The sequence below is a fragment of the Gordonia polyisoprenivorans NBRC 16320 = JCM 10675 genome (assembly GCF_000241325.1).
GTDB classification, from domain to species: Bacteria; Actinomycetota; Actinomycetes; order Mycobacteriales; family Mycobacteriaceae; genus Gordonia; species Gordonia polyisoprenivorans.
Genome location: NZ_BAEI01000068.1, coordinates 1 through 57,671 on the forward strand (window position 1 = coordinate 1; position 57,671 = coordinate 57,671).

51 protein-coding genes, 2 tRNA genes and 1 riboswitch (1 of these 54 running past the window's edge) are annotated in these 57,671 nt (G+C 68.3%); of the genes, 30 read left to right on the plus strand and 23 right to left on the minus strand.

The features are described 5' to 3' along the window. Window positions 1-19 precede the first annotated feature (19 nt). From GOPIP_RS17610 to GOPIP_RS17635, 6 genes are all read left to right on the plus strand, one after another. Window positions 20-93: transfer RNA gene (locus tag GOPIP_RS17610), tRNA-Cys, on the plus strand. An 18-nt stretch (window positions 94-111) separates the two neighbouring features. Next, window positions 112-186, plus strand: a tRNA-Val gene (locus GOPIP_RS17615). 112 nt (window positions 187-298) lie between these two features. Then, window positions 299-395, plus strand: a riboswitch (TPP riboswitch). After that, the gene (locus GOPIP_RS17620; protein WP_006371113.1) at window positions 384-1,160 is read left to right on the plus strand and encodes a 3-oxoacyl-ACP reductase; all 777 of its coding nucleotides are present in this window, start codon (window positions 384-386) and stop codon (window positions 1,158-1,160) included. (Overlaps the previous riboswitch by 12 nt.) A gap of 8 nt (window positions 1,161-1,168) precedes the next feature. Continuing rightward, window positions 1,169-1,798, plus strand: a complete 630-nt coding sequence (locus tag GOPIP_RS17625; RefSeq protein ID WP_006371114.1) for a class I SAM-dependent methyltransferase — start codon at window positions 1,169-1,171, stop codon at window positions 1,796-1,798. Window positions 1,799-2,057: 259 nt separating this feature from the next. Continuing rightward, complete coding sequence (locus GOPIP_RS17630; protein ID WP_020171458.1) at window positions 2,058-2,627, plus strand: GNAT family N-acetyltransferase; 570 nt, start codon at window positions 2,058-2,060, stop codon at window positions 2,625-2,627. A 70-nt stretch (window positions 2,628-2,697) separates the two neighbouring features. Next, window positions 2,698-3,708 carry a phosphotransferase family protein gene (locus GOPIP_RS17635; protein ID WP_006371116.1) on the plus strand — a complete coding sequence of 337 codons (1,011 nt, stop codon included), beginning with the start codon at window positions 2,698-2,700 and terminating at the stop codon, window positions 3,706-3,708. A 19-nt stretch (window positions 3,709-3,727) separates the two neighbouring features. Here GOPIP_RS17635 and GOPIP_RS17640 read toward each other — a convergent pair whose 3' ends face one another. The 3 genes from GOPIP_RS17640 to zapE all read right to left on the minus strand — a co-directional run bounded on the left by GOPIP_RS17640 (window position 3,728) and on the right by zapE (window position 6,494). Beyond that, complete coding sequence (locus GOPIP_RS17640; protein WP_006371117.1) at window positions 3,728-4,918, minus strand: acyl-CoA dehydrogenase family protein; 1,191 nt, start codon at window positions 4,916-4,918, stop codon at window positions 3,728-3,730. Next, window positions 4,915-5,337, minus strand: a complete 423-nt coding sequence (locus tag GOPIP_RS17645) for a DUF6285 domain-containing protein (protein ID WP_006371118.1) — start codon at window positions 5,335-5,337, stop codon at window positions 4,915-4,917. Before GOPIP_RS17645 ends, GOPIP_RS17640 begins: the two co-directional genes overlap by 4 nt. 143 nt (window positions 5,338-5,480) lie before the next feature. Next, complete coding sequence (gene zapE / locus GOPIP_RS17650; RefSeq protein ID WP_014359860.1) at window positions 5,481-6,494, minus strand: cell division protein ZapE; 1,014 nt, start codon at window positions 6,492-6,494, stop codon at window positions 5,481-5,483. 36 nt (window positions 6,495-6,530) lie between these two features. Here zapE and GOPIP_RS17655 point away from each other — a divergent pair, with 36 nt between their 5' ends. The 4 genes from GOPIP_RS17655 (at window position 6,531) to msrB (ending at window position 10,824) form a co-directional block, all read left to right on the plus strand. Next, complete coding sequence (locus tag GOPIP_RS17655) at window positions 6,531-7,295, plus strand: dihydrofolate reductase family protein (protein ID WP_006371120.1); 765 nt, start codon at window positions 6,531-6,533, stop codon at window positions 7,293-7,295. Window positions 7,296-7,317: 22 nt separating this feature from the next. Continuing rightward, on the plus strand, window positions 7,318-8,976 hold the full coding sequence (locus tag GOPIP_RS17660; RefSeq protein ID WP_138944142.1) for an alpha/beta hydrolase: 1,659 nt from the start codon (window positions 7,318-7,320) through the stop codon (window positions 8,974-8,976). A gap of 84 nt (window positions 8,977-9,060) precedes the next feature. After that, window positions 9,061-10,332, plus strand: a complete 1,272-nt coding sequence (locus tag GOPIP_RS17665) for a glycosyltransferase family 87 protein (RefSeq protein ID WP_006371122.1) — start codon at window positions 9,061-9,063, stop codon at window positions 10,330-10,332. Between the two features lie 42 nt (window positions 10,333-10,374). Further along, complete coding sequence (gene msrB / locus GOPIP_RS17670; protein ID WP_006371123.1) at window positions 10,375-10,824, plus strand: peptide-methionine (R)-S-oxide reductase MsrB; 450 nt, start codon at window positions 10,375-10,377, stop codon at window positions 10,822-10,824. On the opposite strand, the gene GOPIP_RS17675 is transcribed toward msrB, so the two are convergent. The 4 genes from GOPIP_RS17675 to hemE form a co-directional block, all read right to left on the minus strand. After that, window positions 10,821-11,459, minus strand: a complete 639-nt coding sequence (locus GOPIP_RS17675) for an FMN-binding negative transcriptional regulator (protein ID WP_006371124.1) — start codon at window positions 11,457-11,459, stop codon at window positions 10,821-10,823. The two genes, msrB and GOPIP_RS17675, sit on opposite strands and share 4 nt — an antisense overlap. A gap of 33 nt (window positions 11,460-11,492) precedes the next feature. Then, window positions 11,493-12,188 (minus strand): hydrogen peroxide-dependent heme synthase, encoded by a 696-nt coding sequence (gene hemQ, locus GOPIP_RS17680; RefSeq protein ID WP_035728369.1) that lies wholly within the window; start codon window positions 12,186-12,188, stop codon window positions 11,493-11,495. 64 nt (window positions 12,189-12,252) lie between these two features. Then, window positions 12,253-13,647 carry a protoporphyrinogen oxidase gene (locus GOPIP_RS17685; RefSeq protein WP_006371126.1) on the minus strand — a complete coding sequence of 465 codons (1,395 nt, stop codon included), beginning with the start codon at window positions 13,645-13,647 and terminating at the stop codon, window positions 12,253-12,255. Then, the gene (gene hemE, locus GOPIP_RS17690; protein ID WP_006371127.1) at window positions 13,647-14,708 is read right to left on the minus strand and encodes a uroporphyrinogen decarboxylase; all 1,062 of its coding nucleotides are present in this window, start codon (window positions 14,706-14,708) and stop codon (window positions 13,647-13,649) included. The genes GOPIP_RS17685 and hemE overlap by 1 nt, the downstream gene beginning before the upstream one ends. A gap of 132 nt (window positions 14,709-14,840) precedes the next feature. On the opposite strand from hemE, the gene GOPIP_RS17695 reads away from it, so the two are divergent. Both GOPIP_RS17695 and GOPIP_RS17700 read left to right on the plus strand, forming a co-directional pair. Further along, window positions 14,841-15,485, plus strand: coding sequence for a DUF3000 domain-containing protein (locus GOPIP_RS17695; protein WP_014359855.1), 645 nt, complete (start codon window positions 14,841-14,843; stop codon window positions 15,483-15,485). Continuing rightward, complete coding sequence (locus GOPIP_RS17700; protein WP_006371129.1) at window positions 15,482-16,768, plus strand: HRDC domain-containing protein; 1,287 nt, start codon at window positions 15,482-15,484, stop codon at window positions 16,766-16,768. The genes GOPIP_RS17695 and GOPIP_RS17700 overlap by 4 nt, the downstream gene beginning before the upstream one ends. Window positions 16,769-16,884: 116 nt before the next feature. Here GOPIP_RS17700 and dxs read toward each other — a convergent pair whose 3' ends face one another. From dxs to GOPIP_RS17715, 3 genes are all read right to left on the minus strand, one after another. Beyond that, window positions 16,885-18,876: a 1-deoxy-D-xylulose-5-phosphate synthase gene (gene dxs, locus GOPIP_RS17705; RefSeq protein ID WP_006371130.1), complete on the minus strand. Its 1,992-nt coding sequence runs from the start codon at window positions 18,874-18,876 to the stop codon at window positions 16,885-16,887. Between the two features lie 97 nt (window positions 18,877-18,973). After that, window positions 18,974-20,335, minus strand: coding sequence for a class I SAM-dependent RNA methyltransferase (locus GOPIP_RS17710; RefSeq protein ID WP_006371131.1), 1,362 nt, complete (start codon window positions 20,333-20,335; stop codon window positions 18,974-18,976). Then, window positions 20,332-22,341, minus strand: a complete 2,010-nt coding sequence (locus tag GOPIP_RS17715; RefSeq protein ID WP_026920163.1) for an APC family permease — start codon at window positions 22,339-22,341, stop codon at window positions 20,332-20,334. Before GOPIP_RS17715 ends, GOPIP_RS17710 begins: the two co-directional genes overlap by 4 nt. A 167-nt stretch (window positions 22,342-22,508) precedes the next feature. Between GOPIP_RS17715 and GOPIP_RS17720 the strand changes: the two genes are divergently transcribed. Then, window positions 22,509-23,171 carry a potassium channel family protein gene (locus GOPIP_RS17720; RefSeq protein ID WP_014359852.1) on the plus strand — a complete coding sequence of 221 codons (663 nt, stop codon included), beginning with the start codon at window positions 22,509-22,511 and terminating at the stop codon, window positions 23,169-23,171. An 11-nt stretch (window positions 23,172-23,182) separates the two neighbouring features. Continuing rightward, window positions 23,183-23,845, plus strand: a complete 663-nt coding sequence (locus GOPIP_RS17725; protein WP_006371134.1) for a potassium channel family protein — start codon at window positions 23,183-23,185, stop codon at window positions 23,843-23,845. 28 nt (window positions 23,846-23,873) lie between these two features. On the opposite strand, the gene GOPIP_RS17730 is transcribed toward GOPIP_RS17725, so the two are convergent. Further along, on the minus strand, window positions 23,874-24,248 hold the full coding sequence (locus tag GOPIP_RS17730) for an OB-fold nucleic acid binding domain-containing protein (protein WP_006371135.1): 375 nt from the start codon (window positions 24,246-24,248) through the stop codon (window positions 23,874-23,876). A gap of 148 nt (window positions 24,249-24,396) precedes the next feature. On the opposite strand from GOPIP_RS17730, the gene GOPIP_RS17735 reads away from it, so the two are divergent. Next, on the plus strand, window positions 24,397-25,227 hold the full coding sequence (locus GOPIP_RS17735) for an alpha/beta fold hydrolase (protein WP_006371137.1): 831 nt from the start codon (window positions 24,397-24,399) through the stop codon (window positions 25,225-25,227). 28 nt (window positions 25,228-25,255) lie between these two features. Here GOPIP_RS17735 and GOPIP_RS17740 read toward each other — a convergent pair whose 3' ends face one another. Both GOPIP_RS17740 and dut read right to left on the minus strand, forming a co-directional pair. Beyond that, window positions 25,256-26,104, minus strand: coding sequence for a DUF3710 domain-containing protein (locus tag GOPIP_RS17740; protein WP_138944143.1), 849 nt, complete (start codon window positions 26,102-26,104; stop codon window positions 25,256-25,258). Window positions 26,105-26,266: 162 nt separating this feature from the next. Next, a complete protein-coding gene (gene dut / locus GOPIP_RS17745) occupies window positions 26,267-26,755 on the minus strand; it encodes a dUTP diphosphatase (protein WP_006371139.1) in 489 nt (162 codons plus the stop codon). 44 nt (window positions 26,756-26,799) lie between these two features. On the opposite strand from dut, the gene GOPIP_RS17750 reads away from it, so the two are divergent. Next, entirely contained in the window at window positions 26,800-27,432 is a 633-nt protein-coding gene (locus GOPIP_RS17750; RefSeq protein WP_006371140.1) for a DUF3093 domain-containing protein, read from the plus strand. Between the two features lie 86 nt (window positions 27,433-27,518). On the opposite strand, the gene GOPIP_RS17755 is transcribed toward GOPIP_RS17750, so the two are convergent. After that, window positions 27,519-27,818: a DUF4193 domain-containing protein gene (locus GOPIP_RS17755; RefSeq protein WP_006371141.1), complete on the minus strand. Its 300-nt coding sequence runs from the start codon at window positions 27,816-27,818 to the stop codon at window positions 27,519-27,521. Window positions 27,819-28,239: 421 nt separating this feature from the next. Here GOPIP_RS17755 and cei point away from each other — a divergent pair, with 421 nt between their 5' ends. Next, entirely contained in the window at window positions 28,240-28,959 is a 720-nt protein-coding gene (cei, locus tag GOPIP_RS17760) for an envelope integrity protein Cei (RefSeq protein WP_006371142.1), read from the plus strand. 26 nt (window positions 28,960-28,985) lie between these two features. Here cei and GOPIP_RS17765 read toward each other — a convergent pair whose 3' ends face one another. Then, window positions 28,986-29,924 carry an inositol monophosphatase family protein gene (locus tag GOPIP_RS17765; RefSeq protein WP_006371143.1) on the minus strand — a complete coding sequence of 313 codons (939 nt, stop codon included), beginning with the start codon at window positions 29,922-29,924 and terminating at the stop codon, window positions 28,986-28,988. 185 nt (window positions 29,925-30,109) lie between these two features. On the opposite strand from GOPIP_RS17765, the gene ppgK reads away from it, so the two are divergent. From ppgK to GOPIP_RS17785, 4 genes are all read left to right on the plus strand, one after another. Further along, the gene (gene ppgK / locus GOPIP_RS17770) at window positions 30,110-30,943 is read left to right on the plus strand and encodes a polyphosphate--glucose phosphotransferase (RefSeq protein WP_006371144.1); all 834 of its coding nucleotides are present in this window, start codon (window positions 30,110-30,112) and stop codon (window positions 30,941-30,943) included. Between the two features lie 66 nt (window positions 30,944-31,009). After that, window positions 31,010-32,560: an RNA polymerase sigma factor gene (locus tag GOPIP_RS17775; protein WP_244421176.1), complete on the plus strand. Its 1,551-nt coding sequence runs from the start codon at window positions 31,010-31,012 to the stop codon at window positions 32,558-32,560. A 414-nt stretch (window positions 32,561-32,974) separates the two neighbouring features. Continuing rightward, the gene (locus GOPIP_RS17780) at window positions 32,975-33,928 is read left to right on the plus strand and encodes a sulfite exporter TauE/SafE family protein (RefSeq protein WP_006371146.1); all 954 of its coding nucleotides are present in this window, start codon (window positions 32,975-32,977) and stop codon (window positions 33,926-33,928) included. 249 nt (window positions 33,929-34,177) lie between these two features. Continuing rightward, window positions 34,178-34,384: a DUF7455 domain-containing protein gene (locus tag GOPIP_RS17785; protein ID WP_014359844.1), complete on the plus strand. Its 207-nt coding sequence runs from the start codon at window positions 34,178-34,180 to the stop codon at window positions 34,382-34,384. Between the two features lie 70 nt (window positions 34,385-34,454). Here the strand turns inward: GOPIP_RS17785 and GOPIP_RS17790 are convergent, their stop codons facing one another. Beyond that, window positions 34,455-36,176 (minus strand): DEAD/DEAH box helicase, encoded by a 1,722-nt coding sequence (locus GOPIP_RS17790; RefSeq protein ID WP_006371148.1) that lies wholly within the window; start codon window positions 36,174-36,176, stop codon window positions 34,455-34,457. A gap of 350 nt (window positions 36,177-36,526) precedes the next feature. Here GOPIP_RS17790 and GOPIP_RS17795 point away from each other — a divergent pair, with 350 nt between their 5' ends. Next, entirely contained in the window at window positions 36,527-37,873 is a 1,347-nt protein-coding gene (locus GOPIP_RS17795; protein WP_006371149.1) for a YihY/virulence factor BrkB family protein, read from the plus strand. A gap of 34 nt (window positions 37,874-37,907) precedes the next feature. Here GOPIP_RS17795 and GOPIP_RS17800 read toward each other — a convergent pair whose 3' ends face one another. Then, window positions 37,908-38,201, minus strand: a complete 294-nt coding sequence (locus GOPIP_RS17800; protein ID WP_026920164.1) for a DUF3039 domain-containing protein — start codon at window positions 38,199-38,201, stop codon at window positions 37,908-37,910. A gap of 134 nt (window positions 38,202-38,335) precedes the next feature. On the opposite strand from GOPIP_RS17800, the gene GOPIP_RS17805 reads away from it, so the two are divergent. Beyond that, window positions 38,336-38,734 carry a DUF3099 domain-containing protein gene (locus tag GOPIP_RS17805; protein ID WP_006371151.1) on the plus strand — a complete coding sequence of 133 codons (399 nt, stop codon included), beginning with the start codon at window positions 38,336-38,338 and terminating at the stop codon, window positions 38,732-38,734. A 252-nt stretch (window positions 38,735-38,986) separates the two neighbouring features. Then, window positions 38,987-39,925 (plus strand): sigma-70 family RNA polymerase sigma factor, encoded by a 939-nt coding sequence (locus GOPIP_RS17810; protein ID WP_231386991.1) that lies wholly within the window; start codon window positions 38,987-38,989, stop codon window positions 39,923-39,925. Between the two features lie 45 nt (window positions 39,926-39,970). Here GOPIP_RS17810 and GOPIP_RS17815 read toward each other — a convergent pair whose 3' ends face one another. Together GOPIP_RS17815 and GOPIP_RS17820 are read right to left on the minus strand one after the other, a co-directional pair. Beyond that, window positions 39,971-42,901: a bifunctional acetate--CoA ligase family protein/GNAT family N-acetyltransferase gene (locus GOPIP_RS17815; RefSeq protein WP_006371153.1), complete on the minus strand. Its 2,931-nt coding sequence runs from the start codon at window positions 42,899-42,901 to the stop codon at window positions 39,971-39,973. Then, complete coding sequence (locus tag GOPIP_RS17820; protein ID WP_006371154.1) at window positions 42,894-44,138, minus strand: acetoin utilization protein AcuC; 1,245 nt, start codon at window positions 44,136-44,138, stop codon at window positions 42,894-42,896. The genes GOPIP_RS17815 and GOPIP_RS17820 overlap by 8 nt, the downstream gene beginning before the upstream one ends. A gap of 207 nt (window positions 44,139-44,345) precedes the next feature. On the opposite strand from GOPIP_RS17820, the gene GOPIP_RS17825 reads away from it, so the two are divergent. Then, the gene (locus GOPIP_RS17825) at window positions 44,346-45,029 is read left to right on the plus strand and encodes an iron-dependent transcriptional repressor DtxR (protein ID WP_006371155.1); all 684 of its coding nucleotides are present in this window, start codon (window positions 44,346-44,348) and stop codon (window positions 45,027-45,029) included. Between the two features lie 85 nt (window positions 45,030-45,114). Here the strand turns inward: GOPIP_RS17825 and GOPIP_RS17830 are convergent, their stop codons facing one another. Next, on the minus strand, window positions 45,115-46,290 hold the full coding sequence (locus tag GOPIP_RS17830) for a DUF4192 domain-containing protein (protein WP_006371156.1): 1,176 nt from the start codon (window positions 46,288-46,290) through the stop codon (window positions 45,115-45,117). Window positions 46,291-46,397: 107 nt separating this feature from the next. Continuing rightward, complete coding sequence (locus GOPIP_RS17835; RefSeq protein ID WP_006371157.1) at window positions 46,398-46,970, minus strand: hypothetical protein; 573 nt, start codon at window positions 46,968-46,970, stop codon at window positions 46,398-46,400. Between the two features lie 387 nt (window positions 46,971-47,357). On the opposite strand from GOPIP_RS17835, the gene GOPIP_RS17840 reads away from it, so the two are divergent. Then, a complete protein-coding gene (locus GOPIP_RS17840) occupies window positions 47,358-48,395 on the plus strand; it encodes a PAC2 family protein (RefSeq protein WP_006371158.1) in 1,038 nt (345 codons plus the stop codon). A gap of 44 nt (window positions 48,396-48,439) precedes the next feature. Continuing rightward, window positions 48,440-50,566, plus strand: a complete 2,127-nt coding sequence (locus tag GOPIP_RS17845; RefSeq protein ID WP_006371159.1) for a DEAD/DEAH box helicase — start codon at window positions 48,440-48,442, stop codon at window positions 50,564-50,566. 12 nt (window positions 50,567-50,578) lie between these two features. On the opposite strand, the gene GOPIP_RS17850 is transcribed toward GOPIP_RS17845, so the two are convergent. After that, complete coding sequence (locus GOPIP_RS17850; RefSeq protein WP_006371160.1) at window positions 50,579-51,529, minus strand: hydrogen peroxide-inducible genes activator; 951 nt, start codon at window positions 51,527-51,529, stop codon at window positions 50,579-50,581. Window positions 51,530-51,672: 143 nt separating this feature from the next. Between GOPIP_RS17850 and GOPIP_RS17855 the strand changes: the two genes are divergently transcribed. Both GOPIP_RS17855 and GOPIP_RS17860 read left to right on the plus strand, forming a co-directional pair. Next, window positions 51,673-52,260, plus strand: a complete 588-nt coding sequence (locus GOPIP_RS17855; RefSeq protein WP_006371161.1) for a peroxiredoxin — start codon at window positions 51,673-51,675, stop codon at window positions 52,258-52,260. An 11-nt stretch (window positions 52,261-52,271) separates the two neighbouring features. Next, window positions 52,272-52,805: an alkyl hydroperoxide reductase gene (locus GOPIP_RS17860; RefSeq protein ID WP_006371162.1), complete on the plus strand. Its 534-nt coding sequence runs from the start codon at window positions 52,272-52,274 to the stop codon at window positions 52,803-52,805. Window positions 52,806-52,919: 114 nt separating this feature from the next. Here GOPIP_RS17860 and GOPIP_RS17865 read toward each other — a convergent pair whose 3' ends face one another. Next, window positions 52,920-54,149, minus strand: coding sequence for an aminotransferase family protein (locus tag GOPIP_RS17865; protein ID WP_006371163.1), 1,230 nt, complete (start codon window positions 54,147-54,149; stop codon window positions 52,920-52,922). 105 nt (window positions 54,150-54,254) lie between these two features. Here GOPIP_RS17865 and hrpA point away from each other — a divergent pair, with 105 nt between their 5' ends. After that, window positions 54,255-57,671, plus strand: partial view of an ATP-dependent RNA helicase HrpA gene (hrpA, locus tag GOPIP_RS17870; protein WP_006371164.1) — the 5' portion only. It continues 636 nt past the right edge of the window; 3,417 of the gene's 4,053 nt are visible here — the first part of the coding sequence; its start codon is at window positions 54,255-54,257; its stop codon lies off the right edge, out of view.

The following is a 57,671-nucleotide window of genomic DNA, read 5'->3' on the forward strand; positions in this document are numbered from 1 at the left end:
CGCGGGGCAACTCGCATAGGGTGGCGTGGCCGAGTGGTGAGGCAACGGCCTGCAAAGCCGTGCACACGGGTTCGATTCCCGTCGCCACCTCCACCACCAATTTCATATCCCGCGCGATTAGCTCAGTGGGAGAGCGCTTCCCTGACACGGAAGAGGTCACAAGTTCAATCCTTGTATCGCGCACCACCACAAGCCCGATGTGACGACCCGCTGCACACAGCGGGTCGTTTCTTTCCTCCCGACGCGAGCCGTCGACGGCCCCGGCCCTTGCCTCATGAGCGCGCATACGATCTGATGTCATTCGGACACGGGGTGCCGGCAGTCGGTCGGCTGAGATCAGACCCGTCGAACCTGCCCCAGTTCGCACTGGCGAAGGGATGATCATGTCTGGCGCACTTCCGATCTCCGATCACGTGGTCGTGGTGACCGGCGGCGGTCGCGGCCTCGGTGCCGAGATCGTCCGCGCGGTCGCCGGGCAGGGCGCACGGGTCGTCATCAACTACCGCAACAGCGCCGACGCCGCGCGGGCGCTGGCCGACGAGATCGGTGACCGGGCGGTGGCGATCGCCGCCGACGTCACCGACAGAGCTGCCGTCGACTCCATGATCGATTCCGCCACACACTATTTCGATCGTCCGATCACGGCGGTGGTCACCAACGCGCTGCCCGACTACTCGTTCAACGGCGACGCGCGATCCCACGCCGACGACCTCACCTGGGCCGAGCTCGATGCACAGTTCCGCGGCATCGTGGGCGGCGCGCTCACCACAGTGCAACAAGCCGCTCTACCGGGTTTGCGTGCCTGCGGGGCGGGTCGCATCGTGACCATCGGAACCAATCTGGTGCAGAACCCGGTGGTCCCCTACCACGACTACACCGCCGCCAAGGCTGCGCTGCTGGCCCTGACGCGCACGCTCTCGCACGATCTCGGCCCCGACGGTATCTCGGTCAACATGGTCTCCGGCGGCCTGCTGCGCACCACCGACGCCAGCGCCGCCACACCCGCGGAGGTCTTCGACGCGATCGCCGCTTCCACTCCGCTGCGGTCGGTGACCACACCTCGCGAGTTCGCCGACGCGGTGCTCTTCTTCCTCTCACCATGGTCGCGTGCGGTGACCGGGCAGAACCTGGTCGTCGACGGCGGGCTCGTCAAGAACTGAACCACGCGGTGACCGAACAACCCGGCTATGACGCGTTGGCATCGCTGTATGCAACGACGTTCCCGACGGCCTTCACCACTGCACTGGAAAAGCAGGTCGTCGACGCCTTCATCGACACCGCGCGCACAAGCGCCGAGTATCCGCGGGTCGTCGACGTCGGATGCGGAATCGGCCACGTGGCAGCGCATCTCGCGGCCTCAGGTTGTCTGGTCAGCGCCGTTGACCCCAGTTCGGCGATGCTGCGGATCGCGCGGGACACCCACCCGCACATCGACTTCCGGCACGGTGATGCGCTCCTCGCCGACGTCGACCTGTCGGAGGTCGACGCATTGGTTGCGCGTTTCAGCCTGATCCATCTCTCACCCGACGACGTCGGTGAGGTCCTCACCTCCTGGCGGCGTCGGCTCGCCCCGGGCGCGCTGATCCTCGTCGCCACGCAGAGCTCCGATGAACGCGGTGCACACGAGTTCGACCACGCGGTGGCACCAGCGTGGCGCTGGCACCCCGACACACTGGCCGCCACACTCGTCGACGCCGGGTTCGTCGAGTTGTGGCGCACCGTCTCCCGCCCTGGACCCGGACACCGGTTCCCTGAGGTGCACCTCGTGGTGGCCGTCCCGCCCGACCGAAGTCCCTAGTCGCGGCTCGTACCGCGGTCTAGGGTTGTATGCATGATGAGCAATATGAGTGCCCCCGCCTGTGACAACCCCGATTGCACCTGTGGCCCGGACTGCAAGTGCGGTGAGAACTGCACCTGCGGAAAGAAGTAGCGCTTGCAGTCGACCCCTTGCACGCAGAAGCCGCGCAAGGGGTTGCGCGCTGCCCGGACCCGGTAGCGTTCGGTACATCCTGGCGCCCGAGAGGAGAAGTCGGCCGGTGTCTGCCCAACCTGAGCCCATGACGGTGACCGTGCAGGTGGTCACCGATCCACGATTCGCCGACGAGGTGGCAGCCGTCGCTGCCGCGACCTTTCCGCTGGCCTGTCCCCCGCACTCGGCCCCGGCGAACATCGACGCATTCATCCGCGACAACCTCGCCCCCGCCGACTTCGCCGAGTACATCGATGCTCCCGAGTCCGACGTACTGCTCGCGCGAACCGACGACGATATTCCGGTCGGCTACGCCCTTGTGCATCATCGCGAACCCACTGATGCCGACGTCGCCGCCGTCATCACCGATCGACCGTCCTCGGAGGTCTCCAAGATCTACGTGCTGCCCGATCATCATGCGCGTGGACGCACGCAGTCGCCGTCGAGGTTGTTGATGGAGACGGCGATCGAACGTGCCCGGGCCCGCGGCGCGGCGTCGATCTGGCTAGGCGTGAATCAGGAAAACGCTCGGGCACAACGGTTCTACGCCAAGATGGGGTTCACCCGTGCCGGGGTGAAGACCTTCGACCTCAATGGCAGCGTCGAACACGATTACGTGTTGAGCCGACCCGTGCTGAGCCGTCCACTGGACGTGTGAGCCGGACCGGTCAGACGCACTGATCCCCCGATAACCGCCGTCGGGTCGCACCGGACTCTACACTCAACCAATGTCTTCCTCTGCCGCAACGACTCCCGACCCCGACCCGGGACACGCCGATGCTCGGGTCGCCGCAGGCCTGGCCGACGTTCTCCGGGAGTGCACCGGCGCGGGAGCGATCGAGATCGGTGATCTCGTGCGCATTCCGGCCGGGGCCTCCCGGCAGACGTGGTCGTTCGTCGCGACGATCGACGGCGAACCACGACGGCTGGTCCTGCGGCTCGATCCACCCGGCGGACGCGACGCATCGTCGCTGCTGCGCGAGGCCGCACTCATGCGCGCCGCGGGTGCCGTCGGGGTGCCGTCGCCCACGGTGATCGCCGAGGGCCTCGACCACCCCGACATCGGCGGCGATTTCGTCGTGATGAATCACATCGACGGCGCGACCATTCCGCGAAAGATCCTGCGCGACCCCGAATTCGCCGACGCACGCGCTGCACTCACCGGCCAGCTCGGTGCGGCGTTGGCGGCGGTGCACTCGATCGACGTCGACGTGGTTCCCGGGCTACCCGAGGACGATCCGCTGGCCGCTTGGCGTCCCGAACTCGACGCCGCCGACCGGGTCTTCCCGACCTTCGAGTTCGCGCTGTCCTGGCTCGAACGCCACCGACCCCCGACCGCCGGACGCACCGTCACCCACGGCGACTTCCGCATCGGCAACGTGATCGTCGACGGCAACGGGCTTGCCGCGGTTCTGGATTGGGAGCTCGCCCACATCGGTGACCCGCTCGAGGATCTCGGCTGGATGTGCGTGAAGGCCTGGCGATTCGGCGGCGCGGGGATGGTCGGCGGGCTCGGCGGACTCGACGAGTTCATCGGCGCCTACGAGGCCGCCGGCGGAGCGCCCGTCGACCGGGAAGCATTGTTCTGGTGGCAGGTCTACGGCACGCTGCGCTGGGGCATCATCTGCCTGCACCAGACCCAGCGGCACCGCACGGGCACCAGCCGCTCGGTGGAACTGGCCGCCATCGGCCGCCGGGTGTCGGAGAACGAGTGGGAATTGTTGTCGCTCATCGGATGAGGCGAAAGGGCAGGCCTCCTCAGCGCAGCCCGAACTCCCAGTTCCCGCCGTTGCGGTACTCGGTGAGGATGCGCCGCCCCACCGTCGAGATGTGCACCTCGTCGGCGCCGTCGTAGATCCGCGCGAAGCGGGCGTTGCGATACATCTTGCCCAGCGGGGTGTCGTCGGTGACGCCCGCGGCCCCGTACACCTGCACGGCACGGTCGATCACGTTGTGCAACATGTGCGCACCGAAGACCTTGACCGCCCCGATGTCCACGCGGGCCTGCTCCCCGCGATCGATCTGCTCGGCCGCCTTGAGGGTCAGCAAACGGCTTGCCTGGATCTCGGTGTAGGAGTCGAACACGTGCTTCTGCATCAGTTGTTTGTCGGCAAGCGGTTCGCCGAAGGCAGTGCGTCCGATCAGCCTGCGGCACATGAGGTCGAAGGCCCGTTGTGCCTGTCCGAGCCAGCGCATCGCATGGAAAATGCGGCCGGGCCCGAGCCTTTCCTGCGCGATGACGAAACCATTGCCACGCTCGCCGAGCAGATTCTCCGCAGGCACCCGCACGTCGTCGTAGTCGACTTCGAAGTGATGCCCGGAGAACCCGAGAACCGGTGTGTCACGCACGATCCGGTAACGCGGGTGATCGGTCGGGACGATGATCATGGAGAACGCCCGATGGCCGGGGGCGTCGGGCTCGGTACGACACATCACGGTGGTGTAGGCGGCCTGGGCGGCGCCGGTGGTGAACCACTTGCGGCCGTTGATGACCCACTCGTCGCCGTCGAGGACCGCTGTGGTGCGCAGTCCGGTCGGGTCCGATCCGGCGACGTCGGGTTCGGTCATCCCGAAGCTCGGCGAGATCTCGCCCCGCACAAGCGGTTCGAGGTAGGCATCACGCCATCGGGCGGATGCATGGCGGTTGAGCATGATCGAGTCCTGCAATGTCCAGGTCCCCAGCGCCAGTTGTCCGTACTCACTGCGGCCCTGGACCTCGTTGACGTAGACGTAGTCGAGGAATGGCAGACCACCACCGCCGATCTCGGTGGGATGTCCCAGCGCCCAGAGGTTTCGGCGCTTGGCCTCGGCGCGGAGCTCGGCCATGATCGCGTCCGCGTCGGGACCGCCTGCGTCGAGTTCGGGCTCACGCGGCTCGACGAGTTCGACCATGAACTCGTACACCGCATCGCGCAGCGGCCGTACGTGTTCCGGCACTTCGAAGGTCATGCATCTCCGATCAGAGAGGGATTGTCCACGCGCAGTTTGGCTTCCACTGCAGCGCGCAGTACGGCGGGAATCCGCGGGTCCTCCGGGACGAATCGTCCTTCGCGTAGCCCTGCGACGAGTTCGGTGGCGTCGGCGCACCCGAGCGTGGCGAGGTCGGCGTGGAAGCGTTGCGCCGGCTCGGCACCGGCCGCGAGTTGACGTTCGACGATGGCCACCACGTTGCCGGCGACACGAGCGTGGAATCGGGTACTGCCCGAGGTCTCGGCCATCACCTGTCCGTGCAGGAACTCCCGCACCGACTCGAGGAGCTCGGTCATGGTGGGCAGGTCGTAGAAGTCGTCGCCGGACGCCGCACCCGACGACGAGTCACCGGACGTGGCCATTGCGGCCTCGGCGTGCTCGAAATCCTTGTTCTGCAACGCCTTCGACCTCTTCCCCGTCGGTGGACTCAGGCCCTTGCCATGCTAGCCACGTCGACGGGGTGTGGTCAACGACACACTGGAACAAATCCGGAGAAATGTTCCGATGCCGTTGCCCCCACGGCCCGTGTCAGACCCTTCTTTCACACCGCCGACTCGGCGAATCGCGACAGCGCCAACAGACGCGACGTCGCACGCAGGTACTTCTTGCGGTAGCCACCGGCCAGCATTTCATCGGTGAAGATCTCGTCGAGCTTGGCGCCGGACACCGTCACCGGGATGTTCGCGTCGTAGAGGCGGTCGGCGAGCACCACGATCCGCAGCGCCACCGACTGATCCTTGGCCGGATGCACCCCACTGATGCACACCAGTGAGACGCCGTCGACGAGTTCCTTGTACTTCGACGGATGCAGCTTGGCCAGGTGCGCGCACAGCTCGTCGAAATCGTCGAGGGTCGCCCCCTCGGTGGACTCGGCCAGCGCGGTGAGATCCTCGGTTGAGCGCGGCTCCGGTGCGGGCGGCAGGTCACGGTGTCGGTAGTCGGGGCCGTCGACACGGATGGTCTCGAAGATCGCGGACAGCTTCTTGATCTCCCGCAGGAAGTCCTGCGCGGCGAATCGGCCCTCGCCGAGCTGGCCGGGCAACGTGTTCGACGTCGCGGCGATCGAGACGCCCTTGGCGGTGAGTTCGGTGAGCAGACGCGAGACGATCATCGTGTCGCCGGGATCGTCGAGCTCGAATTCGTCGATGCACAACACGTTCTGCTCCGAGAGGCGCTCAACGGCGTTCATGAAGCCCAGGGCTCCGACGAGGTGGGTGAGTTCGACGAACGTGGCGAACGATTTCGGCGCGGGCATGGCGTGATAGATCGACGCCAGCAGGTGGGTCTTGCCGACGCCGAACCCGCCGTCGAGGTAGAGGCCCACCCCCTGCGAGGTCTGCTTGCGGGAGAACAACCCCTTCTTGCCGCTGCGCGACTTCTTCGCCCGCTCGACGAAGTCACGGGCCTTGGCGACCGCCTCGGCCTGCGACGGTTCGTTCGGGTCGGGGATGTAGGAGTCGAAGCTCACCGAGTCGAAGGTGGACGGCGGAACCATCTCCTCGATCAGCTGCTCGGGAGAGACCACCGGATTCCGGTCGGATAGACGTGCCACCATGGTGGGCAGCCTAGTCACTGCCGACCATGAGGAATGATGCTCTACCAGCATAAAGCGACCCAGGTCACATCCGGAGCGCCCGACGAGACCCAGAATCTGCGCGAACTCGCGCGCTTCTACCCCTACCCCGACTCGCTCGATCGTCCGTTCGTGCGCGCCAACATGGTTGCCTCCGTCGACGGCGCCTCCTCGGTGCAGGGCCGTTCGGGCGGGCTGGGCGGCCCCGGTGACCGCGCGATCTTCCGCCTCCTGCGCGGGCTCGCCGACGTCGTGGTGGTCGGCGCCCGCACCGCCCTGGCCGAGGGTTATCGGCAACCCACACCCGACGAGGCGTTCGGCGCGATGCGCGCCGACCAGGGCCAATCGCCCGCCCCGATGCTGGCTCTGATCAGCAATTCACTGTCGATCGACCCTGACTATCCGCCGTTGGCCGATCCCGCGACCGTGGTGCTCACCTGCTCCGACGCGCCGGCGCAGCGTCGTCGCACACTGACCGATCGCGGGGCGACGGTGGTCGACTGTGGCAGCGAGGCCGTCCGCATCGGTCGGGTGCTCGATCACCTTGCGATCCTCGGACGGCCCCGCGTGCTCTGTGAGGGCGGACCCACCCTCCTCGGGGCGGTCGTCGCCGAGGACCTGCTCGACGAACTGTGCCTGACGACGAGTCCGACGATCGTCGCCGGCGACACCGCGCGAATCGTCACCGGCCCCGCCCTGCCCGAGCTCGCGCAGATGCGTCCGGGCCATCTCCTCTCCGACGACGACGGGTACGTCTACACCCGGTGGACCCGGGCGAGCTGACCGATTGGCTACGCTCGCCGTCATGGCCTTGGCAAGACGTGGCTCGGTGTTCCGGGGACGGTCGCACACCGCACCGGCACGAGCGAGATCGGGACGCGCCGGCCGGTCGTGGCGACGGTCCGGCGTCTCCGTCGCGGCTCTCGTGGCCGCGGTGACGATCGGCATCTCCGCGTGCGCCATCGGCCCCGATCCCGGTCCGGCCCTCGTGCCAGGCGGTGGCGGCAACGGTGGTCAGACCGCGCCCGCGTCGTCGAGTGCCCCGGCGAAGGCACCGGAGCTGCGCGCCCCGGCCAACGACCTGCCGTGGCAGGACTGTTCGGCCAAGGTCTCCGGCGATTACGGGGCCCCCGCACCGAACGGGCTGAGGGTGCAATGCGCCACGCTGGCCTCCCCGGTCGACCCGGACCGGTCGCAGACGACGCTCTCGCTCGCCCTGACCCGCATCACCTCGCCCACGACGCCCGCGGACGCCGCACCCCTGGTCCTCACCTCCGGGACCGACATGCCGTCGTCCCGCGCGCTGTTGCTGCTGGCCTCCGGCGCGGGCCGCAGCCTGCTCGACAAACACCCGGTGGTGGCCGTGGACCGGCGCGGAATCCCGCAGAGCACACCGTTGGACTGTCTGACCCGCGCCGATCGCGCCGCGTACGCCGACAACGGCCTGACCCGCGGAGCATCTGAGGATCGCCGCATCGGCGACCTGGCGTCGGCGGCCTCCGACGCCGCCGATGCGTGCACCGAGACCCTCGCCCCCGACCAGCTGGCGTTCGGTGTCGGCGCGGCCGCCTCCGACCTGGAGACCCTCCGGAAGCGATGGGGCGTTCCCCAGCTCGGTCTGATCGGGGTCGGCGAGGGCTCCGACGTCGTCATCGGCTACACCGCGCTCTACGGCGGCCGGTCGGGGCGCATCATCCTCGACACTCCCACCCCGTTCGGCGCCAACGCCCGCGACACCGCCGCCGCCGCCGCGACCGGCGTCCAGGCCGCGCTCACCACCTTCACCCAGCGCTGCGCCGCCCTGGGCAGCGCGTGCGCCCTGGGCTCGGGCGGCGCCGCCACGATCGCCGACGTCCTGAGCAAAGGGCGCACCGGCGACCTCGGGGCTCTGTCGGACACCCAGGCGCTCGCCGGGATCACCACCGGTCTCGCACTGGCCGCGGATTCACCCGACGGCATCGGTGGCGTCGCCTCGGCGATCGCCGCCGCCGATCGTGGCGACACCGGCGCACTGTCCGACCTCGCCGATCAGGCACAGTCGCTACGCCTGACCGACGGCCAGATCGTCGGCGACTGCAACGACGTGACCGGACCGGTCAGCCAGAACGAGATCGGCGGCCTGATCAGCACCTGGTCCAAGGACAATCCGCTCACCGGCACCGATGCCGCGCTCTCGCTCATGCGCTGCAACGGCTGGTCCGCGGGCGAGGCGGTGACCCCGCCGAGCAGTTTCCCGGTCGCACCGCTGATCCTCGACAATCCCGGCGACCCGATCAACGGCGGGACCGGCGCCGACGCCCTCGGCGCACTGTTCACCCGCGCATCCACCTCACCGGTCACGGTCAGTTGGAACGGTCTGGGCTATTCCGCACTCGCCCGTAGCAGCTGCGTCGCCGATACCGTTGCCGACTACGTCGCCTCCGCACCGCTGGGCGGCCCGTCGGAACGGGGCTGCCCGAGCTGACGCAGTCGTCGGCACGCACGTGCCGGAACCGGCACCACCACCGGCCGGTCGAGACCGGCACCATGCACGTAGTACGGTTCGCGGGTGGCCATTCTCGACAGGTATCTCTACCCACAGATGCCGGCTCAGCGCATCATCCCGATGGTGCTGTGGCCGATCACCTTGATGATGATCTTCCAGCGGTCGGTGATCCTCGGGGTCAACGGTGACCGCACCGACGACTTCAAACCCGTCTACAACGCCGCCCTGGCATTCCTGAACCGCCGGGCGGTCTACGGCGAGAACCTCAACACGGTCGATCCGCACTACCTGTATCCGCCGTCGGGCACCCTGCTGATGTCCCCGCTGGCGGTCATCGACCCGGAACGCTCACGGTGGCTGTTCATCGCGGTCAGCGTCGTCGTGCTGATCGTGTGCGCCTACCTCATCACCCGGCTGTTCGGCTTCGGCGCCCGAACCTGGGTGATGCCCACCGTGCTGTTCTTCTTCTTCAGCACCGAAACCGTCGCGCACACACTGATCTTCACCAACTTCAACGCCTTCGTCCTGCTGGGCCTCCTCGGTTTCCTGATGCTGATGTTGCGCCGACAGGACTGGTGGGCCGGCGTACCCATCGGGCTGACGCTGGCGGTCAAACCGGTGCTCGCTCCCCTGCTGTTGCTGCCGCTGCTGGTGGGTCGATGGCGAATCCTGGTGACCGCCATCGGGATTCCGTTGGTGCTGAATCTGGTCGCATGGCCGGTGTCGGCGGATCCGACGTCGTTCCTCACGCGCACGGTGCCGTACCTCGGCGAGACCCGCGACTACTACAACAGCTCGATCGGCGGAAACGGCGCGTATTTCGGTGTCGCCGACTGGCTCGTGCTGCTCCTGCGCATCGCATTCACGGCGATGGCCGTGTTCGCACTGTGGTTCCTCTACCGCTACTACCGTCGCACCAACGAATTGCTCTGGCTCGCAACCTCTTCCGGGGTGTTGCTGTGCACCACGTTCCTGGTGAGCTCACTCGGGCAGGGCTACTACTCGATGCTGTTGTTCCCGCTGCTGATGACCGTGTTCATCCCGGGCTCACCGATGCGCAACTGGCCGGCCTGGCTCGGTGTGTACGGCTGCTTCACCTTCGACGCGTTCTATTCGGTGCGTTGGGATGCCCTCGGCAGACAGCTCGAATACAACAAGGTCACCTGGGGGTGGTCGTTGCTGATGATCGCGGTGTTCTGCTCGCTGCTGTTCCGATATCTGGACATGCGCCGCGACGGCGTGGCCGGTAGCTGGCGGGACTTCTCCGCGCCGGAGCCGCCTGCCGACGATCAGGGCGAACCGGTCGGTGCGCCGGCCCCGTCCGCTGCCCGATAGACCGTCCTGGCGGGCGATGGCCGCACCTCGTACGGTGGAATCATGACCGACACCCCCGCCCGCAAAGACGTGCAGGACCCGGCCGAACTGGCCGATCTCACCGATGACCAGTGGCGCGAACGCCTCACCCCCGCCGAGTACCGGGTGCTGCGCCAAGCAGGTACCGAGGCGCCGTTCACCGGCGAATACACCGACACCACGAGCATCGGGGTCTACCGCTGCCGGGCCTGCGGACACGAATTGTTCCGCAGCGAGCAGAAATTCGAGTCGCACTGCGGCTGGCCGTCGTTCTTCTCACCGCTGGCCGGCGACGCGATCATCGAGCGTTCCGACGACTCGCTGGGCATGCGCCGCACCGAGGTGCTCTGCGCCAATTGCGGCAGCCACCTCGGGCATGTGTTCGCCGGAGAGGGCTATGACACCCCTACCGACCTGCGATATTGCATCAACTCCATCAGCCTGACCCTCGAACCGGAGGATGACGGGGCCTAACCGTCCCGCCGGTCGGCGGACCGGCGCGCAATCCCGCGTGCCATGGCCTGATCGGCCGCGATCGGCGAGCGTGACAGGTGCTCGACGACGCTGCGCCGATTGCGTTCGGGCTGATTCTGCGACATCTTCGCCTTGCCCGCCCACCGAGTGATCGACAGTTCGACGCCGACGATGGCCGACAGCTGCCTGTCGATGAACTCGGCGGGGGCATCGGTGACCGCCCACGGTTGGTCCCGCGAACGCTCATGCAGCTCGGTCAAAGCCGACACCTGTCGGTGCAGCCAGTCGTGCTCGGTGTGGAAACGGAGTCGCCCGTGCACATGCACGGTCTCGTAGTTCCAGGTCGGCACCACCCGGCCGGACTCGGCCTTGGTGGCGTACAGCGACGGTGAGATGTAACCGTCGGAGATCGGGAAGATCGCCACGGACTCCGTCTGTGTGGTGGCCTCGCGCCAGTGCGGGTTGGCCTTGGCCATGTGCCCGAGCAGCCGGGCGTTGGGCCGGTCGTAGATCAGCGGCAGCGGCGTCACGACGAGACCTGAGGCCCCCACCGACACGAGCTGGGCCAGTCCGGGGCCGTCGAGAATCTCGGCGATCTGCTCGTCGGAGAGCGCGAAACCGGGTGGAACGTACATGAGCTCGGACTACCTCGTCGGGTGCGTACGCGCTCAGGGCAGCGCGTCGACGAGGGCACCCGGCTCGACGCGGGGCCCGGTGAAGAACGGCGTCTCCTCACGCACGTGCATGCGGGCCTCGGTGGCGCGCAGGTCGCGCATCAAGTCGACGATGCGGTGCAACTCCGGTGCCTCGAAGGCGAGCAGCCATTCGTAGTCACCGAGCGCGAACGACGCGACGGTGTTGGCGCGGACGTCCTTGTAGCCGCGGGCGGCCATGCCGTGGTCGGCGAGCATCTTGCGGCGTTCCTCGTCGGGCAGCAGATACCACTCGTAGGACCGGACGAACGGGTAGACGCAGATGTAGTTGCCCGGTTCCTCACCGGCCAGGAAGGCCGGGACGTGACTCTTGTTGAACTCGGCCGGACGGTGCAACGCGACGTTGCTCCACACCGGATCACTCGCCCGGCCCAGCGGCGTCTCGCGTCGGAATCGGTTGTAGGCGGCCTGCAGATCCTCGAGCTTCTCCGCATGCCACCAGATCATGTAGTCGGCGTCGGCGCGCATCCCCGACACCTCGTACACACCGCGCACGACGACGTCGGAGTCGTCGAGGGACTTGAAGAAGTCCGTCACCTCGGACTTGACCGAGTCGCGGTCGTCGCCGAGCTCACCCGGGCGCACGGCGAACACCGAGAACATCAGATAGCGGATCGTCGAATTCAGTGCGGCATAGTCCAAGCGGCTCATGCACCCCATGGTGCCACCGCAGGCGGGACCGCCGACACCCAGGTCGGAAGGCCCATCCGGGCCTTCAGCCGAGAGCGGCGAGGATCACCTCGGCGGCCCGACCGGCCGTTGCGATACACGCCGGCACGCCGACCCCGGCATACGAGGAGCCGGCCAGCGCCAGTCGCGGCGGCAGTGCGTCGAGCACCCCGGCCATCCGGTCCAGGTGTCCGGGTGCGTAACGGGGCAGCCCGCCGTCCCATCGCTGGATGCGGACCTCGAGCACGTGCTCCGAGGGGGCGCTCACCCCGGCGGCGACACAGATCCGATCCAGATCGGTCAGCGCCCACGACTGCAGGGACTCGTCGATACGGGGATCGTCGGCGGGGTCGGCCACCGGGTCGCCATAACGGCCGAACGAGGCGCGCACCGACACCGCCGCACCGTCACCGCCGACGTGCGCCCACTTCTGGGAGGACAGCGTGAATGCCTTGGGCCGCAGGTCTTCTCCGGTCGCCACCAGCACGCCGGAGTGGTCGGGCAGTGCCGTGCCCGGCGCCAACGCGATCGAGACCACCACCGACGACGCCGGCTCGACCGCCGCGAGGGTCGCGACGAACTCATCGCCGATCCCGGCGAGCAGGCGGGCCGCCGTCCATGCGGGCACAGCGAGAACGACGCCGTCGTAGTCGGCGTCGGTTCCGGACTCGGTGCCCACCCGCCACCGATCGCCGTCGGCGTGGACGGCGACGACCTGTCGATCGGTGCACAAGGCCGGCCGCGCGGCAGCGGTGAGCGCGTCGACGAGCACCCGATAGCCACCGACGAGTGTCCCGAACACCGGGCCACCGGTACCGACCGGATTGAGTAGCCCACCGACGGCCGCCGACAGGTTCGGCGCGCCCGCGTCGAGTCGCGCGGTCAGCGCCGGGATCGCTTCGCGCACACCGATGTCGGCGGCCAGCGACGAGTACACGCCACCGAGCATGGGATCGACGCTGCGCGCGACGACCGATGCGCCGAACCGGTCGGCCACCAGATCACCGACCGCCACGTCGTCGCCGGGCCGCCACGCCAGGGCGCGGTCGGGTTCGGCGGCGATGCGGGCGAGGTCGGCGGGATCGGCCAGGCCCGCCATCACCTCTGCCGTGGCCGGGATACCCATCAGGGCGGGGGCGGGCATCGGATGCAGCCGGCCGCCGGCCCAGATCGCCGGGCGGCGGGGCGTCGGCGAGACGACCCGATCGGCCAGACCGAGCTCGTCGACCAGCGCAACAGCCTCCGGCCGGCGCACGATGAACGCTTCGGCTCCGACGTCGGTGGCCTGCCCGGCGACGTCGACGGTGTGCAGCACGCCGCCGAGCCGCTCGCGCTGTTCGTAGAGGTCGATCGTGGCGTCGTCGCCGAGTGCGCGACGCAACCGGTAGGCTGCGACCAGGCCGGAGACTCCCCCGCCGACGATCGCGACCCGCGCCGGCATCAGAGGGTGTGGATCAGCTCGACGGCGCGGGTGAGCACGTCGGGATCCGTGTCGGGGAGCACGCCGTGACCGAGGTTCACGATGTGGCCGATCGCACCCGCGGCCACGGCCCGGCGGCCGTCGTCGAGGACGCGTCGGATTTCCTGTTCGACGACGGCGGGGCCGGCGAACAGCACGGTGGGATCGAGGTTGCCCTGCACGGCCTTACCCGGCCCGACGCGGTGTACCGCCTCCTCCAGCGGGACCCGCCAGTCGACGCCGATGACATCGGCGGGCTCGGCCATCGCCGCGAGCAACTCACCGGTGCCGACACCGAAATGGATTCGGGGAACGCCATATTCGGCGAGCTCGGCGAAGACGCGATCGACGTGCGGGGCGACGAAGGTGCGGTAGTCGGCCTCCGAGAGCGCACCGGCCCACGAGTCGAAGACCTGGACGGCATCGACCCCGGCGTCGAGTTGCACCTGCAGGAAGGTGATCGTGATGTCGGCGAGCCGGGCCATCAGCGCATGCCAGGTGTCGGGATCGGAGCGCATGAGCGCCTTGGTGTGGACGTAATTGCGACTCGGACCACCCTCGATGAGGTAGGAGGCCAGGGTGAACGGGGCACCGGCGAAACCGATCAGCGCGGTGGCCTCGTCGAGCTGATCGAGGATCTTCGTGACCGCGCGCGCGACCGCACCCACCGCGGCCGGGTCCAGACGCGGCAAGGCCTCGACGTCGGCGGTGCTGCGGATCGGCGCTGCGATGACCGGGCCGGTGCCGGCGACGATGTCGAGATCGACCCCCGCCGCCTTCAGCGGCACCACGATGTCGGAGAACAGGATCGCCGCGTCGACGTCATGGCGGCGGACCGGCTGCAGGGTGATCTCGCAGACGAGATCGGGGTCGAAGCACGACTCGAGCATTCCGATCTCGGCGCGGATCGCCCGGTATTCGGGCAGCGATCGCCCGGCCTGCCGCATGAACCAGACCGGCCGGCGGGCGGGCGACTCCCCCCGTGCGGCGGCGACGAGCGGCATACGGGAGTGACTGCGGCGGGTACCAGGTGCGTGCGACATCACCGATCACTCTGCCATGCGGTGGCGCGTCGGCAATCGCGCGGTCGGGCGTGCTCGCGGGGCGCCCGGTGGTGACCATCACCACGGCGCGCCTCCGACGCCCGACGTGGTCTCCGTCATACCGTCGGGGGCGTGACCTCCTCCGGAGCTCCGATGGAGCCTGCTGACTTCCGCACCGCGGTCGAGTCGCTGCATTCCGCGCGCATCCGGCGCGAGATCGAGGTCGGGCCGATCCGTCCCCCGCAGCGCCTCGCCCCCTACAGCTACGCCGTCGGCGCCGAGGTGCGCCCTCCGGACTCACCCGACGACCTCGACATCGACGCCGACGGCCAGGGCAGCGCCTTCGGACGGCTGATCCTGCTCTACGACCCCGACGGCCAGGACGCCTGGAACGGGACGATGCGGCTCGTCGCCTACATCCAGGCCGAGGTCGAGGCCGCACTCGCGATGGACCCGTTGCTCCCGGAGGTCGCGTGGAGTTGGTTGTCCGACGCGCTCGGCGTACCGGTCGGCCAGACCGCATCCGACGGCAGTGTGCACGCCAGCTCCGGCGGCCGGGTGGAGGTGACCGCCCTCGGCGGCACCGTCACCTCGACGACGTCGGTGCGCTACGGCGACATCGCCGGCCCCCCGCGGGCTCATCAACTCGAGTTACGCGCCTCGTGGACCGCGCCGACCTCCGACGGCCTCGGCGGTCACCTCGAGGGGTTCTGCGAGGTGTTGTCCTCGGCGGCGGGCCTGCCGCCGGTCGGGGTCACCGAACTCGGGTCGGCGTGAGCGACGCGGACCCGATCGGAGCCGCGGAGGAGTCCGCGTCGGACTCCCCGCCCGTCACCCCGTTGTTGGCACCGCGTGATGGGGTGCCGCCGGTCCTGTCGTCGGCCGCCGACTTCGCCGATGCGGCACAACGATTGGCGGCGGGCAGCGGTCCGGTCGCGCTCGACACCGAGCGGGCATCGGGCTACCGCTACTCGCAACGCGCCTACCTGATCCAGATCCGCCGAACCGGCGCGGGCAGCTTCTTACTCGACCCGATCGAGGAACCCGAGGCACTTCGGCCGGTGATCGACGCATTGGCCGAACCCGAGTGGATACTGCATGCCGCCGACCAGGATCTACCGTGCCTACGCGAGCTGGGATTCCACGCCACCACGCTTTTCGACACCGAACTCGCCGGCCGGCTGCTCGGGCTGACCAAGGTCAATCTGGCCGCGATGGTCGAACAGTTCCTCGGATTCGGGCTGCAGAAGGGCCACGGGGCCGCCGACTGGTCGAAGCGCCCACTGCCCGCGGAGTGGCTCAACTACGCCGCACTCGACGTCGAGGTACTCATCGAGTTACGCGACGCGATGGACGCCGCCCTGCGCGACGCGGGGAAAAGCGATTGGGCGGCCGAGGAATTCGCGTATGTGCTGCGCCGTCCACCGTCGCCGCCGCGCACCGATCGCTGGCGGCGGACCGCCAACATCCACACCGTCAAGACCGCCCGGGGGCTGGCAGCGGTCCGCGAATTGTGGTCGGCACGTGAGGAGATCGCGCAGCGACGCGACGTCGCGCCCGGTCGGGTGCTGCCGGACTCGGCGATCATCACCGCCGCCGCTGCCGCACCGTCGACCACCGACGAGCTGACCCGCCTTCCGGTCTTCGGCGGGCCGCGGCAACGACGGCAGGCCGGGATCTGGCTCTCGGCCCTACTGCGCGCACGCGACCTGCCCGAGGCCGAACTCCCGCCACGCAAGACTCCGGCGACCGGTCCCCCGCCGATCAGCCGCTGGGATCAACGCAACCCGGAGGCCGCGGCACGCGCGAGCGCGGTCCGGCCGCTGGTCAAACAGATCGCCGAGGAGCACACACTACCCCCGGAGAATCTGCTGACACCCGACCTGGTGCGCCAGTTGTGTTGGGAGGGAATCGATCCCCCGATCACCGAGGCGGCGGTCGACGCCCGCCTGGCGGCCGGCGACGCCCGCGACTGGCAGCGTTCGCTGACGGTCGTCCCGATCACCGCAGCGCTGAACGAGGCCACGTCGAGCACCTCGCCGACGCCGGACCAGAGCTGACCTGCGGAACCGATCTCGCACCGAAAGAGCCACTGCGACAGCGCTTGTCGCCATAGCGCGGCGGTCCCGAACCACCGCTGGTCGAACTACTGCCGGCCGAACTGCTCCGGCGCGGTCTACTCGGGGTCGGGGCCGTCGACCTCACGCAGCGAACGATCCGCACGCGACGCGTCGAGTCCGGTGTCGGCGAACTCGTGACGGTCGAGCCCCGGTGTCACGTGCATCCCGGAGACGGTCGCGGTGATCGAGCGCGCCAGATCCTGCGCGGTCAATCCCAGCTCGGCGAGGATCTCCCCGCGTGAGGCGTGTGCGATGAATTGCTGTGGGATACCGCGGTTCTGCACCGGAACGGTGACCTCGGCGATACCGAGCGCGGTCGCCACCGCCGACCCCACACCGCCGTGCACACCGCTGTCCTCGAGGGTGACCACCAACCGGTGCCGGCCGGCGATCTCGGTGATCGACGCCGGAATCGGGAGCACCCACCGGGGATCGACGACGGTGGCCTCGATGCCCTGACTACGCAGCCGTTCGGCGGTGTCGAGGGCCAGCGAGCAGAACGCCCCGACCGCGACGATGAGTACGTCACCACCGATCGGTTCGGCCGACGGGGTGCCCCGACGCAACACATCGACTCCGTCGTCAAGGCGCACCACGGCGCGGATATCTTCGGGCACAGCACCTTTGGAGAATCGCAGTGCAGTGGGCCCGTCGTCGACGGCGAGCGCCTCGTCGAGTTCTTCGCGGAGCCGCACGGCGTCGCGGGGAGCCGCAACCCGCATCCCGGGGACCATCGCGAGCAGCGAGAGATCCCACATCCCGTGATGGCTCGGCCCATCGGGACCGGTGATCCCCGATCGGTCGAGGACCAGCGTGACCGGCAGCTCGAGCAGCGCAACGTCCATCAGCAACTGATCGAATGCACGGTTGAGGAACGTGGAGTAGATGGCGAGCACCGGATGCAGACCGCCGAGCGCCAGCCCGGCCGCCGAGGTCATGGCATGCTGCTCGGCGATCCCGACATCGAACATCCGGTCGGGATACTTCTCACCGAAGGGTGTCAGACCCGTCGGACCGGGCATCGCGGCCGTGATCGCCACGACGTCCTCGCGGGCCGCCCCCGCCTCGACGAGTGCCGTGGAGAACACCGACGTCCAATCCTGCGGTGCCACGGACTTCGCCCGGCCGGTCACCGGATCGATGACGCCGGTGGAGTGCATCTGGTCGGCCTCGTGGTTCTCGGCGTGCGCATAGCCCATGCCCTTGCGCGTGACGGTGTGCACGATGACCGGCCCACCGAACGAACGGGCCTGCGTGAACGCCGATTCGAGCGCCTCGACGTCGTGGCCGTCGACCGGGCCGACGTACTTGAGGCCGAGGTCGGTGAACATCTCCTGTGGCGCGAGAAGGTCTTTCAGACCGCTCTTGACCCCGTGCAGAACGGCGTAGGCCGGGTCGCCGACCACCGGCAACCGTTTGACCACACGCCGGCCCTCGTCGAGGACCCGCTCGTAACCGGGCTGCAGCCGCAGCCCGGACAGATGCCGGGCCAGCCCGCCGATCGTCGGCGCGTAGGACCGGCCGTTGTCGTTGACGACGATCACCACGCGACGATCGGCGGCGGCGATGTTGTTGATCGCCTCCCAGCACATCCCGCCGGTCAACGCCCCGTCGCCGACCACCGCGACGACCGTCCGGTCGTCCTGGCCGGTCAGCGCGAACGATTTCGCGAGCCCGTCGGCGTAGGACAGTGCCGCCGAGGCGTGCGAGGACTCCACCCAGTCGTGCGGGCTCTCGGACCGCTCCTGATAGCCGGTCAACCCGCCTCGCTGCCGGAGCGAATCGAAGCCCTCGCGTCGCCCGGTGACGATCTTGTGGACGTAGCACTGGTGGCCTGTGTCGAAGATCACCGGGTCGATGGGTGAATCGAACACACGATGAATGGCCAGGGTCAGCTCGACGACACCGAGGTTGGGCCCGAGGTGGCCGCCGACCGCCGACACCTTCTGGATCAGGAACTCGCGGATCTCGCCCGCCAGCGCGGCGACCTCTGCGGCCGACAGCGTCCGCAGGTCGGCTGGTGAGTTGATGCGCTCCAGCAGGCCCATCTGATCCTCCATCACTGATCGTCTCGCTCCCGGGCGACGTGGTGCGTACCCGGCGGGCTACCCGGCACACCGACAGGTGCGCGCGGGAGCATGTGTGTCAGTCTACGGTCGCCGGTGGCGCACCCCGGTCCGCCGAGCGCGGCAGCGGGCGTGAGTTCGACCGCACGAGCACGGCGATCGCCTCGATGTGATGGGTGAGCGGAAATGCGTCGAATCCGCGGATCTCGCGGGTCTGATACCCGTTCTCGGCGAAGAATCCGAGGTCGCGGGCGAACCTCGCGACGTCGCAACCGACGTGCACCACCACGTCCGGGCCGGCCGCGGCGAGTTGTCCGATCACCCGTGCACCGGCCCCCGTCCGGGGTGGATCGAGCACGACGACCCCGGCGTCGGGGAGTCCACCGATGGTTGCGGCGACCTCGCCGCGGTGCACCTCGACGCCGTCGTCATCGGCGAAGGTCGCTTCGGCGGCGGCCAGTGCCCCGACGTCGGAATCCACGATGTGCACCGCCTGCGCATGCAGGGTGTCGGTCAGCGTGGCAGCGAAGATCCCGGCGCCGCCGTACAGATCCCAGCATGTCCCGACCGAGTCGGTGTGGCGCGCAACGAGATCGGCGACGGTCCGCGCATACACTCCGGCGGCGGCCCGGTGCCCCTGCCAGAATCCGGTCACCGGGATGTCCCAGGTTCGCTCGCCGACCCGGTGGCGCGCCGCGGTGTGTCCCTCGATCACTCGTGTCGTCCGCGGTCGTTCGTGGCGCCGCCGACGTTGCTGTGCGGCGCGACGACCACCGCCGGCCCGACGACCACCGCGACCACGTGTGGCCGTGTCGTCGGCGGGCGCGATCTCGGTGAGGTGCCGCGCGCCGTCGTCGTCGAGCACCAGCGCGAGGTCGGCGTGCGGGGTGAACCGACCGTCGAGCGCCGTGAGGTCGGTCAGGCGCGGATCGGGTTGCGCGCAGGGCCGGCCGACGACGAGGCCGGCCTCGCCGCGCCGGTGCAGTCCGGCACGCCCGTGGGCATCGACGGCCATGCGTGTCCGGATTCGCCAGCCGGTCTCGGCGTCGTCGAGCGCGGCGACCGTCGGCGGCCCGCCGTCGAGTGTGGACAGGGCGTCGTCGGTGAACCCGCCGATCCGCCGCAGGACGTCGGTGAGGATCTCGGTCTTCAGGGTGCGGGCGTGCTCGACGGAGACATGCGCGAGATCGCAGCAGCCGGCACCCTGTGCGGCGGCAGAGCAGGGTGAGACGCGTCGATGTGTCGACGGCTCGAGTACCTCGGCCACCTCGGCGACGAGGAATCCCGACTTGTCCTCGACGATGGTCGCGGTGACCAGTTCGCCCGGGATCGCGCCGCGCACGAACACAACCCGGCCGTCGTCGGCGTGGGCGATGGCGGACCCACCGTTGGCGGGTCGGCGTACCCGCAGCGTCAGCGCGTCGGAGGGGTCGCCCGTCACTCGGGGCCGCCACCGAGTGCCCGGCGGGTGTCACCGGGTGCGTGGTAGTCGAGGTCGGCCTTGCGGCGATCGGACGACGTGAGCTGCCAGGGCACCGAGGTCACCATCACCCCGGGTTCGAAGAGCAGACGTGTCTTCAACCGCAACGCCGACTGGTTGTGCAGGATCTGTTCCCACCAATGGCCCACCACGTATTCGGGGATGAACACGGTGATCACGTCGCGCGGCGATTCCCGACGCACGCGACGCACGTAGTCGATGATCGGGCGGGTGATCTCGCGGTAGGGTGACGCGATCACCTTGAGCGGCACCCGCAGATCGCTGTCCTCCCATTCGGAGACCAGTCGGCGGGTGTCGCGGTCGTCGACGTTGACGGTGACCGCCTCGAGCACGTCGGGGCGGGTGGCCCGGGCGAACAGCAACGCACGTTTGGTCGCGAGGTGCAGCGTCGAGACCAGCACGATCGAGTGGGTGCGGCTCGGTAGTACCGCCTCGTCGTCGGAGGGGGTGCGCTCGAGTTCGCGCTGCACGGTCGCATAGTGATGGTGGATCGCCTTCATCAGCACGAACAGGATGACCATGGCCAGGATCGCGATCCAGGCACCGGCGGTGAACTTGGTGATGAGCACGACCACCAGCACGGTCGCCGTCATCACCAGGCCGACGGTGTTGATCACCCGCGACTGCATCATCCGGCGGCGCGCCTTCGGGTCGGTCTCGGTGCGCAACAACCGGGTCCAGTGGCGCACCATGCCGGTCTGGCTCAGCGTGAACGACACGAACACGCCCACGATGTAGAGCTGGATCAGGGAGGTCACCTCACCGCCGAAGGCGACCACGAATGCGATCGCGGCGACCGCGAGGAACAGGATGCCGTTGCTGAACGCCAGCCGGTCGCCGCGGGTGTGCAACTGCCGGGGCAGGTAGCGATCCTGGGCGAGCACCGAACCGAGCACCGGGAATCCGTTGAAGGCGGTGTTGGCCGCCAGCATCAGGATCAGCGCGGTGACGGTCGCGACGAAGTAGAAACCTGCCGGGAAGGTATCGAACACCGCGTGCGCGAGTTGGGCGATCATCGCCTTCTGCTGGTAGCCGGGGGGTGCGCCGATGAGGTCCTCCGCCGGGTTCATCACGTATTTGGCGCCGATCCGCTCGGCGAGGAAGACGATGCCCAGCAGCAGGACGATCGCGATCGACCCGAGCAACAGCAGGGTGGTCGCCGCGTTGCGGGACTTGGGTTTCCGGAACGCCGGCACGCCGTTGCTGATGGCCTCGACCCCGGTCAGCGCCGCGCATCCCGAGGAGAAGGCCCGCGCGATCAGGAAGACGAAGGCGATGCCCATCAGGTGGCTGTGCTCGGCTCGGATCTCGAATCCCGCGGTCTCCGAACGTACCTCGCGTCCGAGGATGAAGATCTCGGTGAACCCCCAGATGAGCATGCCGAGCACGCCGACGATGAACGCGTAGGTCGGAATGGCCAGTACGGTGCCCGATTCCTTGAGCCCGCGCAGGTTCACCGCGGCCAGGATGATGATCGCGGCCACGCAGAACCACACGCGATGTTCGGACACGAACGGGATGGCCGACCCGATGTTCTCCGCCGCTGACGAGATCGACACCGCGACGGTCAGGACGTAGTCGACCAGCAGCGCACTGCCGACGGTCAGTCCCGCCGTGGGGCCGAGGTTGACCGTGGCGACCTCGTAGTCGCCGCCGCCGGAGGGATAGGCGTGCACGTTCTGCCGGTAGCTGGCGACGACCACCGCCATCACGATCGCGACCGCGATCGCCACCCAGGGTGTGTAGGCCAGCGCCGAGAGCCCGGCAACGGAGAGCACCAGGAAGATCTCCTGGGGCGCGTAGGCGACCGATGACATGGCGTCGGAGGCGAACACGGGTAGCGCGATGCGTTTGGGTAACAGCGTGTGGCCGAGACTGTCGCTGCGAAACGGTCGACCCAGAAGCAGGCGTTTTGTCGCAACGGGCACCTTTGACACGGTGGGCACCACGCAACACTAAGACCTCGGTCAGATGAAGGCCACCAGGACCCGCATCACGGCACGGCACCTACGGGTAGGTTCATCTCTGCGTGGACCGACACCGGTGCACGGCCGGCTCCCCGGCGACGCGTCGCCTCCCGGTGGCATGCGCCGGGAAGGAAGGATCGATTTTCTTGCGGGTAGTCATCATGGGCTGCGGCCGGGTGGGCTCGTCGTTGGCTCGGGCGATGGTCAAGCGCGGTCACGAGGTAGCGGTCATCGACCGCAACCCCTCGGCGTTCACCCGGCTCGGCGACGGGTTCACCGGTCAGCGCATCGTCGGGGTCGGATTCGATCGTGATGTGTTGATCAAGGCCGGGATCGAGCAGGCCGATGCCTTCGCCGCGGTGTCCTCCGGCGACAACTCCAACATCATCTCCGCGCGGGTGGCCCGCGAGACCTTCGACGTGGAGCGGGTGGTCGCGCGTATCTATGACGCCAAACGTGCCGCGGTCTACGAGCGGTTGGGCATTCCGACCGTGGCCACCGTGCCGTGGACGACCGAGCGGTTCGTCTCCGCACTCGGCGAGGTCTCCACCACGACCGAGTGGCGCGACCCGTCGGGCACGCTCGCGATCGCCCAGCTCGAGATCGACGAGTCGTGGATCGGGACGACCGTGGTGAAGTTCCAGGAACTGACCGGAGCACGGATCTCGTTCATCAATCGTGTCGGCAATCCCGTTCTGCCGGAAGCGAAGACAGTCTTGCAGCAGGACGACGTGGTGTTCGCCGCGGTGCTGCTCGAGCGCCTCGCCGAGACCCGTACGATTGCCGCGTCACCGATCGACGCCGACTGAGGAGTACGTCAATGAAAGTCGCCATCGCCGGGGCCGGCGCGGTCGGACGCTCCATCGCCCGCGAGCTCCTCGTCAACGCCCACCAGGTCACCCTGTTCGAGCGCAATGCCGAGCACATCGACACCGACGCGGTGCCCGGTGCGCAGTGGCTGCTCGCCGACGCGTGCGAATTGTCGAATCTGGAGTCGGCGGAGCTGCAGTCCTTCGACGTCATGATTGCCGCCACCGGTGACGACAAGGCCAATCTCGTCGTCAGTTTGCTCGCGAAGACCGAGTTCGCGGTCAATCGGGTGGTCGCGCGGGTAAATGATCCCCGCAACGAATGGCTGTTCGGCGAGGAATGGGGTGTCGACGTCGCCGTCTCGACGCCACGACTGCTCGCCTCCCTCGTCGAAGAGGCCGTGTCGGTCGGAGATCTGGTACGGCTCATGACATTTCGGCAGGGCCAGGCGAATCTCGTGGAGCTGACGCTGCCCGCCAACACACCGCTGGCCGGCCGGCCGGTCCACAAGCTGAGCCTGCCGCGCGATGCCGCCCTGGTGGCGATACTGCGGGGTGGTCGGGTGATCGTGCCCGAGCGTGACGATCCGATCGAAGGTGGCGACGAACTGGTGTTCATCGCTCCCGCGGAGACCGAGCCCGCGCTGCACGAGGCGATGCGGGTCCCGCAGTGACCGGCCGATCAGCGCGGGATCGGCGGGATCACTCCTCCGAGCCGTACAGCTCGTAGTACGGGTTGTAGACCACCTTGAACCCGTCGTGCTCGGCGAGGCGGCCGCGGACGGTGAGTTTGCGCCCGGGCTCGATGCCGGGAATGCGGTTACGTCCCAACCATTTCAGGATGACCGTGTCGGTCCCGTCGAAGAACTCGGCCTTGACCCCGCTCTTGGCGGCACGCGAACACGTCTCCACCGCACGCAACTCGCCGTGCATGGTGACCTCGTCGCCTCGACAACATTCGACGGCGCGCTGCGCTCCGGTTGCCTCGGACTCGGCGGCGATCTGCTCCGCATCCGCATTGCCGAGATCTTCGGTCAACCGTTTCGTCAGCCGCTTGAGATAACCGGCCGTCGGCATCACAACCTCCAGAGAGACTTCGTTTCCGCTCGGAGGGCACGAGCCTGCTGGGCTGTGGTTCTCGGCCTTCTCGTCTTCCGACGCGGGTACTTTCGGCTCAGCGTAGACCCATGTCCTCATCGCGTACAACGCGCGGCATGATCTGTGCATGCCCGCGAATGACAACCGAATCCACACCCGCAGGTTGACCGGCGCCGGGAGCGGTAGCGAGCGGGCCGAATGTGCCGGCTCCGGGAGCGCCGGCGAGCGGGCCGAATGTCACCCGGCGGACGTCCTCATCGTGATGCCGGGGACGGGTTCGGACGCCGACTTCGTTCGCCGCGCGTTCGGTCCCGCGGCCCGCGAGATCGGCGTCGACCTGATCGCCCTCGACCCGACCGACGATCTCATCGGCGGACACCGTGACGCGCTGCGGCAGTTCACTGCCGACCACGCCCGGGTGTTGGTGGGCGGGTTCTCCATCGGTGCCGCCCTGGCGCTGGAGTGGGCGCTCGGGCCGGGCCGGCATCGTTGCGTCGGGGTGTGGGCGGCGATGCCGGCGTGGAGTGGCGAGCCGAGTACCGCACTTGCCGCGACCGGCGCGGCGATGACCGCGGCAGCCCTGCGTACCGACGGCCTGGACGCGACGATCGATGCGATGTCGTCGACGAGCCCGACATGGTTGGCGAATGAGCTCGCCCGGTCGTGGCGGGCCCTGTATCCCGGACTCGTCACCCAGCTCGAACGGGCGGCGGCATATCGCGCCCCGGACCTCGACCGGATCGCCACTCTGTCCGTGCCGCTGGCGGTGGTGGCCGCCGACGACGACCCGCTCCATCCGTGGGCCGTCGCGCAGTCGTGGTGTCGCGCAGCACCTCGCGCGCAACTGCAACGGGTTCACCTGACGCAGTGGGGTACCGATCCGGCGGTGTTGGGGCGCGCGTGCGCCACCGGATGGCAGTCCCTGGTCGACGAGAGTGCCGCAACAACCGAGCGGTGAGCCCGCTCGGTACGGGGTAAGTGGGTGGTCAGCGCTTGCCGCGGCGACGGCGGAAGCGTTGCATCGCCGAACCCGCCGACGGCGGGGGCGCGTCATCGGCGTCGGGTGCGCCCTCCGGTGTCCCACTGTCGTCGGCGGGAGGCACCTCGCGGATGACGGTGGCCTGCTCGATCTGATCGAGCGCACCGCCGGCGATGCGCTCGGTCTCGGGTGTCGGCTGCTCGGGGACCTGTGCGGGGGCGGGGGTTTCGCCCGGAGCGTTCGACACGGCGAGATTGTCGGCGGCAAGGTTGTCGGGGGTGTTGTCGACGGAACCGGTCGGTGCACCGGCGGCCGGGTCGTCGGCGAACATCTGCTGCTGGGCGGCGGCGACCTGCTCGGCGAGGACGGGAGGCAGGACGATCGGCAGCATTTCGCGGGGTGGCACCGGATCCTTGCCGCGTCGCACCACCGACTCGGCGAGGACGGCACGCGCGAGTTGTGCGAGTGGGCCCGCGGATTCGGGCGGGCCGCTGGCAACACACCGCACCATCCACCGTGGACCGTCGACCCCGATGAACCGGTGTGCGCCACCGGGCACCTCGGCGAGTACCTCTCGCCCCCAATGCCCGTCCTCGACGCTGGTGGTCGCGCCTTCGTCCCGCAGGGAGGCCGCGAGTTCACGCACGACCTCACGCCACAGTCCCGGAGAGCGCGGCGCGGCGAAGGCGGTCACGCTGATCCGGCCGTGCGGGGTCACCAGATACACGGCTTCGGGTTGATGGTCGGGCGACATCTCGACGGTGACCTGTCCGCCCTCGACGACCGGGACCAGCACCGACCCGAGATCCAGGTGCGAATTGGCGAGTTCCTCGGCCGGGGTGTCGAGCAGTTCCATGTCGTAGGGCCCGCGGGCCTGGCCGACCCGCAACTCCCCGTCGCCCGAGTCCCCGACCCCCGCTCCTCGTCAGCCATCAGTTCGTGTCTCCCATCGCCGTTTTCACGGTTGGTACCGCGTCACCCTCGCCACTGCAGGGTAGTCCAGGACCGGGCGCACGCCTCACAGGATCGCGTGACCGCCGCTGGACCCGTATCCGCCCGAGCCACGGCTCGTTTCGTCCAGTTCGGTGACCTCGACGAACTCGGGCAGTTCGACTCGTTGGATCACCAGCTGCGCGATGCGGTCACCGCGCGAGATGTGGATGGTCTCGGTCGGATCGAGGTTGATCAGACACACCTTGATCTCACCGCGGTACCCGGCGTCGATCGTGCCGGGAGCGTTGACGATCGACAGACCGGCGCGCGCGGCGAGTCCGGATCTGGGGTGGACCAGGCCGACGGTGCCGTACGGCAGTGCGATCGCGATCCCGGTGCCCACGAGTTGTTGACGCCCGGCCCCGAGTTCGAGATCGATGGTGGAGCACAGATCGACCCCGGCATCACCGGGATGGGCGCGCACGGGCAGTGCGATGTCGGGGTCGAGTCGTTGAATCCGGACCGGTGGGATCGAATCGGACGAGGACGAATCGGACGGGTCGGACCCGGTCACAGGGGGGAATTCTGAGGCCACGGGGGAAGACTACGCTGAGGGGTGTGAGTGACCCGGAACCCCGCAGTGCCGCCGAACCCGGCACCCACGAACCCCGCACGGACGAATCCCAGACGAGGCCTACCGACGAGTCCGACTCCGTGGTCTCCTCGAACCCTGAGTCGGGGACGGATCGTGCCGGTGACGGTGGCAACGGTGACGCAGGCGACGGTGATCGGTACGCCGAGCGACTGTCGGTGCCGTGGTGGTGGTGGCTGGCCGCCGTGGTGGTGACCGGCGTGGTGGGTCATGAGATCCAGCTGTCGGCGCATGATTCGCCGTGGGGTCTGCTCGGTTACCTCGGCGCGGCGATCGTGTGTGCGTTGGTTCTGGTGTCGATGGGACACACCCGAATTCGGGTGACCGCCGACGGTGAGCTGCACGCCGGGAAGGCGCGGCTGCCACGGTCGGTCATCGCACGTGGGGCATCGGTGCCGGCATCGGCGAAGAGTGCCGCCCTGGGCCGGCAGCTCGACCCCGCGGCGTTCCTCATCCATCACGCATGGGTGAAGACGATGGTGTTGCTCGTCCTGGACGACCCGGACGATCCGACACCGTACTGGTTGGTGTCGACGCGCAGGCCCGCAGAACTGTTGAGCGCGTTGGGTGTTGCCGACGCAACCGCCGGCAACGGGTGAACATCCCCACCAGCAACCGGTGATGGGGTGTCACCCTGGGCCCCACCACGATCCGCCCGGCGGGCGGATCCGTCAGGTGGGGTCGATCAGGCGCAGTCCACGCAGATCATGCTGGCGCCGTTCTCACGGGCCAGACGACTGCGGTGGTAGACGAGGAAACAACTGGTGCAAGTGAATTCGTCGGCCTGCTTCGGGATGACCCGAACCGAGAGTTCTTCTCCGGAGAGGTCGGCGCCGGGCAGTTCGAACGACTCGTCGGTATCGCTTTCGTCGACGTCGACAGCAGCCGACTGCGCCTCACTGCGCCGTGCCTTCAGCTCCTCGAGCGAGTCCTCGTTCAGGTCCTCGGACTCCGTGCGCCGTGGGGCGTCGTAATCAGTAGCCATTGTGTGCCTTACCTGGTTGAAGGAGCGCGACCTGGGGTCGTCGGCTCGTGACCTGGACCGCTGGGGCGCTAAGTCGCCGGGATTGTCTTGCCGGCGTCACTACAACGTCATGACCGGTGTGATTCGTTACCGATCATCGACCAGACAGTTGTGATGTTGATCACAGTTGGTTGCCAGAACTCCAGCGGACTCGGGAGTGCGGGCGCCCGAAGCCTAGTGCACGGCCATCACAGAGTCAACAGTGCGTGCACGCCGGATGAAACCGGCGCGTGAGGCGCCGACCAGCGCCATCGCCCTACTCGGCGCCGCCTGCGCTCCGTCGCGGTGGCCACCCTCTACAGTTGGGCCAGAATCGGCGGTCGGGCCCGGCATTCATCGCCGGCGCGCCCGACCCTTCCCTGGTGAAGGAGCGCAGTTCACGGTGGTCTCGCAGATTACGACCGGCTATCCCACCGACCACAACGGTCGGCCCTACAAGCGTCGGAACGCGCGCGCGATCCTCATCCTCCTGGCCGTCCTGGTGGTTCTCGGCATCATCACGTGGTCGGTCGCCCTGGCCGGTTCGGATTCCGACACCACCCCCACCGCCTGCAACGAGCCGACACCGGCGAGCGCTTCGGCCTCGGCGACCGCCACCGCCGCACAGCCCTCCGCACCCGCGGGCGCGAGCGCAACCCCCTCCCGGACCGTCGTGAACCGGGATCAGATGCTGTCGGTCGCACCGGCTGCGCTGTCGACCTTCCAGGTGCGTGTCCTCAACGCGTCCACCCAACGCGGCGAGGCCCAATCGGTGTCCAACGACCTCACCGCCCAGGGGTTCACCCCGGCCAGCGACACCGCATTCGGTGACGACCCGATCTACCCGAATCACGACCTGGACTGCGTCGCCCAGATCCGGTTCGGCCCCGCCGGACAGGCCGCCGCCGCGTCGGTGTGGCTGGCGATCCCGTGCGCCCAGCTGATCAACGACGGCCGCCGGGGTACCGACGTCGACGTCGCACTCGGTGAGTACTACAAGCCGCGCGAGCAGTCACAGGACGCGCAGGCCGCACTCGAGGCGCTGCGTTCGGCCGACCCCAAGAACCCGCAGGCCGGAGTTGATCCGGGGCTGGTGAAAGCGGTGCACGCCCAACCCTGCTGAACGACGCCCGCGGTCGGTGGGGAGCGTCAGTCGCGAGCCGGAAGTGCCCGACGCGCACCGAGATCCTCGAGCAGCGCGACGAAGGCGTCGGCGATCCCGGGAGCCACCGCGATCGTCGCGTGGCCGTCGCAGGACCGCGAATCGGCCGGTGGCAGATGGACGACCGCTCCGGCCTCGGCGGCGATCAATCCGCCCGCCGCCCAATCCCAGGGGCTGAGCCCGTGCTCGATGTGGGCATCGACCGCCCCGCTGGCGACCATGCACAGATCGAGTGCCGCCGCGCCGATGCGACGGAGGTCGCGTACCCGGGGCAGCAATTGCGCCACGATCGCCCCCTGCTCCCGCCGGCGCTCCGCGTCGTATCCGAATCCGGTGGCGACGAGGGCGAGCTCGACCCGCTCGATGTCGTTGCAGCGCAACGGCACCGTCTCACCGCCGGCGCGCAGGAACGCGCCGCCGCCCTCGGCCGCGTGATAGGTGACCGCCCGCGCGACGTCGACCACCGCGCCCGCCACCGAACGACCGTCGACCTGCGCGGCCACCGACACCGCATAGGCCGGGATACCGTACATGAAGTTGACGGTCCCGTCGATGGGATCGACGACCCAGCGCACCCCGGTCGGCACATCGACGGCGCCGCCGGACTCCTCGCCCAGGATTTCGTCGGCCGGTCGGGCCGTGCGGAGGCGATCCCGAATCAGTTGCTCGGTTTCGGTGTCCGCCAAGGTGACCGGGTCGGTCGGCGTCGACTTGGTGGTCACCGCCTCGACGCCGTCTTCGGCGGCCTGCGGACCCGGACCGCCGAAGAGTTCCGGACGTCGGCGGCGAACATGGTCGGCCGCGGCCTCCGCGATGTCGACGGCGAGCTCGGCCAGCACGGCAGGACTCTCGACTGTCACATTCGCCGACGGCACATCCTCGGGTGCGACGTTCCGGCCGACGGGATCACTGCCTCGTTGCTCCACCTGTCCATGTGAGCACATCCGGCGCCGCGAGCGGGCGTTCGGGCATCCGGTGAGACGGGGCTCACCGCACTGACCGACACCTCCCGGGACGGATTGGCCATCCTCGCTGCACCACGATGCCCGCCTGGATAGCCTGGAGACGCGTCATACCCGATCACCATCGATCCGTATCGAGAGGACCCGCCATGACCGAGTCCGGCACGCCCGGCTCCCCCACCGCCTCCGCACGCGAAGGAGATCGGGCCCCGGACGAAAAGACTTCGACGGCAACCAATCTCGCCTTCGGCGTGGACGTCGGCGGCTCCGGTATCAAGGGCGGCATCGTCGATCTCGACACGGGTGCCCTGATAGGTGAACGGTTCAAGGTGCTCACCCCGCAGCCGGCCACCCCCGACGCGGTCGCCGGCGGGGTCGCCGAGGTCGTCGCGCACTTCGACTGGCAGGGACCGGTCGGCATCACCCTGCCGGGGGTCATCACCGGCGGGATCATGCGCACCGCGGCCAACATCGACAAGGGCTGGATCGGCACCGACGTCTACGAACTGTTCAGCAAGAATCTCGACGGCCGGAAGGTCTCGGTCCTCAATGACGCCGATGCCGCCGGTATGGCCGAGGACGCCTACGGGGCGGGCAAGGGCGTCAATGGCGTCGTGATGCTGCTGACCTTCGGAACCGGTATCGGCTCGGCGATCCTCAACGACGGAAAACTGGTGCCCAACACCGAACTCGGCCACCTCCAGGTGGGCAAGAAGGAAGCCGAGCACCAGGCGTCGTCGAAGGTCAAGGAAGACAAGGGATGGTCGTATGAGAAGTGGACCGAGAAGGTCTCCGAGGTCCTCAAAACCTATGAGGCGCTGTTCTGGCCGCGACTGTTCATCGTCGGTGGCGGGATCAGTCGCAAGTCGGCGAAATGGATTCCGCTGCTGACCAACTCCACCCCCGTCGAGGCCGCGGCCCTGCTCAACACCGCGGGCATCGTCGGGGCGGCCATGGCCGTCGATCAGGGCCTCCGCGTGTAAATCGTGACCTTCCAACACTGCCGTTGACCTGGCCTTTGTCACATCGGTGGGGGTGGTGTCGTTACAATGGATCGCACCGGTGCCATGTGCGCCGCACCAAGCCCTCATCCGCGACGGCCGACGCTGCCGCGAGGACAGTCAAGATTCGCATCCGAAAGGTTGTACGTGGCAGCCACCCAGACCCGCCAGAACGACGCAGAGGTCTCCGACCCGACCACGGTCTCCGACCCGACGACGTCGACCGCTCCCACGGCTGACAAGGCACCCGCGAAGAAGACCGCCAAGAAGGCGGCCAAGAAGGCCACCGCTCGCAAGACCGCCAAGAAGGCTCCTGCCCGCAAGACCGCCGCGAAGAAGGTCGCCCCGAAGGCCGCCGGTGACGCGGACTCCCCCGACGACACCGATACCGAGCCCACCTCGATCGAAGAACTCGATGGCCCCGACGCCGTACTCGACGACGTCGAGATCGACGCCGACGATCTGACCGCCGACGACGACGAGGAAGACGCCGAGGACTCCGCCGACGACGAGGACGACGAGGAGTCCGAAGGCACCCCCGCAGCTCCTGCGGCGGCCAAACCAGCCACCGCCGCGGCCGCCAAGTCCTCCGACGACGCCAAGACCGCCGGCGACTTCGTCTGGGACGAAGAGGAATCCGAAGCCCTGCGCCAGGCCCGCAAGGACGCCGAACTCACCGCGTCGGCCGACTCGGTGCGCGCCTACCTCAAGCAGATCGGCAAGGTCGCCCTGCTCAACGCCGAGGAGGAGGTCGAACTCGCCAAGCGCATCGAGGCCGGACTGTTCGCGACCGAGCGACTGCGCCGGATCATGGAGTCCGGCGAGAAGATCAGCACCGCACAGAAGCGCGATCTCAACTGGATCTCACGCGACGGCAACCGCGCGAAGAATCATCTTCTCGAGGCGAACCTGCGTCTGGTTGTGTCGCTGGCCAAGCGCTACACCGGTCGCGGTATGGCCTTCCTCGACCTGATCCAGGAAGGCAACCTGGGCCTCATCCGTGCCGTCGAGAAGTTCGACTACACCAAGGGTTACAAGTTCTCGACCTACGCCACCTGGTGGATCCGGCAGGCGATCACCCGCGCCATGGCTGATCAGGCCCGCACCATCCGCATCCCGGTGCACATGGTCGAGGTCATCAACAAACTCGGTCGCATCCAGCGCGAGTTGCTCCAGGACCTGGGCCGTGAGCCCACGCCGGAGGAACTGGCCAAGGAAATGGACATCACGCCGGAGAAGGTTCTGGAGATCCAGCAGTACGCGCGTGAGCCGATCTCGCTGGACCAGACCATCGGCGATGAAGGTGACTCGCAACTCGGCGACTTCATCGAGGACTCCGAGGCCGTCGTCGCGGTCGATGCGGTGAGCTTCACCCTGCTGCAGGACCAGCTGCAATCGGTCCTGGAGACGCTCTCGGAGCGCGAGGCCGGCGTGGTCCGTCTGCGTTTCGGCCTCACCGACGGCCAGCCGCGCACTCTCGACGAGATCGGCCAGGTGTACGGCGTCACGCGCGAACGCATCCGCCAGATCGAGTCGAAGACGATGTCGAAACTGCGCCACCCCAGCCGCTCCCAGGTCCTGCGCGACTACCTGGACTGACCGACACCCTCACGATCCACCTGCTGCCCCGGCCCGACGGCCGGGGCAGTCGGCGTCTGCGCGCCGATTCCTCAGCTCTGTCAAGGGTTTCGGGCCCGCTGATCGGGACGCACTCGCGGATGCGAGGGGGTGACGGCAGCACCCCTACGATGTCGGACATGCCGCTTTCGCGCGATGTACCCGGAACTCCCCTGGTGCGTCGCCGTGTCGTCGACCTGGTGCGGGTCGCGTCGATGCTGTGTCCGGTCGGGCTCGCCGCCGCCTGATCCGATGCCGCTCTGATCCGCGGTCTCTCTGATCCGGCGTCTCGCTGATCCGACGTCTGGTTGATCCACACAGATCCGGTTCAGCCCCGACTCTGATTCACCTCCGACTCTGATTCAGCCCCGACACCTTCATCGAAAGACTCTTCTGATGCGCACCATCGTTCTCATCGGCCTCGTCGGCTTTGCCGCCCAACTGGTCGACGGCAGTCTCGGCATGGCCTACGGCGTCACCACGACGACACTGCTACTGGCCATCGGCACCAATCCCGCCGCCGCGTCGGCGACCGTCCATCTCGCCGAGATCGGCACCACCCTGGTCTCGGGCGTCTCGCATTGGCGATTCGGCAATGTCGACTGGAAGGTGGTGCGCCGCATCGCAATTCCAGGTGCAATCGGCGCATTCCTGGGTGCGACGATCCTGTCGAATCTGTCGACCGAGGCCGCAGCGCCCGTGATGGCCGCGATTCTGTTGGCCCTGGGTCTCTACATCCTCGTGCGATTCACCTTCAGTGGCATTCCCCGGCAGCACCTCGGGAAGCCGCTGCGCAAACGGTTCCTGTCCCCACTCGGCCTGATCGCCGGATTCGTCGACGCCACCGGCGGCGGCGGATGGGGACCGGTTGGCACACCGGCCATCCTGGCCAGCGGGCGTCTCGAGCCACGGAAGGTGATCGGCTCGATCGACACCAGCGAGTTCATCATCGCCGTTGCCGCGAGCCTCGGATTCCTGTTCAGTCTGGGATCGCAGGGCATCAACTTCGCGTGGGTCGGTGCGATCCTCGTCGGCGGTGTGCTCGCCGCTCCGCTGGCGGCCTGGCTGGTCCGCCACGTCCCGCCGCGTCTGCTCGGCGCGTCCGTCGGCGGGCTGATCGTGCTCACCAACGTGCGCAGCCTGCTGCGGGCAGACCTGGTCGACATCGCTCGTCCGGTCCAGACGGCGATCTACACCGTGGTGGTGCTCGCGTGGGCCGCGGCATTCGCCTACTCGCTGCGCGAGTACCTGCGCGACCGCGAGGTGGAGTCCTCCGACGCCATCAGCTCCCTGCGCGAGGAACAGGAACGCGACACGACGACGGGCGCGGTGGCGACGCCGGCACGCTGATACCGGGGTTCACCCGGGTCCGCACCTGCGCCGCGATGTGAGCCGCGTCGCACTGCCGGTAACAGTCTGTGGATCCCATGTTGCGGGTGCCGCCACCCGTGTAACGGGTGAGTGACGACACAACTCGCCGGGGCTGCGGAACAATACGAAAGCCGAAAACGTCTGACACAGTGAGGTTGGCGCATCGCCCGGATGTGCCGGCTCACGAAGGAATGGCACGAGAGGTGCCGGACCGGGACGGAGGAAACCATGCCAGACATCGCGACCACACCCCCGATCTCCCTGCCACTGACCGCATCGGATCGCTGCGATCGCTGTGGCGCCGCGGCCAAGGTGCGCGCCGTACTCCCCAACGGCGGCGAACTCCTCTTCTGCCGGCACCACTTCAACGAGCACGAGGCTCGCCTCGTGGAAATGCAGGCCACCGTGGACCAGTCGGCCGGCGAGCTCGTCTGACCGACCCAACACCACGAGAGGGCCCGGCGGGAAACGTTTCCCGCCGGGCCCTCTCGTCGTCAGTGGGCGCTCAGCGCCATTCACGCAGGGCGGCGATCCGCTCGCGCAGTTGATCCGCCGAGGCCATCGCGGTCGGTGGGCCACCGAGTTTGCTCCGCAGTTCGCTGTGCACGACCCCGTGCGGTTTCCCGGTGCGATGGTGGTGCATAGCGACGAGCGTGTTCAGTTCCTTGCGCAAGGCGTGCAGATTCTCGCCGACGGGCTTGACCGCGTCGGCGGCCGGGGTGGTGACCGGGGCGGCCGAACGCGTCTGGACCTGGTCGGCCTGCCGCTGACGCAGGAGTGCGCGCACCTGATCGGCGTCGAGCAGGCCGGGTAGACCCAGGTAGTCCGACTCCTCGTCGCTGCCGGAGAACGTCGCCGTGCCGAATGAGGAGCCGTCGAAGATCACCTGATCGAGTTCGGCGTCGGCGTGTAGGGATTGGAAACCCTTCTCCTCCTCGCCCGGCTCGTCCTTCTGCTTGTTGGCGTCGGTCAGCAGGGCGTCGTCGAGGCCGTCGCTGTCCCGATGCGGCTTGCCGAGCACGTGATCGCGCTCGGCCTCCATCTGGCTGGCGAGGTTCAGCAACACCGGCACCGACGGCAGGAACACGCTCGCCGTCTCACCCGGTCGGCGCGACCGGACGAATCGGCCGATGGCCTGCGCGAAGAACAACGGCGTCGACGAACTCGTCGCATAGACGCCGACGGCCAGCCGCGGAACGTCGACACCTTCGGAGACCATGCGGACCGCCACCATCCACTCGTCGTCGGACTCGGCGAATTCCGCGATCCGCGACGATGCCTTCGGATCGTCGGAGAGCACGACCGACGGCATCCTTCCGGTGATCGCCTGCAACAGTTCGGCGTAGTCACGGGCGACGGTCTGATCGGTGGCGATGACAAGGCCACCCGCATCGGGCATACCGCCGGCCCGGATCTGTCCCAGCCGGGTGTGGGCGGCCTGCAGCACCGACGGAATCCAGTCCCCGTGCGGGTCCAGGGCGGTCCGCCACGCGCGTGCGGTGTGCTCGGCCGACAGCGGCTCACCCAACCGTGCGGTGAACTCCTCGCCCGCGCTCGTGCGCCAACTCGCCTGACCCGAATAGGCCAGGAACACCACCGGTCGCACGACGCCGTCGGCGAGGGCGTCGGAGTATCCGTAGGTGTGGTCGGCGCGGGAGCGCAGCACCCCACCCTCTTCGGGTTCGTAGGTGACGAACGGGATCGGCGAGTCGTCGGATCGGAACGGCGTACCGGTCAGGGCGAGTCGGCGCTCGGCGTCGTCGAAGGCCTCACGGATCGCCTCACCCCACGACTTCGCGTCGCCGCCGTGGTGGATCTCGTCGAGGATCACCAGTGTGCGCCGGTTCTCGGTGCGCACCCGGTGCCGGGACGGGTGCGCGGCGACCTGCGCATAGGTCAGCGCGACGCCGTGATAGTCGGAGCTGGTCTGACCGGTCGCGTTGCGGAACCGGGAGTCCAGCAAGATGCCCACGCGAGCGGCGGCCTGGGCCCACTGATGCTTGAGGTGCTCGGTCGGCGTCACCACGGTGATCTGCTCCACCGTCCGGTCGTCGAGGAGTTCCCGCGCCACGCGCAGACCGAAGGTGGTCTTACCCGCACCGGGGGTCGCGACCGCCAGGAAGTCCTTCGGCCCCCGCGCGAGGTATCGGGTCAGCGCACGCCGCTGCCAGGCGCGGAGCGGGGGGCCCGAAATGGTGGCGGCGGCAAGGTCTTCGGCAGCGGTCACTGGCAGCTGACTCCGGGGGTCGGTGGACGGGGAATCCGTCGGTGTTCCCGGTCGAACCCGGGCGACACAGTATGCCGGGCGATCGGCCGGCACACCTCACGGACGGGCCAATGCTACCGAGCGGTTCCGACACCCGCGTGGGCGACACGGTGTGGGACACAACGTGCCGTCGAGGCGTCGGGCACCACGGTGCCGAGGCGCGGGGGCCGTGCAGTCGAGGTGTGCAGGAAACGCCGAGGACTCCGCGTGCGACACGCGCATTGGGCACGTCGCGGCCATGGTGGCGCACATCACCTTCGCCGATCGTGGATGCTGTAACCATCAGCACCCGACGACGCAACCCCGCTCCGATGACTCCCGACGACGTCACGTCGTCGGGCGCACGTCGTGGCCCGGTCCCCGAGGCGGCCGGACGCCCGGGTGCCGATCCGCCGCCGGGTGCTCTGCTCCCCCGACCCCCTCGCGCACCGCACCCCGACCGCGGTGAGATCCCGACCGCACCGCTGCACTCGGCGCGCCGCCCGGCACCGTCGTCGGTCGAACTCGACGCACCCGACCCCAACCACCGGGCGCTCGCCGACCCGGGGCAGCCCGAGACGGCCCACCCCGGCTCACCCCCACCTGGCGCCGACCCGCGGACGGACAAGGAACTCGGGCGCGACGACCCGACGGTCGAACCGCCCGAGACCCCGCGGCGTCCGGTGGTACGCAACGTCCCGATCCTGATCTGGCGGACGATCGTGAAGTCCTGGGATGACGGGATCGTGGGCTGGGCCGCGCAGGCCGCGTTCTGGCAGGCGCTGTCGCTGCCTCCCCTGCTCCTCGGACTGCTCGGCAGCGTCGGCTATCTCTCGGGCTGGTTCGGTCCCGACACCGTCGACGTGATCTCCGATCGCATCCTGGCGTTCGCGAACCGCACCTTCTCACCCAATGTGGTCAACGACCTGATCAAGCCGACCGTCGACAACGTCCTGGGCCGCGGACGTGTCGGTGTCATCTCGGTCGGCTTCATCCTGTCGTTGTGGGCGGGGTCATCGGCGGTGTCGTGCTTCGTCGCCTCGATCGTGCGTGCCCACGACCAACACGAGGTCCGAAATCCGGTGTGGCAGAGGATCTTCGCGCTGCTGCTCTACCTCGGGTTTCTCACCGTCGCGGTCCCGCTGCTCCCCCTGGTCGCGCTCGGCCCCAACTATCTCCGAGAGATCGTGCCGGAATCCTGGGACCCGATCGTCACCAACGCGATCGATTTCGGGTACTTCCCGTTCGTGGCGTTGCTGCTCATGCTGGTGCTGACCACGCTCTATCATCTGGCGCTGCCCAACCCACTGCCCTGGCATCGCCTGGTGGGAGGCGCGATCGTCGCGGGAATCGTCTTCTGGGTGGCCAGCTACTTCCTGCGGCTCTATCTGGCCGCGATCACGCGGGCGGGCTACACCTATGGCGCGCTGGCCACCCCGATCGCGTTCCTGCTCTTCACGTTCTTCCTCGGGTTCGCGATCGTGGTCGGCGCCGAGTTCAACGCCGCGGTGCAGTCCCTGTGGCCTGCGCGGCCCGCGGTGACCGCGCAGGTCCGGGACTGGGTCCACCACCAGACCGCAGAGGTCACCGGACAGCTCAAGACGCTGCCCGAGCGCCTGTCGACCGGTCCGATCAGCCGACGAAACCGGCCGAGTGGGCATTCACCCGACGATTCGTGACGACCACGATTCCCGATCGCCGGCGATCAGGCACTCATTCCTTACGCATCCGCTTATAGATCTTCTTGCACTTCGGGCACACCGGCGAGCCCGGCTTGGCCGATCGGGTCACCGGAAAGGTCTCCCCGCAGAGGGCCACGACATGAGTACCCATGACCGCGCTCTCGGCGATCTTGTCCTTCTTGACGTAATGGAAGAACTTGGGCCGGTCGTCGTCACCGCGATCGGTGGCGTCGGCGTCGGGACGTTCGTCGGTGGTGGTGTCGGTCCGCACATCGGTGTCGATGCGTTCGTCGATGTCGGGCCGCTCAATGGTTTCGGTGGGCATGCCCACCATTGTGCGCCACCCGGGCTGGACCGGGTCACCCCTGCCGAACCCAAGGCACTCGAGAACGCAACGGAATCGAATAATCGGACATAACCGACAGTGCGACCGTTCGGGGAAAGTGGGACAGTGGAGTCATGGGTGAGCGGGACGACAACGGCGAGCGGTCCGGGACGGATCGATCGAAGGCAGATGCATTCCTCATCACCGGCGCCCCGACACCGTACGACGAGCAGCATCGCGCCCGTGTCCGCAAATACCTGACACTGATGGCGTTCCGTGTCCCGGCCCTGATCATCGCGGGCATCGTGTACTCGTCGACCGGTTCGGGCTGGTGGGCGCTGGCCATCATCGCCGCATCGATCCCGCTGCCGTGGGTGGCGGTGCTGATCGCCAACGATCGGCCTCCGCGCAAGCGCGGCGAGGTTCCGCACTACCTGTACGGGTCCGATCACACCGTCGTCGGCCCGGCTCCGCTCGGAACCACTGCCCGAACGATCGATTCGACGTCCTCGGAGACACCGCCAGGGGCCTGACCGTGTTCCGCGGATTCACCGATCTCAGCAACTTCTCAGAACCACCGACGGTGAGGTGCGTATATCAGCAGGTCAGCATGGTGACCGAAAGGTAAGGAACTCCGGCGTCGGGAACTATCGGCGTCGGTGCGGCGTTGGACCATCTGAATGCACTCAAGTCAGGAGGCCGGAATGTCACGCTCCACCGTTGCTCGCTCCACCACCCCTACCACCGATTTCTCCGCCGAGCCCACCACCTCCACTCGTCCTGCCATGACAGAGCAGGATCTCGACGCCCAATCGCCCGCCGCCGACCTCGTCCGGGTCTATCTCAACGGCATCGGCCGCACCGCGCTGCTCAACGCCGAACAGGAGGTCGAGCTCGCCAAGCAGATCGAGGCGGGCCTCTACGCCAAGCACGTCCTGGCCACCCGTAAGCGTTTGAGTGCCGCCAAGAAGCGCGACCTCAACACCGTGGTCCGTGAGGGCGAGGCAGCGCGTGCGCATCTCCTCGAGGCCAACCTGCGTCTGGTGGTCTCGCTGGCCAAGCGCTACACCGGTCGCGGTATGCCGTTGCTCGACCTCATCCAGGAGGGCAACCTCGGCCTGATCCGCGCCATGGAGAAGTTCGACTACGCCAAGGGATTCAAGTTCTCGACGTATGCCACCTGGTGGATTCGTCAGGCCATCACCCGCGGTATGGCCGATCAGAGCCGCACCATCCGGCTGCCCGTCCATCTCGTGGAGCAGGTCAACAAGATCGCCCGCATCAAGCGCGAGTTGCATCAGCAGCTCGGCCGCGAGGCGACCGACGACGAGCTGGCCAACGAGTCGGGCATTCCCGCCGAGAAGATCGCCGATCTCCTCGACCACAGCCGCGATCCGGTGAGTCTGGACATGCCGGTCGGCAGCGACGAAGAGGCCCCGCTGGGCGACTTCATCGAGGATGCCGAGGCAACCTCGGCCGAGAACGCAGTCATCGCGGGTCTGCTGCACTCGGACGTGCGCGCCGTTCTCGCCACCCTCGACGAGCGTGAACAGCAGGTCATCCGCATGCGCTACGGCCTCGACGACGGTCAACCGCGCACGCTCGACCAGATCGGCCGGATGTTCGGACTCTCCCGTGAGCGTGTTCGGCAGATCGAGCGCGAGGTGATGGGCAAGCTGCGTCAGGGCGATCGCGCCGAACGCCTGCGCGCCTACGCCAGCTGACTCGCGGCCGCCCCGGTCAACACATTCCGGTCTGGCTGAGCCGGCCTAGCTGAGCCTCCTCGGTCCGGTGTCCCTCCTCGAGGGCACCGGACCGATGCGTATCCGGGCATTGAGAATCGCAGCGCCGTCGGGCGAGACCAGGATCGGATCACAGGTGACTTCCCGGATCTCCGGGATGTCCTCGACGAGGGTCGAGATGCGTTGCAGGATGTCGACGAGAGCGGCCTTGTCGGCGGGGCGCTCACCGCGGAATCCGTCGAGCAGCGGCGCCGAGCGAGGCGCATCGATGAGATCGGCGGCGTCCCGATCCGACAGTGGCACCGCGCGGTACGCACGATCGCCGAGAAGTTCAAAGGTGCTGCCGGACAAGCCGAATGAGATCAGCGGCCCGAATGACGGGTCATCACGCATGGTGATGACGGTCCCCACCCCCTTGGGCGCCATCTTCTGCACGTGTAGGACGCCGTCGCCGGTCAGTTCGGTCAGCTCGGCGAACGCCGTCACCACCGCGGTGGGATCGGGGAGATCCAGCCGCGCACCCTCGCGGTCGAGACGGCCCCGCCAGCCCGGCGAGGTGGCCTTGACCGCCACCGGAAAACCCAGCTCGCGGGCGGCGGCACTGGCCTCGTGCATCGTACGTACCTCGCGGAACGCCACGACATCGATGCCGTACCAGGTCAGCAGCCGGGCCGCGGCAACCTCGTTCAGCAGCCGACCGGTCGGTTCGGTATCGGGGGTGTTCTCGTCCGGTGTGGTGCGCTCCCCGTCGGTGGCCTCGAGGCCCGCCATCTCCTCCCGGACGAACATGCGGGCGGCTTCGGGATCGACGTCGGCAGGCCGGATGACGGTCGGCTCGGGCCGGGCGCGCCAGCGCGCGTACTGCCACGCGTTGGCCAGCGCGGACGCCGCGCGTTCGGGGCTGCCGTAGGACGGTATCGATCCCCGCTCCGGCAGGCCGTTCGGGCCGGGACGCATGAGTCCGGGCGGGATGCCCTCGACCGCCAGGAACGTCGTCACGATGGGCTTGGCCGCATCGGCGTCCGGGGTGTTGGCCGCGGCCATCAGCGCGCGGGCGTGCCAGTCGGCGTCGACCGCCACCGGCGGCACGAACACCACGATGATCGCGTCGACCTGGTCGTCGGCCATCGCCGCGGCCACTGCCGACTCGAACTCCTCCTCCGACGCGCCGGCCCCGATGTCGACGGTGCCGATCACGTCCAGACCACCGTTGCGGGCGGTGTCGGCGGCGAGGCTGCCGAGTACCGACGAGTTGCCGATGATCCGGGTGCGCGGCCCGCGCGGCAGCGGCTGATAGGCGAATATCGTTGCGCAGTCGAACAATTCCGGGATGGTGTCGACCTGGATCACGCCGGCCTGCTCGAGCACCATCTGCGCGATGCGGTCGTCGAGGGTGGCCGCGGCCGATCGGGCGGCACGCACCGCGGTCAGCGCCCCCTTGCCGGACTTGACCGCCACGATGGGTTTGGTCCGCGAGACGCGACGCGCGATGCGCGAGAACTTCCGCGGGTTACCGAAGCTCTCCAGATAGAGCAGCACCACATCGGTCGCGGTGTCGGTGTCCCAGTACTGCAGCAGGTCGTTGCCGGAGACGTCGGCGCGGTTACCTGCCGAGACGAAGGTCGACAGACCGATCTGGCGCCGCGCGGCGGTGTCGAGGATGGCGATGCCCAGCGCACCGGACTGGCAGAAGAAGCCGACCCGCCCGGCGGCGGGGATACGCGGTGCCAATGTCGCGTTGAGTGCGACCTGTGGGTCGTTGTTGGCGACGCCGAGGGCGTTGGGCCCGACCAGACGCATGCCGTGTTCGCGCACCTGCTCGAGCAGGCGCCGCTCACTGGCCAGGCCCGCCTCACCGGCCTCACCGAACCCCGACGACACGATGACCAGGGTGCGCACGCCCTTGACGAGGCAGTCGTCGAGGACGTCGTCGACGACTGCTGCGGGTACGGCCACGACCGCGAGGTCCACGGGATCCGGGATGTCGCGCACCGTCTCGTAAGCACGGATACCCCGCACCGACGGTGGCCGCTGCCGGTCACGCAGACGCGGATTGCCATGCGCCACCGGATGTCCCACCACGTGGTGGCCGGCCGCGCCATCGGCGTGCGCCTGCTCGTCGGTGTCGTCACCGTGGTGTCCGGGCCCGTTGACCGGGAACACCGGTCCGGCGAATCCGCCGGCGATGATGTTGGCCAACAGGGCGTTGCCGACCTTCTTCGGATCGGTGGATGCACCGATCACCGCCACCGACATGGGTCGCAGCAGATTGGCGACGCTACGCGCCTCGGACGCACGTTCGCGGGCGTTGCGCACCGACAGCAACGCCTCGGTCGGGTCGATGGTGAACTCGACGTGAACCGTCGCGCCGTCGAAGGCGCGCGAGATCTGGTATCCGGCATCCCGGAACACCGCGACCATGTTCGGGTTCTCGCTGAGCACCTCCGCCTCGAATCGGGTGAAGCCGTTCTCCGCGGCGGCGCCGGCGAGGTGTTCGAGAAGGATCGGCCCCAGTCCGCGTCCCTGATGTGCGTCGGCGACGACGAAGGCGACCTCGGCCGATTCGGGTTTGCCGTCGGCGGCGAGGCCCTCGTAGATGCCGATCGCGATGAACTCACCACCGAGCACGGCGACCAGCGCCACCCGCTGCTGGTGATCGACCGTGGTCATCCGAACCACCTCGCGCGGCGGCAGCGTCGGGGTGGGGCCGAAGTACCGCATGTAGCGGGTGCGTTCGCTCAGCCCGGCATGAAACCGGACAACGCGATCGGCGTCGTCGGGGACGATCGGCCGGAGATGCACCACGCCACCGTCGGAGGCCAGGACGTCGGCGATCCAGTGCCGCGGGTAATCCCAGGGCCCGCGCGGGACCGGCCCCTCCACCGTGCGCGCTCCCGCGGTGGTGTCGGCGTCGACGTCCGACTGCCCTGCGTCGTCCGAGGTGGGTTGCTCAGTCACGCGGATCCTCCGGGTCGAGTCCGTGCAGCGGGAAGACCGCCTTGCGGGTGGCCATGATGGCGCGATCGGTCTGTCGCAGCGCCGACTCGTCGATACCGGGCGGTGCTTCCTGACCGGTGTCGCCGTCCCAGGCGACATAGCCGACGTCGCCGTCGTCGCTCATCGTGCCCACCGGTGCCGCCGAATACTCCGAGTAGATCGTGCCCGCGACCTCGGTCGCGGTCTCACACCATTGCTCACCGATGGTGGTCTCGACGGGGATGTCGCGGTCGAGGACCACGCCGAGCAGGTGCGTCCAACTGCGCGGTACGACGTTGACCACGCCGTAGCCCCCGCCACCGACCGCGATCCACCGTCCCTCACAGTACTTTTCGGCGAGGTCACGCATGGCGATCATCGCCGCGCGTTGTCCGTCGACGGTCAGTGCCAGATCGGTCAGCGGGTCGGCGCGGTGACTGTCCGCACCGCACTGGCTGATCAGGATCTGTGGTGCGAACTCGGCGATCATCGATGGCACCACCGCATGAAACCCTCTCAGCCACAACCGGTCCGGGGTGTTCGGCATGAACGGCAGATTCACCGCGGTGCCGTGTGCATCCTCCTCACCGATCTCGGTCGGCCAACCGGTGCCGGGCCACAGGGTGGCCGGATGCTGGTGCAGCGAGATGGTCATGACACGCGGGTCGGCGACGAACTCGGCCTGCACCCCGTCACCGTGGTGGGCGTCGATGTCGATGTAGGCGATGCGGTCGTAGCCGTGGTCGAGCAACCACCGGATGGCGACCGAACAGTCGTTGTAGATACAGAACCCCGCGGCCCGCGATCGCATGGCATGGTGCATGCCGCCGCCGATGTTGACCGCCCGGCGCACCGATCCCGATGCGACGGCCTGCGCGGCGGCGAGCGTCCCACCGACGAGCAGCCGAGCGGCTTCGTGCATCCCGTCGAAGACGGGATTGTCGGCGTCACCGAGTCCGAACAGCCGCGCCAGCAACGGCCCGGACAACGACGCGGTGCCCGATCCGACGGCCCGCACGGCATCGATGTAGTCGCGGGAGTGCACCGGGATCAGCGCGTCGTCGTCGATCTGCAACGGGTCGGCGAGGTCGACGTCGTCGAGTACCCCGAGACTGCGCGCCAACGACATCGTCAACGCCAGACGCACGGGGTTCATCGGGTGGGAGTGCGCCCACCGGTAGGACAGGAAGTCCTCACTCCAGATCACCGCTGCACTCATCGAGGACTCCACTGACTCGGCACGGATTTCAGGCTAGTGGGTCCGACGCCCGCCCGGTGCGGATCGGCACGGGGGCGACGACGCTCACACCGACGACACTCACCGAGGAGCCGACGACGCCACGCGGGTGTTCCGGGGCGCTCGACGACTTCGCCGATGCCGGTGCTGGTCAAGGTACCCTTGGTGACGACGAAGGGACTGCGGACAGTGAACGATCTGGTTGACACCACCGAGATGTACCTGCGGACGATCTACGACCTCGAAGAAGAGGGGATCGTCCCACTGCGTGCTCGTATCGCCGAGCGTCTCGATCAGAGCGGACCGACGGTGTCACAGACGGTGGCGCGCATGGAACGCGACGGGCTGTTGCGGGTCGCGGGGGACCGCCACCTCGAACTCACCGACAAGGGCCGCGGTCTCGCGATCGCCGTCATGCGTAAGCACCGGCTGGCCGAACGACTGCTCGTCGATGTCATCGGGATGCCCTGGGACCAGGTGCACGACGAGGCCTGCCGCTGGGAGCACGTGATGAGCGAGAACGTCGAACGACGTCTGCTGGCGGTGCTCGACAACCCCACCACCTCGCCCTACGGAAACCCGATTCCCGGCCTCGAGGCGCTCGGCGCCGAGGCCGCGACCCCCATCGACACCGCGACCCGGCTCTCCGATCTCCCGCAGGGCGACCCGGTCGCGGTGATCGTTCGCCGCGTCGCCGAGCACGCCCAGTCCGATCGCGAGTTGATCTCCGATCTCCGTGAGGCCGGGGTCGTCCCCAACGCCCGGGTGACGGTGACCTGTACCCCGCAGCGCGTCGAGGTCGACACCCCGGGTCACGAGGGTCTGGTCCTCTCCGCGGAGATGGCGCACTCGATCTTCGTCGAGAAGGTCTAGCCGACCGGTTCTGACCGGCCGGCGACGCGCACCACCACGCTGCGCGGGCGACACTGGCTGGGCCACGGTTCGGCGACACGGCCGGTCAGCCGACGGCACGCAGTGTTGCTCGGGGGATCACCACCCCGAGATCGGTGGCGATGCCATAGGACTCGTCGATCATCTCCCAGAGCAGTGAGGGTGTCGCGCCGCCGCGCAACGCCTGGTCGAGCAGGGTCGCCAGTTTCCACCCGGGGTCGGCGGCCAACGCGCAGTCGAGCGCGACACCCGCGAACGCCCCTTCCCCGCCGATGTAATGCAGGTGTGCGAGAAGTGTTGCGGCACTGGCACGTCCGGTACCTCGCAATCGGCGCGTGAGGGTGCGCCACAGGTTTTCCGCATCTGATCTCAGGTCGGTGACCGCGCAGGCGAGTGCGGCGTCACGCACCGGGACTGTGGTGATCGCGCGGTGCAGCACCGTCATGGTCGCGCAGTCGGGCACGCCCGGCGCCTGCATCGCATGAAGAACGGCGCGCAACAACTCGGCGTTTCGCCCATCTCGGGATTTCCTGCCCATTGCTGCCGGACGGTTCGACAGATCGTCCTGCACCGGCGCCAACCGTAATTCGGTTCGCGTCGAGACCCGCTGTCCCCCATCGAACTCGGCGCCGCTCGGAAAGTCACCGGATGGGGAGTCACAGTGCGTGGAGTCACAGTGCGGCAGCGGGGTGAGCATCGCGGCCATCTCCGATCGATCGCCCAATATCCGTCGACCTGTCGACACCGCCTCGGCGACGGCGGTCGGCGAGGTGTAGGGATCGGCCATGGTTCCACTGGCCGGTCGGCCGCCCACCCCGGCTGCTGTCGGACCGGCGCAGCGTCTCCAGATCAGTTGCCAGGGCGCATGCCGCTCGAAGGCGGTGACGACGAAACCCTGTGCGAGACCACCGGAATCGGCGAGGCAGTCGTCGGCCAGGGAGAACACCTGACGGTAGCGGTCATCGTGGGGCGAATATCGGTCGTCGGCGATCACCGCGAGCACCGGTCCCCCGCCGTGTCGGCGGACGATGTGTCCGAAACTCTCGGCGACGACGAGCAGTTCGTCGGTGGCGCGCCCGTCCGACGTCAGCGACAGGTCGTAGCGCATGGCAACCCGCACACTGTTCGGGGACTGGAGAACGACGACGATCAGCGAGCGGCTCGGGATGAATCCGAGGAGCGCGGGGACCGCACTGAGCAAGGTGGTCGCATCGATGGGTGAGGGCGGTATCTGTGGCGTCATGCGCTGATCGTGGTCGTCGGCGCCGTCCGGTCCCCGTCGGTCGAGACCGCTACGGACCGGTGATCCCCCGATCGCCGCTCGTCCACAACCGTCGGCACGCACCGAGGTCAGAAGGCAGCAGCCACCGCTTTGGTGAACAGCGCGTCGAGACTCCGGGCGGCCGACGGGTCGATGGCGCCGTCACCGGCCCATCGGTACTGCGCGTACACGCGGACGTCATCGCGTTGTCCGAGCAGCGTCAGACTGCTCGTGGCGGCGGAATGGGAGAGGTCACCGGTGAACACGGTGCGCTGCAAGGCGGCGGTGTCGACCCCGGTCGGTGCCGGCGGAGCCGGCTGAATCCGGGTCGCCATGATGCTGCCGGCCCGCTGCCCACCGGTACGGGTCTCCGGGCACCGACCGGCTTGGGCGAGTAGTGCGGCGAGCCCGTCGTGCACGCGGGCGATCGCGGAGGTGTACGACGTCGATCCCGAGGCCACGATCACCGAGGTGACGACGGCACCGGCGGCCGATGGAGGCGGGGGTGCGCAATCGACCGGATAGGCCACCGCCGGATCGTTACCGCTCACTCCGGCCAGGGCGAACGGCACCGCCGTCTCGGGGACCCGAGTCGCACCCGGAACCGGGAAGTCGGCAGGGAGCACCGCACGATCGGAGAGGTCCGCGGCCGAGTTGCCCACCGCCTGACCATCCGTCGTACAACCGGCGAAGAGCAGGGCCGCACAGACTGACATACCCGTAAGTCGGGGCAGAACACCGACCACAGCGACATGCCGGCGCCGTGACGAACGGCACGCTCGGCGATGAAGTGTCATGGGTTCCCGCGATGGGTCGTCATGGGAATCGTCATCATGGGAATCACTGTGCCACTCGTCGACCGGAGCACAGCGCACACACGGCGGGAATCGCCGCCCGGCGACAATGGTTGTAGTGGCGGAGACGGTGCGAGAACCGTCTGCGATACGGCGCCGAGCTGCGGAATTGGTCTGCAGCGGCGCAGATGCGAGACAATGGTGGTTCACGCCCACGCTCACCTGGGGCGACGGGCCACATCGAGGAGGATTGACATGGACGAGCGGACCGCCGACGACGGCTCGCGCGACGATGCCTCGCGCGGTGACGGCTCGCTGTACGAGCTGGCCTTTCCCGCGCCCGCCATGGGACGCCACGACACGGGTCCGGTGCTGATCCACGCTCTCGACGGCTTCGCCGACGCGGGCCATGCGGTGGCGCTGGCCGCAGCTCATCTGCGCAACAGTCTGGAGTCCGATCTGGTCGCGACCTTCGACACCGATGAGCTGATGGACTACCGCTCCCGCCGTCCGATGGTCGACTTCAGCGGAGAGACCTTCACCGGTGTGGCGATGCCGACGCTGACCCTGCATGCTGTCCGCGACGCGAACGATCGACCGTTCTTGCTGCTGTCCGGCTCGGAGCCGGACCTGCGGTGGGAGAAGTTCACCGAGGCCGTGCGGCGCTTGGCCGACCGTTTCGGAGTCACCGACGTCGTCGGGCTCAATGCCATCCCGATGGCCGTTCCACACACCCGACCGGCATCGATCACCGCCCACGGCAGCGATCCCGACATCCTCGGCGACCTGCCACGATGGGGTACCGCGATGAAACTGCCGGCCAGCGCCTCGATGCTGCTCGAACTGCGGCTGGGACAGGGTGGACGTCGCGCCTCGGGGCTATCGGTGCACGTGCCGCATTATCTGTCGCAGACCGACTACCCCGCTGCCGCATCCCGACTGCTGACGGCAGTGACGGCGATCACCGGCCTCGACCTGCCCGTCGCCGCCCTCGACACCGCGGCCGAGCGGGTCCGCGAACAAGTCGACACAGAGGTCTCGGGCAACGCCGAGATCGAGACGGTGGTGACGGCGCTCGAGCAGCAATACGACGCATTCCAGCAGGCACAGACCGAGCGGGCGTCGCTGCTGGCCACCGAGGAATCCCTGCCGAGCGGCGACGAACTCGGTGCCGAACTCGAACGCTTCCTCGCAGACCTGCATCAGGGTGACGGCAATCCCGGCAGTGGTGATCAGCCGGGAAGTGGCGATGATCCCGACGACGGCACCGGTGGTCGGCCATTTCCGATCTGAGCCGACCCGACCCGGGCGACGCCGCCCGGGTCGCCGACCCGGATGTGCGCTCTCCCACCCCGCTGACCCCTGCCCCGCCGCTGACCCCGACCGCCGACGAGGACGCCGCGTTCGAGGAGTTCACCGAGTGGTGGGCGGGCCGTGGCATCGCGTTCTACCCGCATCAGGAGGACGCGCTCCTCGAGCTGGTGTCGGGGAACAACGTCATCCTCGCCACGCCGACCGGGTCGGGCAAGTCGTTGGTGGCCTCCGGGGCAATCCATTTCGCTCGCTGTCGTGGCCGGCGTGCCTTCTACACCGCCCCGATCAAGGCGCTGGTGAGCGAGAAGTTCTTCGACCTGTGTGAGCAGTTCGGCGCCGAGCACGTCGGGTTGCTGACCGGCGACGCCGCGGTCAACGCCGACGCCCCCATCATCTGCGCGACCGCCGAGATCGTCGCCAACCTCGCGCTGCGCGACGGCCCCGACAGCGACATCGGGGTGCTCGTCGCCGACGAGTTCCACTTCTACGGCGAACGCGACCGGGGGTGGGCTTGGCAGGTACCGCTGATCGAGCTCCCCCACACGCAGTTCCTGCTGATGTCGGCGACGCTGGGCGATGTCACCTTCTTCGTCGACGATCTGCGCCGCCGCACGGGCCGGGACACCGTCGCCATCACCGGGACACAACGCCCGGTACCGCTGGAGTACGCGTATGCGATGACGCCGATCCACGAGACCATCGAGGACCTCATCGATCGCGGACGGTCGCCGATCTACGTCGTGCACTTCACCCAGGCCGCGGCGGTCGAGCGCGCGCAGGCACTGTTGTCGGCGCGGATCTGTGACAAAGCCGAGCGCGCCGAGATCGCGGACGCCATCGGCGATTTCCGGTTCTCCACCGGATTCGGCTCCACCTTGTCGAAGCTGCTGCGGGCCGGGATCGGGGTACATCACGCGGGCATGCTGCCCAGATACCGGCGCCTCGTCGAACGTCTGGCCCAGCGTGGTCTGCTCAAGGTCGTCGCGGGCACCGACACGCTCGGGGTCGGGATCAATGTCCCGATCCGGACCGTGTTGTTCGCCGGACTCAGCAAATACGACGGCACCCGGGTGCGGCGATTGCGGGCCAGGGAATTCCACCAGATCGCCGGACGTGCCGGTCGCGCCGGATTCGACACGATCGGTTACGTCGTCGCCCAGGCACCCGAACACGACGTGGAGAACGCGCGAGCGGTCAGCAAGGCCGGTGACGACCCGAAGAAGCTCCGCAAGATCGTCCGCAAGAAGCCCCCGGAGGGATTCGTCTCCTGGGGCGAGAAAACCTTCCTGCAACTCGCCGAGGCCCCCGACGAGCCGCTGCGTTCGCACTTGCAGATGACCACCGCGATGCTCATGGAGGTCCTCGGCCGGCCCGGCGACTGTTTCGCGGCCACCCGGCACCTCCTCGAGGACAACCACGAGCCCCGCGATCGACAACTGCGTCATATCCGGCACACCATCGCCCTCTACCGCGATCTGCGCAACGCCGGCATCGTCGTCCAGCTCGACCGGCCGGACGCCGAGGGCAGACACGTGGCGCTGTCGGTGGACATGCCGGAGAACTTCGCGCTGACCAATCCGTTGTCGGCGTTCGCGCTCGCCGCGTTCGAACTCCTCGACCCGGACTCGTCGACGTACGCCCTCGACGTGGTGTCGATCCTCGAGTCGACGCTCGAGGATCCGCGGCCGTTGTTGCTCGCGCAGCGCAAGGTCGCCCGCGACGCCGCGATCGCGGAGATGAAGGCCGACGGCATCGAATACGAGGAGCGGATGTCGCGGCTGGAGGAGATCAGCTGGCCCCGGCCCCTCGCCGAGGAGATCTCCTATGCCTTCGACGTCTACCGCCGGGGCCATCCGTGGGTGTCGTCGTTCCCCCCGAAACCGAAGTCGGTCCTGCGCGAGATGCTCGAGCAGGCGATGACCTTCACCGAGCTGATCTCCGCTTATGGCCTCGCCCGCAGCGAGGGCATCGTGCTGCGGTACCTCTCGGACTGTTATCGAGCTCTGCGACAAGGACTTCCGCTCGCCGTGGCGACCGAGGAGATCGAGGACATCACCGACCGCGTCGGCGCGATGATCCGCGACGTGGACTCCAGCCTGCTCGACGAATGGGAAGAACTCGCCCACGCCGTGGCGACGAACCGGGCCTGATCGCCGGCGCGGTCAGACCGGGATCGCCGGCGTGGCGACCCGTACCGGCGCGATCTCCTCGACCAGTCCGGCAATCACGGCGGCCAGCCGCCGATACGGTTCGTCGCGGCCCGACGACGCCCGATAGACCAACCCGATCCGCCGTCCCGGACGCGGCGCGGTGAATCGCGCGATCGCCAATTCGCCTGCCGCCGTTTCGGAGTCGACCGCGGTCTCGGGGATCAGCGTGACCCCCAGCCCACCTTCGACACATTGCACCGCGGTGGCCAGCGATGCCGCGCGGGTGTGCCCGAGGTCGGGTGAGACCCCGGCCAGTCGACAGACCTCGAGTGCCTGATCGCGCAGACAATGCCCCTCGTCGAGCAGGAGCAGCGGAAGATCGGCGAGGGTGCTCGGATCGACGCGTTTGCGGCCGGCGAGCGGATGGCCGACGGGCAGGGCGAGCACGAAATCCTCGTCGTACATCGGGATTTCGGCAATACCGCCGGCCTCTGCCGGCAGGGCCAGGACAGCCACGTCCAGCGAGCCCTCGCGCAGCGCGGTGAGCAGACGGGCGGTCTGATCCTCGACCACCCGCAGTTCGAGGCCGGGTAACCGGGCCGGCAACCCGCGCAGCATCCGCGGCAGGATGTACGGCGCAACCGTGGGGATCACCCCGAGGCGCACCGCGCCGGAGAGCGGATCGTCGGCACCGGCCGCCGCGGACAAGAAGTCGTCGGCGGCGTCGGTCACCGCGATCGCCTTGGGGAGCAGGGTCTGCCCCTCCGGAGTCAAGAAGACACGCCGTGTGGTGCGCTCGATGAGTTTGCGTCCGAGACCCGCCTCCAGGGCGGCCAGCGCCTGTGACAGCGACGGCTGACTGATCCCCAATTCGGTTGCCGCAGAACCGAAATGATGTTTGCGTGCCAGCGTGACGAAGGCACGCAGGCCGGCCAGCGACGGCTGATAAGTTTTATCGGGCATACCTATCAGTGTAGTGCTAATCATCACGTTTCACTTTCACCGATTCCCGAGCACAATGGTCGGTGCGAAGCATTATCGGTACTGCCGTGCCGATCCGTCCGGATCGCCGGCGCCCGCGCGACTAGAAGGAGAGATTGCACACCATGGCTCTGCTCACGATCGGCGATCAGTTCCCCGCCTACAACCTCACCGCTGTGATCGGCGGCGACCTGTCGAAGGTCGACGCCCAGCAGCCCGACGACTACTTCACCCAGATCTCCAGCGATGATCATCCCGGCAAGTGGCGGATCATCTTCTTCTGGCCCAAGGACTTCACCTTCGTGTGCCCGACCGAGATCGCCGCCTTCGGCAAGCTCAACGACGAGTTCGCCGACCGCGACGCCCAGGTGCTCGGCGCCTCGGTGGACAACGAGTTCGTCCACTTCCAGTGGCGCGCCCAGCACGAGGACCTCAAGACCCTCCCCTTCCCGATGCTGAGCGACCTCAAGCGCGAACTGGCCACCGCGGCAGGTGTTCTCAACGCCGACGGCGTCGCCGACCGCGCCACCTTCATCGTCGACCCGAACAACGAGATCCAGTTCGTCTCGGTCACCGCGGGTTCGGTGGGCCGCAACGTCGACGAGGTGCTCCGCGTCCTCGACGCGCTGCAGTCCGACGAACTGTGCGCCTGCAACTGGCGCAAGGGCGATCCCACCATCAACGCGGGCGAACTGCTGACCGCCAGCGTCTGAGAGGAGCACTCATGAGCATCGACAATCTCAAGGAAGCCCTCCCCGAGTACGCCAAGGACCTCAAGCTCAACCTCGGTTCGATCAGCCGCACCACCGCGCTGAACGAGGAGCAGCTGTGGGGCACCCTGCTCGCGACCGCTGCGGCGACGCGAAATGCCAAGGTGCTGGCCGAGATCGGCGAGGAAGCCGCCGACACGCTGTCCGCGGAGGCCTACAACGCCGCCCTGGGCGCCGCGTCGATCATGGGGATGAACAACGTCTTCTATCGCGGCCGCGGATTCCTCGGCGGCAAGTACGACGACCTGCGTCCCGGTCTGCGGATGAACATCATCGGCAACCCCGGCGTCGACAAGGCCAACTTCGAGTTGTGGTCGTTCGCGGTCAGCTCGATCAACGGCTGCGAGCACTGCGTGGGCGCGCACGAGGCCACCCTGCGTGAGGCGGGCGTCGACCGCGAGGCGATCTTCGAGGCACTCAAGGTCGCCTCGATCGTGGCCGGCGTCGGCCAGGCGATCGCCACCACCGAGGTGCTGAGCGGCGTCTGATCGGCGTGTGACAGCCCCTCTGTGACAGAAGATGTCGGGCCCGGTGTCTGCGTGAGCGCAGGCACCGGGCCCGAGTCGTCAACGGCGTGCGCGCTCCGACGTGCGGGCTCCGCCTCAGCTCAGTGCGTCGCCGATGCGGCTCGCGAGGTCGCCGACCTCTGCGGTGCTCATCACGAAGGCCGGGGAGATCTGCAGGGCGCCCTGCCCGGCGGCACGTCCGCTCACCCCGTGCCTGCGCATGGCCGCCACCGCGTCCTGGGCACGTGCGGGATCGGCGAGCTGGACGGCGCTGACCGCGCCCAACCCGGTGCGGACCTCGCTCACGGCGTCGAGATCGGCGAGCGGGCGTAGCGCCGTCGCCAGATCGGTCTCCAGACGCGTCGCCTCGGCGAGCAGGCCCTCGCGTTCGATGATGTCGAGATTGGCCATCGCCGCCGCGGCGGCACCGGCGTGACCGCCATAGGTGTAGCCGTGTCGCCACCAGACGCCGCCGGCGTAGAACGGCTCGGCGATCCGTGGTGCGATGAACACCGCGCCCATCGGCACGTACCCCGACGTCAGTCCCTTGGCGGTGGTCATCAGATCCGGTTGCAGATCGAACCGGGACGACGCGAACCAGCTGTCGCCACCGATGCGACCGAAACCGGTGACCACCTCGTCGGCGACGAACAGCACGTCGTGGTCACGGCAGATCTGGCGCACCTCGGCGAGATACCCCTCGGGCGGCAGGTACACCCCGCCGGCGCCGATGATCGGTTCGCAGAAGAAGGCGGCCACCCGATCGGCGCCGACCCGTTCGATGAGCCCGAGCAGACTCTTGGCGTCGTCCCAGTCGACCGACTCCGCGTCGGGCATGAGTTGTCCGTAGCCGTCGTGGTTTGCCGGGATACCGGCCAGCGAGGTACCCGCGACATGCATGCCGTGGTAGGCCTTGGTGCGGCCGACGAGCAAGGTCTTCTCCGGCTTGCCGACCTCGGTCCAGTACCGTCGCGCCAGCTTGGCCGCGGTGTCGACGGAATCGCTACCGCCGGAGGTGAAGAAGATCTTGCTGCCGGGTACCGGTGCCAGCGCGGCGAGCCGGTCGGCGAGGGTGTCGGTGACATCGGCGGTGAGGTCACCGAATCCGGAGTAATGGGCCAACGTCGCCAATTGTGTGCGCACGGCGTCGGCGATCTCGGTGCGACCGTGACCGACGTTGGTGAACCACAGTCCCGCCGTGGCGTCGAGGTAGGAGTTGCCCTGCGCATCCCAGATGCGCGCCCCCTCACCGCGGGTGACGACGAACGGACCGTTGGTACTCACCGAACCCATGTCGGCGAAGCCATGCCACAGCGAACCAGCCATGGTCACCATGATGCCGGTCGCCGCCGTGCACGTGCGTCGCGGGGGCGGGCAGGAGCCGGTGCGATCCAGCCCACCCCCGCCCGACCCCATATCCTGGAACGCATCATGTCCTCCTCCCCCGCCCGCTCCACCGCTCATCCGGAGGACGTCGATCCTCACGAACTGCGCGAGCGCATCGCTCGGCTGAGCATCGTCGACGAGCACTCGTTGGGCCGCAGACTCGACAAACTCGGACTCGACAAACTCAGACTCGACAAGCGCGGACCGGACAAGCGCGGACCGGACGAACGCGGTACAGCTTCCTCGCCCGAACGTCTGGACGGCCTGCTCCGCGCGATCGAAGGCGCGGAGAAACGGATCGCTGCTCGACGTGCTGCGATCCCGGTCATCGAGTATCCGGCGGAGCTCCCGGTGTCGGCGGCGCGTGCGGAGATCGCCGCGGCGATCGCCGAGCATCAGGTGGTCGTCGTCGCCGGGGAGACCGGGTCGGGCAAGACCACCCAGTTGCCGAAGATCTGCCTCGAGCTCGGCCGCGGTGTGCGGGGGGCGATCGGTCACACCCAACCCCGTCGGATCGCGGCCAGTTCGGTGGCGCGCCGGATCGCCGACGAGACGGGCACCCACATCGGCGACGCCATCGGTTACTCCGTGCGGTTCTCCGATCGTTCGGGTGCCGACACGCTGGTGAAGGTGATGACCGACGGCATCCTGCTGCGGGAGATCTCCTCGGACCCGATGCTGCGGCACTACGACACGATCATCGTCGACGAGGCCCACGAACGCAGTCTCAACATCGATTTCATCCTCGGTTATCTGCGCCGCCTGCTGCCCCGCCGGCCCGACCTCAAGGTCATCATCACCTCGGCGACCATCGAACCCGACCGATTCGCACGGCATTTCGCCACCGCCGATACCGAGGTGCCGATCCTCGAGGTGTCGGGGCGCACGTATCCGGTCGAGGTGCGGTATCGCCCGCTGTCACTGCGGGAAGACCCTGATTCCGGCGACGACGCCGGTGGCGGCGAGCACGCCGATCTCGATCTGTTCGAGGGGATCGACGCCGCAATCGGCGAGTTGTGGGGCGCGAATGGTCGCGGGGACATCCTGGTGTTCCTGCCCACCGAACGCGACATCAGAGAGGCCGCGGCAGTGCTGTCGCGTCGTGTCGCCGCGGGCGCGGAGGTGGTTCCGCTGTTCGCGCGGTTGTCCATCGCCGACCAACAGAAGGTGTTCTCGCCGTCGGACGGCCGTCGAATCGTGTTGGCCACCAACGTGGCCGAGACATCGCTGACGGTTCCGGGCATTCGCTACGTCATCGATTCGGGGACCGCACGCATCTCCCGCTATTCGACGCGCACGAAGGTGCTCCGGCTGCCGATCGAACCCATCTCGCAGGCCAGCGCCCGCCAGCGTGCCGGGCGCTGCGGGCGCGTCGCGCCCGGCGTGTGTATCCGGCTGTACTCCGAGGCGGACTTCGACGCCCGGCCCGCCTTCACCGATCCGGAGATCCTGCGCACCAACCTGGCGTCGGTGATCCTGCAGATGACCGCGCTGCGCCTCGGCGACATCGCCGACTTCCCGTTCGTGCAGCCACCCGACGCCCGGGCGATCCGCGACGGCATGGCAGTCCTGGGTGAACTGGGCGCGATCACCACCGGCGGCCAGAAGACGCGTGGCACAGCGCGGTCGGACTCCGGCACTGCCCGGTCGGACTCCGGCACGGCGCCCCGGCTGACGCCGGTCGGCGCGACGATGGCGCGCATTCCGGTCGATCCGCGGATCGCTCGCATGCTCGTCGGCGCCCGCGACGAGGGATGTCTGGAGCACGTGCTCGTCATTGCTGCGGCATTGTCGCTGCCCGATGTCCGTGAGCGACCGGCCGAACATCGGGAGGCCGCCGACGCCGCGCATCGTCGCTTTGCGGTCCCGGGCTCGGATTTCCTCGCCTACCCGGCGCTGTGGGCGTATCTGCAGGAGAAGCGCAAAGAGCTGTCGGGCAATCAATTCCGGCGGATGTGCGAGCGCGAGTTCCTGCACTATCTGCGCATCCGGGAATGGCAGGACCTGCATCGGCAGTTGCGCGGCATCGTCTCCGACCTCGACTGGGAGACTCCACGCACCGAGATCGATGCCGATGCGATCCATCGCGCGATCCTCGCCGGGCTGCTCGGCAACATCGCCGCACGCAATGCCGAGGGCCGCGAATACACCGGAGCCCGCAACACCACGCTGATGATCTTCCCCGGGTCGTCGGTCGCCAAGAAGCCGCCCGCGTTCCTGATGGCGGCCGAGATCATCGAGACGTCACGGTTGTTCGCGCACACCGTGGCCGGGGTGGACCCGTTGTGGGTGGAACGGTTGGCCGGCGACCTGGTCAAACGCACCTACAGCGAGCCGCACTGGTCGTCGCGGCGGGGCGCGGCGATGGCCTACGAACGCATCACCCTCTACGGGGTCACCCTCGTCGCACGACGCCGGGTGACCTATGGCCCCATCGACCCCGAGGTCTCCCGGGAGTTGTTCCTCCGGCACGCCCTGGTCGAGGGCGACTGGAAGACCGACCACGAGTTCTTCCACCGGAATCGGCAACTGCTCAGCGACGCCGCCGATGTCGAGCACCGCGCCCGACGGCGCGATGTGGTGATCTCCGAGGAGCAACTGTTCGAGTTCTACGATCAGCGCATCCCTGCCGAGGTGACCTCGGCGCGACATTTCGACTCCTGGTGGAAGAAGACGCGGTCGGCGCAACCGCATCTGCTCGACCTGACCGCGGCCGATGTGGCGGCTGACGTCGCCGTCGCCGACACCGACTATCCGGGGTTCTGGCAGCAGGGCCAGACCCGTCTGGAGCTGCGGTATCGTTTCGAGCCCGGCGCGCCCGACGACGGCGTCACCGTCGTCATCCCGAAAGATCTTCTGCCCCATGTACGCAACGCCGGCTTCGATTGGCTGGTCCCGGGGATGCGCTCGGAGTTGGCGACCGAACTCGTCAAGACCCTGCCGAAGTCGCTGCGCAAGACGATGGCACCGGCCCAACGTTTCGCCGATCTGGCGCTCTCTCGGCTGACCCCACGCTCGGAGCCGCTGATCCGCGGTCTGGCCCGGGAGTTGTCGACCATCACCCGTCACTCGGTCTCGCCCGCCGACTTCGACCCCGACCGACTCCCGACGCATCTGCGCATCCACTTCGCGGTCGTCGACGACAAGGGCGAGATCCTCACCCGTACTTCATCGTTCGCCGAACTGTCGGAACCGACATCCGCCGCCACCACACAGACGGCCACACCGGTGTACACCACGTGGACCGACGAGGGCATCGGAACACTCGCGCCGAGCGAGACCGCCGACGTCGCCGGGCAGACCATCACCCGCTACCCGACTCTGCACGTGACCCACCGCGCCGGCCATCCCGACGGGGTCTCGGTTGTCCGGGCGGCGACCACCACCGAGGCGAGCACCGCCCTGGCCGGCGGCGTGATCGTGTTGTTGGAGAACACGATCCCCGCATTGAGTCCGAAAGCC

Coding starts and splice junctions, on each gene's coding strand:
- GOPIP_RS17855 (WP_006371161.1), top strand. CDS start 51,673: ATGGCTCTGCTCACGATCGGCGATCAGTTCCCCGCCTACAACCTCACC.
- GOPIP_RS17640 (WP_006371117.1), bottom strand. CDS start 4,918: ATGACCTTCGAAGTGCCGGAACACGTACGGCCGCTGCGCGATGCGGTG.
- GOPIP_RS17865 (WP_006371163.1), bottom strand. CDS start 54,149: ATGGCTGGTTCGCTGTGGCATGGCTTCGCCGACATGGGTTCGGTGAGT.
- GOPIP_RS17655 (WP_006371120.1), top strand. CDS start 6,531: ATGCTCTACCAGCATAAAGCGACCCAGGTCACATCCGGAGCGCCCGAC.
- GOPIP_RS17755 (WP_006371141.1), bottom strand. CDS start 27,818: ATGGCTACTGATTACGACGCCCCACGGCGCACGGAGTCCGAGGACCTG.
- zapE (WP_014359860.1), bottom strand. CDS start 6,494: ATGGTGGCACGTCTATCCGACCGGAATCCGGTGGTCTCTCCCGAGCAG.
- GOPIP_RS17795 (WP_006371149.1), top strand. CDS start 36,527: ATGACTCCCGACGACGTCACGTCGTCGGGCGCACGTCGTGGCCCGGTC.
- GOPIP_RS17635 (WP_006371116.1), top strand. CDS start 2,698: ATGTCTTCCTCTGCCGCAACGACTCCCGACCCCGACCCGGGACACGCC.
- GOPIP_RS17660 (WP_138944142.1), top strand. CDS start 7,318: ATGGCCTTGGCAAGACGTGGCTCGGTGTTCCGGGGACGGTCGCACACC.
- GOPIP_RS17840 (WP_006371158.1), top strand. CDS start 47,358: ATGGACGAGCGGACCGCCGACGACGGCTCGCGCGACGATGCCTCGCGC.
- hemQ (WP_035728369.1), bottom strand. CDS start 12,188: ATGAGCCGCTTGGACTATGCCGCACTGAATTCGACGATCCGCTATCTG.
- hemE (WP_006371127.1), bottom strand. CDS start 14,708: ATGTCGCACGCACCTGGTACCCGCCGCAGTCACTCCCGTATGCCGCTC.
- GOPIP_RS17675 (WP_006371124.1), bottom strand. CDS start 11,459: ATGTACGTTCCACCCGGTTTCGCGCTCTCCGACGAGCAGATCGCCGAG.
- GOPIP_RS17685 (WP_006371126.1), bottom strand. CDS start 13,647: ATGCCGGCGCGGGTCGCGATCGTCGGCGGGGGAGTCTCCGGCCTGGTC.
- GOPIP_RS17805 (WP_006371151.1), top strand. CDS start 38,336: ATGGGTGAGCGGGACGACAACGGCGAGCGGTCCGGGACGGATCGATCG.
- GOPIP_RS17820 (WP_006371154.1), bottom strand. CDS start 44,138: ATGAGTGCAGCGGTGATCTGGAGTGAGGACTTCCTGTCCTACCGGTGG.
- msrB (WP_006371123.1), top strand. CDS start 10,375: ATGACCGACACCCCCGCCCGCAAAGACGTGCAGGACCCGGCCGAACTG.
- GOPIP_RS17800 (WP_026920164.1), bottom strand. CDS start 38,201: ATGCCCACCGAAACCATTGAGCGGCCCGACATCGACGAACGCATCGAC.
- GOPIP_RS17620 (WP_006371113.1), top strand. CDS start 384: ATGTCTGGCGCACTTCCGATCTCCGATCACGTGGTCGTGGTGACCGGC.
- GOPIP_RS17850 (WP_006371160.1), bottom strand. CDS start 51,529: ATGCCCGATAAAACTTATCAGCCGTCGCTGGCCGGCCTGCGTGCCTTC.
- GOPIP_RS17775 (WP_244421176.1), top strand. CDS start 31,010: ATGGATCGCACCGGTGCCATGTGCGCCGCACCAAGCCCTCATCCGCGA.
- GOPIP_RS17785 (WP_014359844.1), top strand. CDS start 34,178: ATGCCAGACATCGCGACCACACCCCCGATCTCCCTGCCACTGACCGCA.
- GOPIP_RS17725 (WP_006371134.1), top strand. CDS start 23,183: ATGAAAGTCGCCATCGCCGGGGCCGGCGCGGTCGGACGCTCCATCGCC.
- GOPIP_RS17740 (WP_138944143.1), bottom strand. CDS start 26,104: ATGGAACTGCTCGACACCCCGGCCGAGGAACTCGCCAATTCGCACCTG.
- GOPIP_RS17860 (WP_006371162.1), top strand. CDS start 52,272: ATGAGCATCGACAATCTCAAGGAAGCCCTCCCCGAGTACGCCAAGGAC.
- GOPIP_RS17630 (WP_020171458.1), top strand. CDS start 2,058: ATGACGGTGACCGTGCAGGTGGTCACCGATCCACGATTCGCCGACGAG.
- GOPIP_RS17735 (WP_006371137.1), top strand. CDS start 24,397: ATGCCCGCGAATGACAACCGAATCCACACCCGCAGGTTGACCGGCGCC.
- GOPIP_RS17810 (WP_231386991.1), top strand. CDS start 38,987: ATGACAGAGCAGGATCTCGACGCCCAATCGCCCGCCGCCGACCTCGTC.
- ppgK (WP_006371144.1), top strand. CDS start 30,110: ATGACCGAGTCCGGCACGCCCGGCTCCCCCACCGCCTCCGCACGCGAA.
- GOPIP_RS17780 (WP_006371146.1), top strand. CDS start 32,975: ATGCGCACCATCGTTCTCATCGGCCTCGTCGGCTTTGCCGCCCAACTG.
- GOPIP_RS17730 (WP_006371135.1), bottom strand. CDS start 24,248: ATGCCGACGGCCGGTTATCTCAAGCGGCTGACGAAACGGTTGACCGAA.
- dxs (WP_006371130.1), bottom strand. CDS start 18,876: ATGGGCCTGCTGGAGCGCATCAACTCACCAGCCGACCTGCGGACGCTG.
- GOPIP_RS17830 (WP_006371156.1), bottom strand. CDS start 46,290: ATGACGCCACAGATACCGCCCTCACCCATCGATGCGACCACCTTGCTC.